This is a genomic window from Amycolatopsis azurea DSM 43854, assembly GCF_001995215.1.
Taxonomy (GTDB): domain Bacteria; phylum Actinomycetota; class Actinomycetes; order Mycobacteriales; family Pseudonocardiaceae; genus Amycolatopsis; species Amycolatopsis azurea.
Genome location: NZ_MUXN01000011.1, coordinates 1 through 57,671, shown reverse-complemented (window position 1 = coordinate 57,671; position 57,671 = coordinate 1). Strand labels below are relative to the sequence as shown.

Sequence of the window (57,671 nt, the reverse complement as noted above, 5' to 3'; positions counted from 1 at the left end):
TGGGCCGGGAGCTGTTCAATGTCACCACGCTCGTCTCCGACGAGCGTGACGACGCGGAAAGCACCACGATTCCGGTCATCGTACGGTACGGCGACCGATCGGAGCTGTCCGTCCAATCCTTGGACACGAAGGCGAAGGCGCTCCCGCAGACCCAGCGGCCCACCCCGCTCGTCACCGCCAACGGAGTGGGCGTCCAGGTCAAGAAGGCGGGGGCGGGCGAGTTCTGGCGTTCGCTCGCCGCGTTCGATCCGGGCGGGAAACCCATGCTGAACCAAGGGATTTCCCAGGTCCGGCTGGACAGGAAGGTCCGGGTGGCGCTGGACAGGAGCACCGCGCAGGTCGGTGCGCCGTCGGCGTGGAACAGCGGGTGGACCGGGAAGGGGAGCACGGTCGCGGTGGTGGACACCGGGATCGACGAGAAACATCCCGACCTGGCGGGCAAGACGATCACCTCGGCCGATTTCAGCGGAGAAGGCGACGCCGTGGACCGCCACGGTCACGGTACCCACTGCGCGTCGATCATCGCCGGCACCGGCGCTGCCTCGGGCGGCCGGTACAAGGGCGTCGCACCGGACGCGAAACTGTTGGTGGCCAAGGTTTTCGACGCTTCCGGCGAGGGTGACACCGCACAGGTCATGGCCGGGATCGACTGGGTCGTCGCCCAGGGTGCGAAGATCGTGAACCTCAGTCTCGGAGCAGGCGTCACCGACGGAGCCGACCCGTTGAGCGAGCAGCTCGACACGCTTTCGGCGAAGTCCGGCACGCTGTTCGTGGTCGCGGCCGGGAATTCCGGGCCGGGCGACCGAAGTGTCACGACGCCGGGCGCGGCGACGTCCGCGCTCACCGTCGGGGCGGTCGACAGGGACAACAAGCTCGCTTGGTTCAGCAGCCGCGGCCCGCGCGTGCGCGACGCCTCGGTCAAGCCGGAGATCACCGCGCCGGGCGTCGGGATCGTCGCCGCCCGGGCGGCGGACACGACGATGGGCGAGCCGGTCGACGACAACTACACCGCGGCGTCGGGTACTTCGATGGCGACTCCGCACGTCGCGGGCGCCGCGGCGATCCTGCTTCAGCAACAGCCAGGGCTCACCGGGCAGGCGCTGAAGAACACGCTCGTCACCACGGCCAAGGACGTCGGCCTTCGCTGGTACGAGCAGGGATCCGGCCTCCTCGACGTCGCACGGGCCGTCGCGCAGAAGGCGACCGGCACCGCCGCCGCGAGCTTCGGCCGTAACGAACGGGCGACCACAGGCGCGGCACAGGTCGTACGGCAGCTGTCCTACACCAACTCCGGGGACCAGCCGCTGAACCTCAACCTGAACCTCGTCGTGCAGCCATGGGACAGCGCCACGAAGCCGAGCACCGGGATGCGCCTGGCGAAGACGAACCTGTCGATCCCGCCGAAGTCGAGCACCACCGTCGACCTCGCGGTGAACCCGAGCGAAGGGGTGGCAGGCGTCTACGGCGGCGCAGTGGTGGCCACGACCCCGGACGGGGCCAACTCCGTCCGGACGCCCGTGAGCACTTACAACGCGGCGGAACTGTTCCCGGTGACGATCCGGGTACGGGACTCGGCGGGTGTCCCGGCTCAGCTCGCTTCGGCCCAGCTGATCGACGACTCGGCCGGTGCGGGTAACCGCAACGACCCGTTCCTCGACCAGGTCAGCCAGCAGATCGGGCTGGTCGACGGGGTCGGCCGGGTGCTCGTGCCCGCAGGTCGCTATTCGGCCCTCGGCTGGGTGATGGAGCGCGGGCTGGCGGTGCGCCGCTGGTCGGCGATGAGCACGACGCAAGTCGCGGTCAAGGGCCCGGCCGAAATCGAACTGAACGCGGTGAGCGCCGTCCCGGTGGGGCTGGTCACGCCCACTCCCACCGACCTGCGGGACCGGACGGTGATGCTGCGGCGCGTGATCCCCGCCGGAGCGGGTGTGAACGGCTACGTGGGCGAAGCCGGGTTGTCCTCGAGCGCGGGCTGGGAAGTGCGCGTGACCCCCGCGGCGGCCACATCGGCCGGTGCGATTTCGTTGCAGGACAGCGCGACGCTGACCCAGACCGCGGTCGAGATGCGGATCGCGGGGGGCTCGAACCTGCTGAATCCCGCGTACGACGTGCCGACGTTGACGGCGAAGTCACCCGGTGAGCGAACGCTGCCGGTCGTGTTCGGCGGCGCGGGTGGCGCGAGCGATCTCGCCGGTCTCGACGTCCGCGGAAAAGCCGTCCTGGTGCGGATCCCGGTCCAGGCCGGGTCGCCGGACCCGGTGGGCGCCGTCTCCACCGGCATCGCGAACGCGGCCCGCACGGTGTCCGCAGCGGGTGCGGCGGCGATGATCCCTTACGCCGGTGCACCGGGTTCGTTGAGCGTTCCGGGCCTCAGCAGTGCGGTGGTGCCGACACTGTCCCTCGGCTGGGACGAAGGAGAGGCGCTGCGGACCGCGGGAGCGGTCTCGGTGCGGTTGCTGGTGCGCGCGGCACCGGACGCGATGTACAACCTCAGTTACCTCGACCCGAACGGGGTGTCGAAGGATCTCGTCCGGCGTGTCGACCAGAAGTCGCTGGTCACCACGAAAACCAGCTATCAGGCCGAAAAGCCGGGGCTGACCGGGCAGAAGAACTGGTACGCCTTCCCGACCGGCCTGTGGAAGACGCAGGCGGTGCAAGGCACGAAGATCCCCGTGCCGGGCACCTGGACGGAGTACACCGGCCCGGCGAATGACCGGCTGGTCTGGAAACGGGTGGTCACCCTTTCCGGTAGCGACACGGCGGGCCGCCGGGCCGCGCTGAGCATGAACGCGCAGAACATCTACCGCGCGGGCGAACGGTCGAGGCCAGACGAGTACTGGTTCCGCGCGCCACTGCACAGCGGGTCGGTGGAACTGCCCTCCGACCATCCAGCTCGCTACCCGGCGACGGCCTACGGCTGGACGGTGTTGTGCTCGATGTGCCGGGGTGGCAAGGACCCGGACCTGTTCGTCCCCGCGCTGCAGTGGCTGGACGGAACGGCCGGTGCCGGTTCGGGCGGGCACTACACGAATCCCTACGAGAACGCGCGGTACTTCGCGGCGACCACGGCGCGGCTGTATCGGGACGGGACCGAGATCCCACGCTCCAATGCGGACGATCCGCTCGCGCTCGTCCCGGTGTTCCGGCTCGCGCCCACTCCCGCCACGTACCGGCTGGACGTGACCGACGTGATGCCCGGCCAGGCACAGATCGGCGCCCCGAGCGGTGTGCTGTTCCAGAACGCCCCGCGAACGGACACGTCGTGGACGTTCGCCTCGGCGCGGTCCGACGTCGCGCCGCCACCCGGGTTCTCCTGCTACGAAGCGGCAAGCGCGTGTTCCTTCCAGCCGCTCATCCAGCTGGACCAGCGGCTGCCGCTGGATCTCGGCAGCCGTGCACCGGCGGGGCGCCCGTTCACCTTCGATGTGTTCGCCGGCTCGCACAGCGGCGCGCGCGGCGGCGGGCCGGTGACGCAGCTGAAGGTCTCGGCGTCGACGGACGGCGGGCGCACCTGGACGGCGGCGACCGTCCGGCCGACTGGGAACGGTCTGTGGTCGGTGACGGTGACCCATCCGCAGCTCGCGGCGACCGACGGGTTCGTCTGGCTGCGCTCGGACGCACGGGACAGCTCCGGTAACACGGTGACGCAGACGGTCCAGCGGGCCTACGCGCTCACGGACGTGGCGAAGGTGAACCCGCGCCTTCGATGACGTCCTCCTCACGCGCGGGTTGGGTTCCCGGCAAGGTGACCCAACCCCGCGTGGCGACCTGGAGCCCGGCCTGGAACCGGGTGGTCGCTCCGAGGGCGGTCATGAGATCACGAAGGCGCCGCTGGAAGGTCCGGTAGCTCATGCCGAGCTGTTTGGCGATGCTCCGGTCGGGCAGCCCGGTGGTGAGCAAGGCGAGCAGGCGGGCGTCGTCGGCAGGGGCGACGCCCGTCAGTTCGTCCGGGCCGGGCAGGTGCAGCGGAAGCCCGCTCTGCCAAAGGAAAGTGAAGACCGCGCTGAGCGCGTCGAGCAGAGCGCACTGATGGATCACCAGCGCCGTGCCGACCTCGGGAAGATCGGAACGCAACGGCACCAGCCCGATCCGCTGGTCGACCACGATCATCTTCAGCGGCGCCGAGGTGACCACCCGGGCCTCCTCGCCGAGAACGAGCCCCGCCTCCAGGTCGGATGACAGGTCGTGCAATTCCAGCGCGCTGCGTTCGTAAACCCCACGGAACCGCACACCCCGGCCGAGAAGATCACGTTCGGCGGGATGCAGCACACTCGGCGTCCGCGCGTAAGGCGGTTTGTCGACGAAGTCGACTTCCTGTTCGGCCGAGCGCAGCAACTGATCGGTCCGCTCGGCGATGAGCGTGTTCCCGTGGATCACCTCGATGAGGTCGACCGGGCGTTCACCGGACGTCGCCTGGTACCGATCACGCAGCCTGTCGGCGATCAGCCTCGCGCTCGCGAGTTCCTGCTCCTTCCGCCGGATCATCGCCTCCAGCGCGATCTCCGGCCGCACCGCCGAATAGGTCTCCGCCTGACCGGGAAGCTTGGTGAGCAAACCTTTTTCCGCCAGCGCGCGCAGCACCCGGAGCAGCCGCTGTCTGGGCAACCCGGTTCTCCGCCGGATCTCGGCAAGGTTCATCGAACCGGTGCCGGCGAAGGCATCGTAGACGTCGACGTCGATTTCGCTCAGGCCGATGATGTCCAGCAAATTTCGCCCCCGCTGCAGACGCGGTCGCTTTCGCCCGACCTTACCGCTGGATTTCGGCGGGCAAAAGAGACCACACCTGGTCGCCGAAGTTCCCGGTCGAATCCGTTACCGCCTCACCCGCCGGACATGACTCGTCGCGAGTTCGCGAGCCGTCCGATGCGGACAGATCGGGGTGTGGCCGTTCCCGGAGCGGGTGCCATAAAGTCGGGGAATGACCGTATCGCTGCAGCCGCTGTCCCGCGAGAACGTCCGTGCGGTGTGCGAGCTGCGTCTGGCCGAGGACCAGCAGCACCTCGTCGCACCGGCGGCCTTCACCGTCGCCGAGGGCAACTACGAACCGGGCGCGCTCCTGCGGGCCATCCACCTCGACGACCAGCCGGTCGGCGTCCTGCTCGTCGAGGTCGAGACCGGGACTCCGCACCTCCTCCGGTTCATGGTCGGCGCGGACCACCAGGGCCGCGGTGTCGGCAGCCGCGCCGTCGAACTCCTGGTGGACGAACTTCGCGCCGACGGCTGGGAGTCGCTGGAGACCAGTGTCGTACCGGTCGCGGGCGGCGCCGAGGGTTTCTGGCGCCGTTGCGGTTTTCAAGGCACTGATCGCACCCACTACGGCGAACCCGTGTTCGTCCGCCGGTTCCCCTGATCTTCGGACTCGACCACCCCGGCCCTCCGAGGCTAAAATTCGTATAGCGATAGCCGAATTCCGCTATACGGATAAAGTCCGGAGGCAAGATGGCAGGCTCGCTCGACGGCATCACGGTGGTCGAGGTCGGCGTTTTCCTGGCGGCGCCGTTCGCCACGGCCCAGCTGGCCGATCTCGGCGCCAGAGTGATCAAGGTCGAGTCGCGCGAGGCACGCGACCCGGTCCGCGCCACCGGCCCGTTCGTCGGCGGGGTGAGCAGCACCTTCCTGCGGCTCAACCGGAACAAGGAAGCCGTCGAGCTGGATCTGAAGTCCGAGGACGGCCGGGCGGCGTTCCTCCGGCTGGCCGCCGCCGCGGACGTCGTGGTGGAGAACTTGCGCCCCGGCGCGATGCGGCGGCTGGGTCTCGGCCCGGACGAACTGCTGGCCGCGAATCCCGGTCTGGTCTACGCGTCGGCCTCCGGCTGGGGACAGGACGGTCCGCTGGCCGACCAGCCCGGCCTGGACATCATGGCGCAGGCCCGGTCCGGGCTGATGTCGGTGACCGGGGAGCCCGGGGCCGGACCGGCGAAGGTCGGCGTGCCGATCTGCGATCTGACGTGCGGGCTGTACGTCGCCTTGGCGGTGACCGCCGCGCTGCGCCATCGCGACCGCACCGGTGAAGGCCAGCACGTGGACGTCTCCCTGCTGGAATCCGGGGTCTCGCTGTCGGTCTGGGAGGCCGGGAACTACTTCGCCACCGGCGAGCCGGGGGAACGACACGGCACCGCGCATCAGTCGCAGGCGCCGTACCAGGCTGTCGAGACGGCCGATGGCTGGATCACCGTCGGCGCGATCACGCCGAACACCTGGGCCGCGTTCACCAAGGCGCTCGGCCGGGAGGACCTGTACGACGACCCCCGCTACGAAAGCAGCACCTCGCGGCTCGAACTGCGCGGTGAACTGATCCCGGACATCGAGCGCACCACCCGGGAGCGCACCACCGCCGAACTGGTCACGACGCTGGTCGCGGCGGGGGTGCCCTGCGCGCCGATCTCGGATCACACCGAGGTGTTCACCGACGAACACCTGACCCACCGCGGTTTCTTCTGGGACACCGGGCATCCCGCCGCCGGGCAGGTGCGCCAGCTCGGTTCGCCCATGCGTTTTTCCCGCACCCCCACCCGCCGGGAAACCGCCGGTCCCGATTTCGGCGAGCACACCGAGAAAGTGCTCGCCGAGTTCGCGCCGAAGCCCGTCTCCGACCCCGGTGACGATCTGCTCGCCGAACTCGACGACGACGTGCTGACCGTGACGTTCAACCGGCCCGATTCCCGCAACGCGCTCACCTTCGCCATGTACGAAGGGCTGCACGCGGCCTGCGAACGGGCCGACGCCGATCCCGCCGTCCGGGTGCTCGTGCTGCGGGGCGGCGGGGACAAGGCGTTCGTCGCGGGCACGGACATCCGGCAGTTCGCCGGGTTCCGCACCGGGCAGGACGGGGTCGACTACGAGGCCTCGATCGCGCGAGTGGTCGACAGGCTGGAAGCGGTCCGGAAACCGACGGTGGCGGTGGTGCGCGGAGCCTGCACGGGTGGCGGCCTGGCACTCGCGGCGGCGTGCGACCTGCGGGTCGCGGACACCAGTGCCCGCTTCGGCGTGCCGATCGCCAGAACGCTCGGGAACTGCTTGTCCGCCAACACGATCTCCCTGCTGATGGGGCACGTGGGTCCCGGAGCGACGCTGGACCTGCTGCTGCGCGGGCGCTTGCTGAACGCCGCCACCGCCGCGAACGCGGGCCTGCTCACCGAACTCGTGGCACCGGAGGAACTGGACGAGGCCGTCGACCGCGTGCTCGCCGATCTCCGGCGAGGCGCGCCGCTGACCCAGTGGGCCGCCAAGGAGATCGTCCGCCGGATGCGGCGACGCCTCCTGGTGCCGGACGAGGACGTCGTCTCGACGGTGTTCGGCAGCGACGACTTCGCCCTCGGCGTACGTTCGTTCCTGGCCAAGGAGAAGCCGGACTGGACCGGCAGCTGAGCTCCCTGGGACGACGCGCTCTGGCGCCTACGGACGCCCTGATACGCCGCAGACGGTGTAGGGGAACGCCCTGAACGGATCATCCGGTATCGGGTGTTCTGCTCTGTTCGAGTGGTTGCGATTTCCGGTACTGCGGGTGGTGATCACCGGGCGCTAGCGTCGAATTGTCTGGCGGCGGACCGCCGTCTGGGGAGAAATTCAGGTTCTGAGGGGAGATTTATCTTATTATGCAAAGAACATCGCTGCGTCCTTCGACGATGATCCGGCTCGTGGCCGCGCTCACGGCGGCCGGATTGATCACCACCACGGGCACCGCGCTCGCCGACACCGGCGCCGATCGCAAGGTCGTCCAGGAGGCGCTGGACCAGATGACCGCGAGCGGAGGAGCGCTCGGCGCGCAGGCCAGGGTGACCGACGGCCACCAGCGGTTCTCCGCGCGCTCCGGCAAGGCGGAACTGAATTCGAATCGCCCGGTCCCGGAGAACGGCCGGTTCCGCGTCGGCAGCATCACCAAGACGTTCGTGTCGACGGTGCTGCTGCAGCTCGCGGGCGAAGGCGAGTTCGACCTGGACTCGCCGGTCGTCCGCCACCTGCCGGGTCTGATCGACGACCGCATCACGATCCGCCAGGTCATGCAGCACACCAGCGGCCTCTACAACTACACCGACGCGTTGCCGCTCAGCCCGGACGAGTTCGAGAAGATCCGCTACAAGCACTGGACGCCCCAGGAACTGCTCAAGATCTCCACCGACAAGCCGCTCGACTTCGACCCCGGCACCCGGTGGAGCTACTCGAACACCAACTACGTGGTCGCGGGCCTGCTGGTGGAGAAACTGACCGGCAAGCCGTACGGGAAGGCGGTCGAGCAGCGGATCCTGAAGCCGCTGCACCTCGACGGCACCGAGGTTCCCGGCGACGACGCCGACATCAGGGGTCCGCACGCCCACGGCTACGTGACCGTGGCCGGCAAGCCGAACGACATCACCCGCATCAACCCGTCGGTCGCGTGGGCCGCAGGCGAGATCGTCTCCACCACCCGTGACCTGGACACGTTCGGCGTGGCACTGGCCACTGGCAGGCTGCTCAAGCCCGCGCAGCAGCAGGAGATCGTCAAGACCACCGCGGTCAGCCCCGAATACGGCCTCGGCCTGCAGGTCCAGACCCTGAAGTGCGGTACCAAGGTCTGGGGCCACGGCGGCGGCATCCCCGGCTACACCTCACAGCTGCTGACCACTCCGGACACCAAGAAGCGGCTGGAGCTCTCGGTCACGAGCGCGCCGGCCGAAGGAGACCCCAACCCGGGGTTCGTCAAGCTGCTCGACGAAGTCTTCTGCTGACCTCGTTCGACGCCGCTGTCAACCCTCGAAAGGCGGTGGCGTCCCGGCGACCTTCGTCGCAGACTGTCGCGTCGAGGTGAGCCATGACCCAAACCGACGAGTTCGCCGAAGCGCTGCGGACCGGCCCGTTCTGCCGTGCGTTGTCGATGGCGGTGCAGACCCGCGGCCTCAGCCTCCGGCAGTTGCACTACCGTCTCCGCGCCCGGGGCACCTCGGTGAGCACCATGACGCTGAGCCATTGGCAGAGCGGCCGAAGCGTGCCGGAACGGGAAGAATCGCTGCGGGCGGTGGAGATCCTGGAAGAGGTGCTCGCGGTGCGGGCGGGCTCCCTGCGCAGGCTGATCGGTACCCCGCGACCGCGAGGTCGCGGGGTACGTTCCGCGATGCCCATCCATCGACGGCATCGGGCGTGGGGACATCCGGCCTTTCTGCCGCCGCTGCTGGAAGAATTCCGGGAAAGCCTGGTGAAACCGGTCCGCAAGATCGAGCTGCACGAGACGTTCCACGTAGGGCCGGACCGGTGCGCCGACCGCCTCGTGGTGCGGGAACTCGTCGAGGCCGGACAGGACCGGACGCGCACGGTGATCCTCGCGGCCAGAAGCAAGCCAGGCGTTCCGCCACCCGTGGTGGTCGAGGGCAGCGGTTGCCGTCCCGGCACGGTGCTCACGCTCGACGAAGAAGGCTTCTCGCTGACGGAATTGGTGCTGGACAGGACCTTGGCCCGCGGTGAACGGCTGGCCATCGGCTTCGTCCAGGAATACCCGCGGACGATGGTCGCCGAGAACCACCACCGCAGGATCGCGGAACCCGTGGGTCAGTACCACTGCGAGGTGGCCTTCGCCGCGGGAGCGGAGCCGGTCGAATGCCGAACCTGGCGGACCCGTACCCCCGAAAACCGCACCACCGGGTGGACCACCGTACACCCCGACGACACGCGCACCGTTCACGTGTCGCGGCGGAACGCGGCCCCCGGAATCCACGGTCTGCATTGGACCTGGGAATAGCTTTTCCCTGTTTACGGATTCTTTCGCCGAGGGTTTCCCGTACGGAGTCGGCTGGTTATTTTCGAAATGCACAGTTTCTGTGCCACGGAAAACCGCGACGAAAGAAGGTCCACAGTGAACAGCAGATCCGCCCGCGCCCTGGCCGTCGCCGCATGCACCGGCGCGGTGCTCGGCGTCGTGGCACCGCAGGCTTCCGCCGGCGCGGTACCGCCGAGCTACTCGTCCGACGTGCCCGCGGCGGCCGCGAGCTCGGTACCGAGCTACCGGACCTGGCTGTCCGATGTGCACACCGCGATGCAGGGCGGCACGACCTACCTCGACCAGCGGATCGCCAAGGGCGGCACGAAACTGGCCGTCGTCACCGACATCGACAACACCGCCCTCGAGACCTACTACAACCCCGGCGAGCCGACCGCGGACGTGCTCGCTTTCATCAAGCACGCCAAGGCGAAGGGTGTCTCGGTGCTGGTGGCCAGCTTCCGCAAGGACGCGAGCAGCGCGAAGGAGGCGCTCACCGACGCCGGATATCCGGTGGACCGCGTCTGCGTGCGCAAGAGCTCGGAGTCCCACGCGACCGACACGAAACAGCGCTGCCGCAAGGAATACGTCGCCGCCGGGTACACCATCATCGCCAACGTGGGAAACCGTCCCGGTGACTTCACCGGCGGCAACTACGAAAAGGGCTTCAAGCTGCCCGACTACAACGAGCAGCTCTCCTAGTCTGCCAGTACGGGCAGTTCGCGGGCCCTGCGACCGCGAACTGCCCGTACCTCGGTACGACGACGATCAGGAGGGACTTCGTGACCGCATCGGTGAACCAGCTGTGGCAGCGGATCGTGAACCTGCTGCGAACGCATGCCCCGGCGACCGCACACCTGATCCGCCCTCCGGGCCCCCTGGAGAAAGTCCACGAGCTCGAGCGCAGCGTGGGCCTGCCTCTCCCGGCGGACCTCGTCGAATGGTGGACGCTCACGGACGGCATAGCCGAGCACGAACGACGGGCCGGGACCCTGGTGCCCAACCGTTTCGTCCCCCTCTCGGCGACACGCGCCCGTCAGGAATACGAACGGCTTTCAGCGGCGAGCGCGACGGATCCGACCTGCTGCGGGCCCAACCAGACACACCAGAACCGGGCGGGCGACGACGGCGGTCCGTTCTGCTCGGCCATGGTCCCCTTCGCCAGCGACGGCACCGGATCCCTGCTCTGCGTCGACCTCCGCGACGGCGAAGACCACGGCATACTGATGGACATGGGGCCCGGTGACGGCTTCGACACGACCCATTGGGGCAGCGTGACCGAACTGCTCACCGAGATCGCCGAACGACTCGAAGCCTCCGCACATGGAGCCGAAATTCCCTACCGGGAGAAGCATCCGAGATTCGACGCCGAGGGAATCGTGTACTGGCAATGAATCCGGATGACCGCGATGCCGTCCGGGTGTGCCGGAGGCTGAACGATCTGAAGGAGCGTGCGGCGGTGGATCACGGCATCGACCCGGCCTGGGAACGGATCGCGACCTGGTTGCGCGTCCATTCACCGGTCACCGCCGCCACACTCCGGCCCCCGGCACCCGCCGAGGAAGTCCGCGCCACCCAAAACGCCCTAGGGCAGCCACTTCCGGCCGAACTGCTGCGGTGGTGGAGCCTGATGGACGGAGTCGACGACGACCGCGACTACCGCACCGCTCTCACCCTGTCCTCGGGACACATGCCGCTGTCGGTGGCGCGAGTGAGAGAAGAATGGGCCGACCTCGGCCGTTTTCCCGACGAGGACTGCTGCCGCCCCGGCGGGCACCATCTCCGCTCCGCCGGCGACGTCACCTTCGGATACTGCACCGCGCTGATCCCGTTCTGCCGCAGCATCGATGGCGGCGTCCTCGCCGTCGACCTGCGGCCAGGCCCCAAACGCGGCTGGGTGATGGACTGGTTCGCCCAACAAGGCACCCACCCCAGCGATTGGGCCACCATCGGCGCGATGCTCACCGACACCGCCCAACGCCTCGACCGCTACCCCGGCCCCGAAACCCCGCCGCGACCAGGCCACCCCGCGATCCGCGACGACGGGGCGTTGATCTGGTCATAGCCACACCGGGCAGCACGGCCTCGGCGGCGCCGTTCCCAATGTCGCATTCGAGACGCTCAGCGACTCGAATGCGACATTGGGAACACTGAGCGGCTCAGCCGGCGAGGATCGTGACGGCCTGCCTCGCCAGCCACCGCTCGCTGTCGTCCCAGGTCCAGCCGCACTCCTTGACCAAGGTCCGCCAGGCGTTGAAACCGAAGCAGAACCACAGCACGTCCGTCGTGTGCGAGACGTCGGCAGTCAGAAAACCCTTGTCCCGCAGGGTTTCGGCGATCGCGGTGAGCGCCTGCCGATAAGGGGTCGTGCTCTGCCGCCAGAGCAGTTCGCCGTCCTCGTGCACCGGCAACGCCGCGAAGATGATCTCGACGATCTGCCGAGAGTTCTCGTTGCCCAGCCGGGTGCCGTGCGCCACCAGCGTCAACGCCGCCGCCAGGCTGTCAGTCCGCCGGACGGCTTCGACGACGGTGGCGGCGTCGGTCCGCGCGATCGACTCACTGATGATCCGGTGCAGAATCTCGGACTTGCTCCCCGCGCTCGCGTACACCGTCGGCGGCGCGACGCCCGCCTCTTTCGCGATGTCGGCGACCGTGACCCGGGCGTATCCCTTGGCGGAGAACAAGTCCGTGGCCGCGCGCAGGATGTCCCGCCGCGTTTCGGCGGCCTCCTGCGCTCGACGCGGCGAGTGGTACGGCCTGGTCATGGCCGCGCTTCCAGCGTCTCCGCCACCTCGGACGCGGCGGGCATCGCCGCGATCTCCTTGGCGATCATCCCGACGGAATCGCGGACGCTCACGTCCTCCAGCACCGTGCGGACCGCGGCCACGGTCGCTTCCGGCGTCTGCGACGGCGGGAGGAGTGCGATGCCCGCACCGGCGGCGGCCACCCGCTCGGCTTGGAAGAACTGGTCGGCTCCCTGCGGCAGCACGACCAGCGGCACGCCTTTCGACAGTGCGGCCGACGTCGTGCCCGCCCCGCCGTGGGTCACCACCACGTCAGCACCGTCGAGCAGGTCGTCCATCGGCGTGAAGCCGACGAAAGTGATCCGCGAACGGTCGACGTCGAACTCCTCGGGCTGTGCGGCGAGCCCGAGTGTCACCACGATCTCGACGTCCAGTTCGGACAGCGCGCGCAGCAGCGGGCTGAGCTGCGCCGGCTGGCTGAAGAAGGTCCCGAACGTCACCAGCACCCGGGGCCGCGACGACGGAGCGGCCTTCACCGATTCGGTGCCCGGCTCCCGGAACGCCTCGGGCCGCAACGGCAGCCACCCTTCCGGCTGCCGCCACTCCTCGGCGCGCATCGACGCCGGCCACGTGTCCAGCAACCACCTGCTGGGCCGCCACTGCAGCCCCCGCGCCTCGTGCCTCGTGCGGGCCATGGCGTCCATGGCGTCGGTGAACGGCGGCGGCAGCGGCGGCCCGAAGGCCAGAGTCGCGACAGGCGTGTCCGTCGAAGCCGCGACCAGGGGCCCCACGTAGTCGCACAGCTCCGCCACGACGAGGTCGGGCCGGAACTCCGCGGTGACGGCGAGTGCCTCGTCCGCGGTCAGGTCGACACGGGTGCCCGCGAAGAACTCGGCGACCGAATCGGGCGTGGGGTTCGTCGCCGGGTCGGCCCCGATGCGCCGCGCGACCTCGGCGAACAGCACGTCCGGCAACGGTCCGGCCGCCAGCAGGTCGAGACCCTGTCGCGCGAGCACCGGGGCCATTCCGGCTGCGGTCAGCACGGCGACGTCGTGACCGCGATCCCGGAAGGCCCGCGCCAGCGGGAGCAGCGGCAGCAGGTGACCGTGCTGCGGAACACTTGACAAGAGGATGCGCATATTGATCAGAGTACCCATATATCCAATCGGCCCGAAACCAGTGGACAGGGCGCTCACGAGCGCTCTAGGTTGCCCGAGTCCTAGATCGACCAGATCCGAGCGGGGTGCTTTCGATGACGGTTCAAGCAGCGGTGGCCGACTGCGGGCGGCCGCCCCTCCACGAACTCCGGAACCTCGTCGAAGCAAGGAATCCTCACTGTGGACCTCCCACGCATTTTCACCATTCGCGAAAGCAGCCACCGCATCCACAACCCGTTCACCGCTGACAAACTCGCCGCGCTGGGCCAGGCACTCCGGCTGACGCCCGGCACGCGGGCACTCGACCTCGCCAGCGGATCGGGCGAGATGCTGTGCACCTGGGCGCGTGACCACCGCGTCACGGGGACGGGAGTGGACCTCAGCACCGTCTTCACCGCGAAGGCTCAGGCTCGCGCCGCCGAACTCGGAGTCGCCGACCAAGTCGGCTTCGTTCAGGGCGATGCCTCCGGCCACGTCGCGGACGAGCCCGTCGATCTGGCCGCGTGCATCGGCGCGACCTGGATCGGAGACGGCGTCGCCGGCACCGTCGAGCTGTTGAGCCGTAGCCTCCGCCCAGGCGGCCTCATGCTGATCGGCGAACCGTATTGGCGTAAAGCACCACCGACCCAGGACGTCGTAGAAGGCTGCCACGCCGGCAGCGAAGCCGATTTCCGGACGCTGCCGGACCTGATCGGGCACTTCGGCGACCTCGGGTACGACGTCGTGGAGATGATGCTGGCCGATCAGGACAGCTGGGACCGGTACCAGGCGGCACAGTGGCTCAACCTCCGCCACTGGCTCGACCGGAATCCCGGCGACGAGCTGGCCACCACGGTGCGGGCGGAACTCACCACCGGGCCGGTCGGCTATGTGCGGTACACCCGGGAGTACCTCGGCTGGGGAGTCTTCGCGCTGATGCGCCGCTGATCCCGGGTCAGGGGCTCGGCGCGCCTGGTGTGGTGTCGGTGGACGGCGGACTCGGCCGCACCGGCTTCCTGTCCGTCCTGTCCACGCCGCACACCACCAGCGCGCTCGCGGCCAGTACCGGCACTTCGATCGGCAACGCCAGCAGGCACGCCACCGTGCTGCGGGAAGCCGGGCTGATCAGCGGCGACCGCCAAGGCAGCGCGGTCCTGCACCACCTGTGAACAGCCGGGTCCCGAGCCGGAACCAGCGGCACGCGTCGAGTCGGGCTTGCGGGCCGCCTCCGACGATCGTCCGGAGGCCGAAGTCGAGGTCGCGCTCGTCGGCGGAGCCGAGCTGCCGCATGCTCAGTCCCTTTTTCGCCATTCTCGTCCTCGGCTGCCTGGTGTCCTGTCGGGTGCCAAGTCCGTGAAGGCCTCCTTGAGGGACTCTGGGTCCCTCAAGGAGGCCTTCACGGACAGGCGCTCTGGGGGCGGGCGCTAGCCGTTTCACCGAGACGCACCCCTTCTTCCAAGAGCGCCTCGACGATCTGTGACTCCGGCACGGTCCGCACCACCTTGCCGCGGACGAAGATCTGTCCCTTGCCGTTGCCCGACGAGACACCGAGATCGGCCTCCCGCGCCTCGCCGGGGCCGTTGACGACACAGCCCATGACGGCGACCCGCAGCGGATAGGGGAATCCGTCGAACGCGGCGGCGACCTGTTCCGTGAGCCGGTACACGTCCACCTGCGCCCGTCCGCACGACGGGCACGAGACGATCTCCAGCTGCCGGGGCCGGAGGCCGAGGGACGCCAGGATCTGGTTGCCCACCTTCACTTCCTCGACCGGCGGCGCGGAGAGCGAAGCCCTGATGGTGTCGCCGATCCCGTCGGCGAGCAGGATGGCGAACGCGGTCGCCGACTTGACCGTGCCCTGCAGAGCCGGTCCCGCCTCGGTCACCCCGAGATGCAACGGGTAGTCGCAGCGGGAAGCGAGGAGACGGTACGCGTCGACGGTGACGAGCGGATCGTGGTGCTTGACCGAGATCTTGAGGTCGCGGAAACCGTGTTCCTCGAACAGCGAGCACTCCCACAGCGCCGACTCCACCAGCGCTTCCGGAGTCGCCTTGCCGTACTTCGCCAGGAGTGCCGGGTGGAGGGAGCCGGCGTTGACGCCGATGCGGATCGGTACCTCGGCGGCACCGGCCGCGGCGGCGATCTCCTTCACCTTGTCGTCGAACCGTTTGATGTTGCCGGGATTCACCCGCACGGCGCCACAACCCGCGTCGATCGCGGCGAAGACGTAGCGGGGCTGGAAGTGGATGTCGGCGATCACGGGAATCGGCGACTTGGCCGCGATCACGGGCAGCGCGTCCGCGTCGTCCTGACTCGGCACCGCGACCCGGACGATCTGGCAGCCCGCGGCGGTCAGCTCCGCGATCTGCCGCAGCGTCGCCTCCGTGTCCGCGGTCGGCGTGGTCGTCATGGACTGCACGGAGACCGGCGCGTCTCCCCCGACCCGCACCGCCTTGGCGCCCCGGCCGATCGTGACCTGCCGGGTCGTCCGGCGGGGAGCGCCGATCACGGGGCCACCTCCCCGGACGAGAGAGCCCGCAGCACCGCGCCGGCGATGCCGTCCGCGTCGAGACCGTGTTCACGCAACAGGCCGTCGCGGGATCCGTGGGCGAGAAACCGCGGCGGTATCGCGATGCCGCGCACCGGCGGCGGCGCGGGATGGACGTCCAGCGCCTGCCGCAGATGCGTGCCGACCCCGCCGGTCACCAGGTTGTCCTCGACGGTGACCACCAGCCGGTACCGCGCGGCGAGGTCGGTGAGCTCGGCGGGCACGGGCAGCACCCAGCGGGGATCGACGACGGTGACCCCCACCCCTCGGCCGCCCAGCCGCTCGGCGGCCTCGAGACAGGGTGCCGCCAGCGGACCGACGGCGACGAGGAGCACGTCGTCCGCCGAGGCGGACCGGAGTACGTCGACCGGCCCGATCCGTTGCCGCGCAGGGATGTCGTGGGACGCGGTCGTCTTGGGGAACCGGACCGCGGTGGGACCTTCGGTCACCGAGACCGCCTCCCGCAGCAGGGCGCGCAGGCCCGCCGGGTCCCGTGGCGCCGCCACCCGCAGGCCCGGGACCAGCCCCAGCACCGACAGATCCCAGACACCGTGATGGCTCGGGCCGTCCGGTCCGGTGACTCCCGCCCTGTCCAGTACGAAGGTGACCGGCAGGCGGTGCAGCGCGACGTCCATCAGCAGCTGGTCGACAGCGCGATTGAGGAACGTCGAGTAGATCGCGACCACCGGGTGCAGACCGCCCATGGCGAGACCGGCGGCCCTGGTCACCGCGTGCTGCTCGGCGATGCCGACGTCGAACGCGCGGCCGGGGAACGCGCGCGCGAAGTCGGCCAGCCCGGTCGGCGTGATCATCGCGGCGCTGAGGCAGACGAGGTCCGGGCGCTCCGCGCCGAGCGTCCGGATCTCGTGCGCGAACACGGAGGTCCACGTTCTGCCCTGCCCCGTGGCGGGCGTCCCGGTCACCCGGTTCAGCGCCCCGACGGTGTGCATGTGGTCGACGTCGTCCGCCTCGGCGGGCGGATATCCCTTTCCCTTGACGGTCACCACATGCACCAGCGCCGGTCTGTCCATAGTGGACGCTTGCCGGAACGCGTGCTCGATCTCGGTGACATCGTGCCCGTCCACCGGCCCGAAATAGGCGAAACCCAGGTTCGTGAAGACGTTGGCGCCCGCCGCGTGGCCGCGCAGCGCCCGGAGGTGCGTGCTGATCGAGCCGACGGTCGGCGCGTAGGAACGGCCGTTGTCGTTCAGCACCACCACCATCGGGCGCGCCGCCGCGCCGATGGTGTTGATCGCCTCCCAGCTCATCCCGCCGGTGAGCGCCCCGTCGCCGATCACGACGACCACCCGCCGATCGGCTTGTCCACGGAGCGCGAACGCGGTGGTGAGGCCGTCGGCATAGGACAATGCGGTGGACGCGTGCGAATTCTCCACGACGTCCGTCTCCGATTCGCCGCGCGCCGGATAGCCGGAGAGCCCGCCCGCCTTGCGGAGACGGCCGAAGCGCGAAAGCCTGCCGGTGAGCAGCTTGTGCGGGTAGCACTGATGCCCGACGTCGAACACGATCCGGTCCCGCCCGGGATCGAAGACCCGGTGCAGCGCGATGGTCAGCTCCACGACGCCGAGGTTGGACCCGAGGTGGCCGCCGGTCGCGCAGACCGTCTCCAGCAGTACCTCCCGGATCTCCTGGGCCAGCGTGTCGAGTTGCCCTTTGTCCATGCGGGCGAGCCGCTGCCGCCGGAGGACCGAGTTCAGCAGCCTCGGCGCGCCGGACGCGGTGGCGGTCATGACTTACCGACCGCCTTCGGCAGGGAGAACCGGATGGTTTCGGTCGCGACGCGATGCTCGGTGACCGTGACGTGGCCGAGCCCGCGCAGCGCGTCGACGACACCGTCGACGAGATGCGGCGGTGCCGAGGCGCCCGCCGTCAACCCGACCCGGCCGGCGTCCGCGAGCCAGCCGAGTTCGATGTCGGTCGCGTCGTCGATCAGGTGGGCAGGGGTGCCCGCGGCCTCGGCGAGTTCCACGAGCCGCAGGGAATTCGAAGAGTTCGGCGAGCCGACCACCAGCACCAGGTCGACGTCGCGGGCCAGGCCGCGCAACGCGTCCTGCCGGTTGGTCGACGCGTAGCAGATGTCGTCGGACGGCGGCCCCGCCAGCGCGGGAAAGCGTTGTCGCAGCGCATCGACGACCTCGGCGGTCTCGTCGGCGGCGAGGGTGGTCTGCGTCAGATAGGAGACCCTGGTGGGGTCGGGGACGTCGAGCGTGCCGACCTCGGCGACGTTCTCCACCAGCAGGATCTCGCCGGGGGCCTCGCCGAGCGTGCCGTCGACCTCCTCGTGCCCGCCGTGGCCGATCAGCACCACCGTGTCGCCCCGCCGCACGAACCGTCGTGCCTCGGCGTGCACCTTGGCCACCAGCGGACAGGTCGCGTCGATCACGTCCAGCCCGCGCGCGGCGGCCTCGGACCACACCGCGGGAGCGACACCGTGCGCGGAGAACACCACGGTCGCCCCGTCCGGTACCTCGTCGAGTTCGTCGACGAAGACCGCACCCAGCTGTTCCAGGTCGGCGATCACGGTCGCGTTGTGCACGATCTGCTTGCGCACGTACAGCGGCGTGCCACGCCGTTCGAGGGCACGTTCGACGACCTCGATCGCCCGCTCCACCCCGGCGCAGAACGACCTGGGCGCCGCGAGGCACACCAGCCGTTCCCGCCTCGCGCGAGCCAGCTCGATCGCCATCCGGTCGCACACGCCGAGGGCGGCCTGGTCCCCGGGGGCCGCGGCGACGCCCGTCCATCCCGTCCACCGGTTCGCCCGCAGCACGACCGGGACGCCACCCGGGTGCCTGCCCACCTTGACGGTGGCGCCGCGGATCGCGTGCCCCCGCCGCCGGAGCGTGGCGGCGATGACGGGCGCCGCTTCGCAGGAAGTGGCCCGCCGCCCCGAGATGATCGCGTCGGGTACCACGATGTCCCCTGGTACGAGCGAGTCCAGCAGCGCGGTGGCGTTCGGCGTGGGCCGGGGTCGGTTACTCCGTCGGTCGCTCACTGTGCCCTCCCGAGGTTCAGTGGTCGCGGATGGCGGCGAGCCGGGCCAGCGCCGCGAGGTTCGCCGCAGTGGCGGGTTCGAGGTGTGCCTGTTCGAGGCAGGACACCGCGGACCCGACGTGCCGCGCGGCCTCGTCCCGCGCCCAGGCACGCCCGCCGGCCAGCTCGATCAGGGTGAGCGCCCGCAGCACCTCGGCTCCTCCCCACCGCTCCGGTTTCCGGTACAGCTCGGCCAGTTCCGCCGCGGCCGCGGTACCGCTCGTCAGCGCGGCCACGACGGGCAGGCTCTTCTTCCGTGCCCATAGATCCGCCTGGTCCGGTTTGCCGGTCACCGCGCCTTCGCCCCAGATCCCCAGCAGGTCGTCGGTCAGCTGAAAGGCCAGGCCGAGGTGGGTCCCGAAGACCCGCAAACACCGCACCTGGTCCGGATCGCCTTCGCCGAGCAGCGCGCCCAGCTCGCACGCGCAGGCCGTCAACGCGCCGGTCTTGCGGCTCGCCATCTCGACGCATTCGGCCAGCCCGACGTCGTCGCGGGTTTCGAAGGCCAGGTCGGCGGCCTGGCCTTCGATGAGCTGCTGGACCGATTCGTGCAACACCGCGACCGCGTTCGTGGCCACGGGGGGCTCGGTCCGCGCGAGCACCTGTGCGGCGAGGGCGAGCAGCGCGTCCCCGGCGAGGATCGCGACGGGCACCCCGAAGACCTTCCACACCGTCTGCCGGTGCCGTCGCACGACGTCCCGGTCGATCACGTCGTCGTGGATCAGCGAAAAGTTGTGCACCAGCTCGACCGCGACCGCCGCCCGCACGGTCGCCGGGTCGGCCATGACCACCGGCGTGGTCCCGCTGACCGCGGCCGACGCGAGGAACACCAGCGCGGGCCGCAGCGACTTGCCCATGGACGTCGGCGTGGCCACGGGTCCGCCGTCCGGTCCACACCAGCCGAAGTGATACCCGCTGACCAGCCGCATCGCGCCGGGCAACGCGGCGACCGTGTCCCGCAGCGCGGGCCGGATGCGTTCGCTCGCGGCGTCGAGGACGGCCGTTGCCTCGCTTTCTCGCATCACAGAGGTGTTCATGAGGCTCCCCTCCTGCTCAGGTGACTTCCGGTCCGCTCAGGCCAGGACGGTGGGCAGCTTCGCCAGACCGCGCAGGGAGAAGTTGCCTCGCCAGCGGGCCGGGCCTGCCGGTTCGAGCGTGCGGGTGCGGTCGATCAGCCGCCGGACCGCGACCGTCGTCTCCAGCCTGGCCAGCGCGGCGCCGAGGCAGAAGTGGGTGCCCTGGCTGAAGCCGAGATGCCGGCTCCCTCCCCTGGTCAGGTCGAGCCGGTCGGGATCGGGGAAGACCTCCGGATCCCGGTTGGCCGCGCCGAGCAGGGACATCAGTTTGGTGCCCGCCGGCACGGGCTCCTCGCCGATCGTGGTGTCCGTCAACGCGGTGCGGACGACGGTCTGCCCCGGTGTGTCGTACCGCAGGAACTCCTCGACGGCGTTCGCCGTCAGCGACGGGTCCGAGTAGAGGAGGTCGAGCTGCCCGGGATGGGCCAGCAGCGCGTGACTCGCGAGCGCGATGAGGCTCGCGGTCGATTCGTGCCCGGCGACCAGGAACATGATGCAGGTCGAGGACACCTCCGCCGACGAGAGCGCGCCGCCCTCGGCGTGGACGAGGGTGGAAACGAGATCCTCGCGCGGATGACGCCGTCGTAGCTTCGCCAGCTCGTGGAAGTAGGCCGCCGCGTCGAGCATCGCCCTGGCGCGGCGCGCGACCTCCTCCTGGGACAACAGGAAGTCCGGGTCCATGCCGAGCGCGATCGCGTGCGACCACTCGGGGAACGGCGCGCGATCCTCCGGCGGGACGCCGAGCAGTTCGCAGATGATCCGGAAAGGCAGCGGATAGGCGAAGGTCTCGACGAGATCCACCGGGCCGGCGGCCACGATGTCGTCCAGCAGGGCGTCGGCGTGCTCGACGATCCGGCGCCGGAGCCGGGCCACCGCGCGGCCGGTGAAGGCCGACGCGACGAACCGGCGCAACCTGGTGTGCTGCGGTGGGTTCTGCGTCATGAACGAACTGACCGACAGGCCGCTGTCGCGGTCGGTCAGCAGGCCGTCGCGGTCCTGCTCGACGAGCAACGCGCGGGTGCGCAGCGCGCGTGGCTCGCGGTAGCCGAACCGCGGGCCGGTCAGCACGGTGGAGATGTCCGCGTACCGGCTGAGAATCCAGGTCCCGTCCGGGCCTCGGAAGAACGGCGCCTCCTCGCGCAGCCGGTGGAACACGGGATACGGGTCGACCCGGGACGTCGGATCGAACAGGGCGGCGCCGAGTTCGTCGCCCGGCGTGGGCGCCTTTTCGAGGCCTGTCATGCCCGCTCACCTCCGGCACCGGCCAGCGCGCCGATCCGGGCGGCCGACGTGCCGAGGCCGGTGGGCCAGGGCACCATCCGCCACGGCGCCGTCTCCGGTTCCACCTTCGTACCGCCGGTGGCGTACCTGCTCGGCACCACCAGGAGATGCGCCTCGAGTTCAGCGGCGATCACCGTCCGGAACGCGTCGACGACGCCTCGAACCTGGTGCCGGTCCTCGGGCAGGCCCGCGGCCACGGCGCGTTCGAAGTTCCCGAGCTGGGCGGTGGCCAGGCTGTTGGCGAGCTCGATGGCCTGTGCGACGTCGCCACCGAGGAACCGGCGCATGATCTGCACGCCGTTGTTGATGCCGCCGTCTTCCGTTTCCACCTCGCGGGAGAAGGAGACGATGTCGTTGAACAGCACGCGCCAATCCAGGATCGACTCGACCAGTGTCCGGATCAGTTCGCGGGCGGTCTTCCCGGCAGGCAGGGAAAGCCCTTGCGCGTAGAAGAGCAGGGCCATGACGATCTCGAGGCCGCACCCGCGGCGCATCTCGGTGTGGTCGACCGGATCGGGGACACGCCTCTGAACGACGTTGAGGATCTTCCACAAGCTGCCTTCGCACGCTCTCGTGACGCTCGCGGAGAACCAGCGCCGCCAGTCCACCGTCATCGACGGCGCGATGCGTGGCCACAGGTCGGCGATGCCGCGCTCGAGCGGACCGATCGGTGAGGGAAGGTCGCCCGGCCTGCCGACGGGCACGAACTTCGCCAGCCTGTCGGACATCGCCTTGGCCCCCGCGAGATCCCGGCGACGTTCGAAGACGTCCATCAGATCACCGAGGAAATAGACGGCCGTCATCCATTTCGCGGCCAGTTCGAACCGGTCTTCTGGTGCCTCCGGGAACATCAGCGCGGCGTACCGCACGGGATTGGCCGACTCGAAGCCCGCCTCGTCCCACTCCGGCACGCCCGAGCCCAGCATCCCCATTTCGGCGGCCCAGTCCCGAACCCGGCTGTACGCGGTGTCGAGATGCGGATTCCGCCCGCCGGTGTAAGGCATGTGGAAATCGGGAAGATCCACCTGCTCCGCCTCCGGGTCCGGCAGTACCGTCCCCGGAGGCGGAGCGACCGCCGCCACCCTGCGGATGATCCCCAGCCGGGCCAGGGTGGCGGGGTCCCCAGTGGATGGCTCGGATTCCCCGGCCGCGCCGTTTTCGTTGTAGCGGCCCGTGGTCTTCGCCCATTCGAAGTCACCCGCCATGCCCGCGGCCAGCCCCTGGAGGTAAGCGAGGACGTCCAGGCACACGTCCGGTGGCAGGGCGAGGTCCGCGAACAGCAGCGGGAGCTCGACCAGGGCGGCGTTCTCGAACTGCTGCATCCGGGAGGTCGCCAGCTCGTTGACCAGGTCGGCCGCCCGCTGCGGAGTGCAGCCGAGGAACTCCTCGACGACCATGACCCCGTTCTTCTCTCCGGCGAGTTTTTCCTTCTCGTAGGAGAAGATGTCGTTCCGCAGGTGGATACCGTCGGCGAACGTGTCCTTCAGCACCCGCAGCGCACGGGAGCTTTCGACCGCGTGCGGCAGCTCGACACCCACCGCGTGTTCGGCCAGGATCGCGGTCCACAGCGCGCCGCCGGTCTTGCGCCGGAGCTGGACGTAGCTGATCGGATCCGGCACGACGTCCACGCGCGCGTTGGCGACCTCGCGCAGCGGTTCTTCCAGCATGTCCCCGGTCAACCCGGCGAACCGGGCCGACCACTCCGGGGACATCGTCGAGATCGTCCGGGGCCAAAGGTCGGCGAGACCGGCCTCCACCGGGTTGCCGGGCGACGGTGGCGCCTCGCCCGGCGTGCTCGGCATGTAGCGCAGGAGCGCGTCGATGTGCTCCCGCGCGCCTGCCAGGTCGCCCGTGTGCTGGTAGGCCCGCAAGAACCGGTCGTCGTAGTAGAAGATCCAGGTGTGCCACTCGGCCAGCAGATCCAGCTCCGGCCCCGGTGCGTCGGGGTACTGCAACGCGCCGAACAGGGCGAAGTCCATGTCGTCGAACTTCCGCTCGTCCCAGACGTCCGCCGCGTCCGGCGTCTCCCGCGAGGGCAGGATCCCGACCTCGACCGCCCAGGCCTTCACGTTGGCCCGCGCGGAGTCCACTTGCGGATTGCACCGGGCCGGGTAGGGCACGTACATTCCCGGCCGTTCGAAGGAAGCCATCTTCTGCCATCTCCCGGATTCCTGGAGGGGGTTTTCAGCCAGCGGAAGGCGCCACACTCACGTTTTCCAGCAAGCCGACCGCGTCGGGCACGAGAACGGCGACCGAGTAGTAGGCGGACACCAGGTACGAGATGATCGCCTGGTCGGTGATGCCCATGAACCGCACCGACACACTGGGCTGGTATTCATCCGGAATTCCGGCTTGGTGCAGCCCGACGACGCCCTGATTCTCCTCGCCGGTACGCAACGCGAGAATATGCGAAGTCTCGTTCGCGCCGATTTTTATCTTGTTGCACGACAGCAGCGGAACGCCGCGCCACGCGATCGTCCTGCCGTCGCCGATCTCGACCGAGTCGGGATAGATGCCCATCCGGGTGCATTCACGGCCGAACGCCGCGATGGTGCGCGGATGGGCGAGCAGGTATTGGGTGTTCCTGCGCCGGGAAAGCAACTCGTCGAGGTCGTCCGGAGTCGGCGGGCCGGAGCGCGCCTGAACACGTTGTTCGTAGGCTGTGTTGTGCAGCAGGCCGAATTCCCTGTTGTTGATCATCTCGTTTTCCTGGCGCTCGCGGAGCGCCTCGACGGTCAACCGCAGTTGTTCCTCGGTCTGGTTCATCGGGTCGTTGAACAGGTCGGCCACCCTGGTGTGCACCCGGAGCACGGTCTGGGCCACGCTGAGCTGGTACTCGCGCGGGGCGAGTTCGTAGTCCACGAACGTCCCGGCCAGCTCGGGCTCTCCGTCATGCCCGGACGAGACGGTGATATCGGCCTCGCCACGTCTGTTCTGCGGCAGGGCACGTTCGTCCCGATACCGCTCGGCGTGTGCTCGCAGCGATTCGGACTGGTCGGCGACCTGCTCGAAAGCCTGCTTGGACGCGGTGAGCACCGTGGTCGCGGTGAGTGCCCGGACCGTGAACGGCCACTCGGTCTGGTCGGCTTCGAGTGCCTGGTAGCTGATGTGGTCACCGTCGGCCAGTACGTCGAGTACCGCCGGATCGCCGTACGGGCCGGTGACGGTCCGCTGGAGTCTCCCGTGTGCGATCAGGATTATCCGGTCGGCCGGTTGCCCTTGCTCGAACAGGGTGTCGCCCGCCGAGAACTCCTGCCTGCCGAACCGGCCGGCCAGCGCGTCGAGGGCCTCGGCGTCGTCGAAACCGCGCAGTGCGGCCATCTCCGCCAGTTCCGCGGGGACGACCCGGACGTCGGAGCCGGATTGGACGAAGGTGATCTTCCCGTCGCCCGCCGTGTAGCTCAGCCGGCGGTTGACCCGGTACGTGCCGCCGCCGACCTGTACCCAGGGCAGGACCTTCAGCAGCCAGCGGGACGAAATCGCCTGCATCTGCGGCGGTGTCTTGGTGGTCGTGGCCAGGTTCCGCGCGGCAGCCGTGCTCAAGCTCAACTGCCCGTTCGGGGACTGCTCGCTCTCCGCGGCACTCGGCTCGGCAATCTCAGTTGACATGGATAGCTTCTTTTCTGTCGCCGGTTCTGGAAATGAGAACTGAAAGCGCATTTCGACAGCACCCGCCTTTTTCGGCGGGCGAGCACACGAAACCATGCGAATTATCGCACGCATATCGAGAATCTCGATGTACGTCGATTTGCGGCGGTTCATCACCCTAGCCGGGCGCCGCGAACACTGTCAACGACGGTCCCCACATTCTGCGATCACGCACATTGATCACCCTGTTGGAGTAGGAGGATCACAATTCCTCCATTTGGCGGGAACAGGTGAAAATTGGTTGGAACAAGTTTCGATCTAGCGCAGGAACCGCAATAAAGATCTCGCGACCGATAAGCGAATTCGATCGGTTCTCACCGATGAAATTGGTCAGGGAGATGACTTTGGACCCTATATGCCCGAAGCGCGGCCGGTACCGCGAGGAGTCGCTCGCGTCCCCACGATCGCCGTCGCCGCCTACGTCATCCAACGGTCGACAGCACTGTCCACAAGAGACCGTGACCGGAGAGTGTCATCCGTCGTCGTCGGGCAGTCGTTCCAGGACTCGTTCGAGCGCGGGCCCGATGACGTCGATTTCGGCGTCGGTGAGCGCGCCGACGAAATACTGCCGGACGGCGGCGACGTGCGCGGGAGCGGCGGCGACGATGGCCGTCCGTCCCGCGTCGGTGAGCCGGACCATCGATCCGCGCGCGTCCTCGCTGCACTCCTCACGGGCGACGAGACCACGCTTCTCCATCCGGATGACCTGGTGGGAGATCCGGCTGCGCTCCCAGCCGACCATCCGGCCGAGATCACGCGCCCGCAGCACCCCGTCCGGGGCTTCCGACAGCGGCACCAACAGGGTGTATTCCGCGGCGGACAGTCCCGCGTCCTGGATCAGCTGACGCTCCAGCACCGCGGTCAGCCGCGGCAGCACGCTGACCATCCCGCGCCACGCGCGCGCCTCCCGCTCGTCCAGCCAGCGCACCTCACCCATGGGCGGAGCCTATCAGCGATGTTGACGCGTCATCAAAATCTCAGTAGATGTGGACACGTCAACAAACAGGGCGAGCGCCTGACGAGAGAAGGATGCGAGAGCCGATGACCAGCCCCGCGACGACGAAGTGGCCGAGCCTGCGGGTCTCGGACTGGACGCCCACCCGCGAGACCCTGCACATGTGGACCCAGATCGTGGGCAAGATCCGCATGGCCCACGCTCCCCTGCTCAACCACTGGTGGCAGGTGACGCTGTATGTCAGCCCGCGCGGGTTGACGACGTCGACGATCCCGCACCGCTCGGGGGCCTTCGAGATCGAGTTCGACTTCGTCGGCCACCAGCTCGAGATCCGCAGCAGCGGCGGCGGCACCCGGAGCCTCCCGCTCCGGCCGATGCCGGTCGCCGAGTTCTACACCCGGATCCTCGACCTGCTCGACCAGCTCGGGATCGAGGCCGAGATCCGGCCGCACCCCAACGAGGTCGAGCCCGCGATCCCCTTCGCCGAAGACCACACCCATGCCTCCTACGACGGCGAAGCGGCCACCCTGTTCTGGCGACAGCTACTCCAGGCGAACCGGGTGATCGGCGAGTTCCGGTCCCACTTCGTCGGCAAGGTCAGTCCCGTCCATTTCTTCTGGGGAGCCATGGATCTCGCCTGCACCCGCTTCTCCGGGCGGACCGCGCCGCCACACCCCGGCGGAGCACCCAACTGCGGGGACTGGGTCATGGTCGAGGGCTACTCCCGGGAACTGTCCAGCTGCGGCTTCTGGCCCGGCGGCGGCGAGGAAGGCGCCTTCTACTCCTACGCCTACCCCGCACCCGACGGGTTCGCCGATCAGCCGGCCGGCCCCGACGGCGCCTACTACAGCACCGAATTCCAGCAGTTCCTGCTGCCCTACGAAGCCGTCCGCGCCGCATCCGACCCCGACCGCACCGTCGCGGATTTCCTGCACACCACCTACGAGGCAGCCGCGAACCTAGGCGACTGGGACCGTTCCGCGCTGGAAGACGACCCCTTGCGGTGGCACGGAAACTAGGGACCGGCCGGCAACGTCCAGTCCTCCCTGTCGGCGTCGAGCAGCGCCTCCCCCACGACTTCGGACAGCGTGCGCGTCCAGACGTTGTGCTCGTCGAGCGAGCCGGCGGGGAGGCCTGCCAGCGCGGTGATCGGGCCGCCGAAACCGAGCCAGGCGACGAGGTCGAGCCGTTCGACCCCGAGCAGATCCGGCAGTTCGTCCCGGGAGAGTGTCCGGACCACACCGGTGAAAACCCCTCCCAGTTCACGGGGCAGCGCGTCGTGGAAGCGCCGTTCCAGCGCCGCCGTGAGCTCTTTGCCCGCCGTGGACTCGGTGCGGCCACGCTGCCAGATCGTGTCCATCAGAGTGACCGCTTCGTCATAGGTCGCGGGCAGCAACCTCCGGTCGACGCCCATCAGGTGCCCCACCACGGACATGATGTGGAAGCAGTCGTCGCGGTCGCGTTCCGACGGCCCGGCGCACAGCTTCTTCAGCCCCTCCGGCAGGCATACGGACAACGTCCCCACGGTCGCGGCCAGGTCCTCCTGGTTCGCGGGCGGGTCCTCCGCGCCGGAGCGCGAGTGGTAGCGAGTCGTCGCGTGCAGCAGCCGGATCTTCCGCACTGTCCGCAGACCCCGTCCGCCCGGTTCCAGCAGACCGCCATCCGTCAAGACATCCCGGAGCAGCCGCGCGGATTCCATGCCCAGGCGCGTGTGCCGCAGCCTTGGGGCCGAGCCGTAGCGGACCGGCAGCGCGTAGCCGTACAGCGCCGTCGCCAGATGCGGCGCGAAGCGATCCCACAACCCTTGCCCACGCTCGATCACCTCGCGATCCGCCCACTCCGGCAGTCCGGGCGACTCAGCGAAATACCGGCGCAACAGCGGCGGCAAACCCTCCGGCACCTCGTCTCCGTTGCGCGGGAACCCGGCCAGCAGCTCGTTCACCCTGTCCACCTCGCCGAGCTCGTACAACTCGGCGACCGCGGCATCGGCCGCCGGGTCACCGACCTGACGCAGCGAGTCGAGCGTCCGGTCGTCGACCTGTGCCAGGGTCACCTTCCCGAAGCCCGGCCACGATCCGAGCGGGCGAGGCGCCTCGGGAGCGCGTCCGTCGGACCTGGCCGCGAAATGGTCCAGAAGGATGTTCCGCAGGTTCTCCGCGACCTCTTCGGAGATCGGGATCGCGTAAGAGTCATCCCGTGCGGTCTCGATCTCGTACAGGGTCAGGCACATCCGCCACCGATCGATCCGGGAGTTGAACTTCTCCTCGTGCGTGGTCCCCCTGTCACCTCCCCAGGAGCGGATGAGGCTGTGCGCGGCCGACACATCTTCCTTCTCGTCCTCGACGATCGCGAAGTAGTTGTACCGCCCGTCGTCGGGTCCGCTCCCGCTCTCCCACCCGTCCAGGATCGTCCCCAGCCGTTCGGCGGTCGCCTGGTCGATCTCGGTACGTCGCGCGGGATCGTCGAGGACACACTTCGTCCGGCGGCCACCCCACAGGCCGTCGCGGTACGACTCTTCGTACAGACCGCCGTCCTTTTCCCAGGCGCGCACCACCGCCGCCGGCTGCCCGTCGTCGTGCAGCCACGTGTAATGCCGCGTCCGCGAGCTGTCCGGGCGCGGCCGCCATCGCTCGACGAGGTCGGCGGCAGCCTGCTCCGTGAGCGGAACCAGGGTCCCGTGGCAGTAGCCGTACCGGACGTCGGAAACGACGTTGGTCGTGGCCCATTCGTCACCCCGGACGAAGCGTTGTGTTCCTTCGGGCCCCACTCGCGCGATCGCGGCAGGGTGCTCCACGTCGGGATACAGGGGGTTGACGATCGAGTAGTGGTGGACTTCCGCGCCCCCGAACGCGCGCCGGATCAGCACCTGCTCCAGCCGGTCGAGGTCCTCGCTGGTGATCTGCACCCGCCTGCCGGGCACCCGCCCGCTCTTCCACACGAGGCCAGGCGTGAACGACGACTCGTATTTGCTCGGGTAGTGCTGCCGCACGATGGTCAGCGGGTCGTCGAGCGGGTGCTCCGGAGTCTCGATCGCGTAGTAGAACCATTGCGTTCCGAAGCCCTCGGCGGCGTCACGGGTGAGGGCGTGCGGGTATGGATCGCGATCCTCGAGCGGCCCCGTCGGCAACAGATCGGGAAGCAGCCGCAGTGCTCGCACTTCGGTGATCGCGACGTTCACGAACCATTCGCGGCACAACGGATCGGCCCTCTCCCAACCGTACGAGGGCACATACATCTCTTCACGAGAACCGTGGATTCGCAGGATCAGCAACGGGTTCTCGATCGGACGATCCGAGTCGAGGAGTGCGATGTAGCGATAACGAGGCGTCATGTCAGTCCCCCAAGAACTCTATGACCCGGGACAGGACTCTACCACGATCATGACTGTCCCATGTGGACTGTCGGCGTGATGTGCGCCGGATCACGAGGTCCGGGCGCCCGCCCGGCGGTATCGATTATCGGCCTGAAGCACGGTTTTTCCGCGCCTTCCTGTACTTTCGGCTGATTCGCCGCGCACCCGCGCTTCCTACCCTCGGCGACATGACTTCAGCGGAACGGCCGGCGGGAATGCTGGTCGACGTCGGGCTCGGCATCGTGTTCGTCGCGGGAATCGGCTTCACGGCGTACATGCTCATGGACAGCTGGGGCGGCGCGTCCTGGGTGCTGACCTCGGTCGTCTCGGTGGTGGTCTGCGCTCTCGCTCTGTCGCGCGAAAAACAGAAGGCCTTGTTCGCGGGCGCGGGAGTGGCCGTCACTGCGTTCGCCGTCGCGGCGTCTTTGCTCGCCGGGGATTCACTGCCGCAGGAGCCCGCGCCCATCACGGCGCTGGCCATGGCGGTGCTCGTCGGCTCCGCGCTCAGGACCTTGCCGATCGGGGCGGCCGCCGGCATCGCCCTCGGCGGCGTCGCGGTGGTCTTCGGTGCCTGGCTCGACGGCCGGGCCGCGGTGACCTTTCTGGCCACCGCGGCGCTGGCCGTCGCGCTCGTGCTGGGACCGGTGATGCGGGCCATCGACCACACGTCACGAATCAGCCGTCCGCACGACGGCGACTCGGTAATCTGATCGCCGTGGCCATTCCGGATCGCTGGGTCAAGGTCGTTTCCGACGCCGGGCTCGGCGCTCTGTTCCTTGTCGCGGTCATGATCCAGGTCGCCGCGCTCGCGGCGAGCTGGGGCGGCGCGTCCTGGGTTCAAGGCGCCCTCGCGGCCGTCGTGGTGTGCGGGCTCGCTCTGGTACGCCGTCGCGAGCGCACCTGGACCGCCGTCGCCGGGCTCGCCGTCGCGGCGCTCACGATCCTGGTCGGCCTGCTGCCGGACGTCCGTCTTCCCGCCGAACCGGGACCGGCCATGGCGCTGGGCCTCGCGGTGCTCATCGGGTCCGCGGTCCGGACACTGGCGCCGGTGCGTGCCGGTGCCATCGCGGGCGCCGGGCTGCTGCTGATCGCCGCCCAGCTCGCCGTCACCCCCGCGTCGGCGGTTCCCCCGATCGCCGCCGCGATCTGGCTGGCGGGGGTCACGGCGGGGCTGGCGCTGCGCCTGCACGACGGCAGGGCGCGAGCGGCCGCCGACCGGGTGCGCCGGGCCGAACGTCTGGAACTGGCAAGGGAACTGCACGACATCGTGGCCCACCATCTGACCGGGATGCTGATCCAGGCGCAGGCCGCGCAGGTCGTCGCACGGCGGAATCCGGAAAGGGTCCCGGAATCGCTGGCCGAGATCGAGGCCGCGGGCTCCGACGCCATGGTGGCGATGCGCCGCGTCGTCGAACTGTTGCGTGACAACGACGACACGGCCCCCGCTTCGCCGGAACCGGAAGGACTGGGTGAGCTGGTCGAGCGGTTCGCCAAGCAGCACGCGAACGTCCGGCTCACCGCTCCCGGCGACGAGACGGACTGGCCGCCCGAGGTCACCAGCACCGTGTACCGGATCGTCCAGGAAGCGTTGACGAACGTGCTGCGGCACGCACCGCACGCCCGTTCGGTCGACGTGACCGCCTGCCGCGACGCCGAGGGGGTCACCGTCGAAGTCGTCGACGACGCCCCGCCGGGTTCGGCCCGGCCTCGCCACCGCGGCGGGTACGGTCTGATCGGTATGCGTGAACGTGTCGAGACACTCGGCGGGACACTGTCCGCCGGTCCGCGGCCCTCGGGTGAGGGCTGGTCCGTGCGGGCCACGTTGCCCGTTCCCGGCGAGGAGCCTCGATGACCATCAAGATCCTCCTGGCCGACGACCAGGCGATGATCCGCGCAGGTCTGCGGCTGATCCTTGAGGACCAGCCCGACATCGAGGTCGTCGGGGAAGCCGGCGACGGCGCGGAAGCGATCGCCCTGGCCAGGCGGCTGCGGCCGGACGTGTGCCTGGTGGACGTCAGAATGCCCAAGCTCGACGGCATCCAGGTCACCCGCACGCTGGCGGGCCCCGGGGTGACCGATCCGATGCGGATCGTCGTGGTCACCACTTTCGATCTCGACGAGTACGTCTACGGTGCGCTGCGCGGTGGCGCGGTCGGTTTCGTGCTCAAGGACGCCGGGCCCGCCCTGCTCGTCGAGGCGGTGCGAGCCGCCCACAACGGCGAGGCGCTCGTTTCGCCGTCGATCACCATCAGGCTGCTCAAGCACCTGAACGGCACCGGCGAGATGTCGCAGGCCGACCCCGCGAAAGCGGCATCGTTGTCCGGGCGCGAAGTGGAGGTCGTGCGGACCATCGCGCGGGGTCTGTCCAACCGGGAGATCGCGGCCGAGCTGTTCATCTCCCTCAGCACGGTCAAAAGCCACGTCTCCGGGATCCAGGCCAAGCTCGGCGTGCGCAACCGGGTCGGGATCGCCGCATGGGCCTGGGAAACCCGGCTCGTCACGAGCACCACCTGACGAACCGGTCACAAGTACGGTCGCCGAAAGCGAAACCGTACTTCGGGCCGATGTCCGGGAAGATCGGGAAATTCCAGGATGAGGGCATGCCACACGCAGACTCACCTCCGGTCTTCCACGCGACGGGCCTGGCCAAGAAGTACGGCCGTCGCGGCGAACAAGCACTCGCCGATGTGAATTTCACCGTCCCCGCCGGCCGGATCATCGGGCTGGTCGGCCCGAACGGAGCGGGCAAATCGACCCTGCTGCAGCTGGCCTGTGGCCTGATCGAGCCGACGGCGGGATCGTTGTCCGTGCTCGGATCCCGCCCGGCGGCGAGTGCGGCGCACCTGGCGAGGGTCGGGTTCGTCGCGCAGAACACCCCGGTGTACGGGTCGTTCAGCGTGGCCGAGCACCTGACGTTCGGCGCGAAGACGAACCCGGGTTGGGACCAGGCGCTGGCCGAACGTCGCATCCGGCAGGCAGGGCTGAATCCGAAGCAGAAGGCGGGACGACTGTCCGGTGGTCAGCGCGCACAACTCGCACTGACCGTCGCGGCCGCCAAGCGCCCGGAACTGCTCCTCTTCGACGAACCGGCAGCCGCACTGGATCCGTTGGCTCGCAAAGGTTTCCTGCGCAACTTGATGGAGTTCGTGCTCGAACTCGGCGCGAGCGCGGTGCTGTCGTCCCACCTGCTCGACGACATCGAGCAGGTATGCGACCACCTCATCGTGCTGTGCGACTCGCGGGTGCAGGTCGCGGGCGACGTCCGCGATCTGCTGGCGAGTCACGCCCGGCTGGTCGCGCCGCGCGACGGGCTGAACCGGCTTCCCGCCGGCGTCGAGGTCATCCGGACGGAACACCGCGGTCACTACAGCCACGCGGTCATCCGCGGCGGCACCAGGCCTGGGTCGCTGCCGTACTCCGTCGAGCCGGTTTCGCTCGAAGAACTCGTCCTCGCGTACATGAGCAGGGCGGCGGACACGGGGACTGGCATGAACATCGAGACCGCAGCATGGGAGAGCCGGCGATGATGTGGCTGAGCTGGCGGCAGTTCCGCGTCCAAGCCTTGTCCGGCGCGGTGGTGCTGGGCGTGATCGTCGCCTGCCTGCTGTACCTGGGCGCGGACATCCGGGAGGGCCACGACCTCTTCCAGGCCGGCTGTCGCGGCCAAGCCGGCTGCGCGCAGGCCAAGGCGGAGTTCCGCGGCGCCTACGAGAACACGCTGCTGTTCCTCGCGGCGGGCCTCGCCCTGATCCCCGCGATCATCGGGACATTCTGGGGCGCACCGCTGATCGCGCGGGAACTCGAGGGAAACACCCATACGCTGGCGTGGAACCAAAGCGTCACCCGCCGACGCTGGCTGCTCACCAAGATCCTGATCGTGGGCATCGCCGCCATGGTCCTCACCGGAGCGGCGGGCACGACGCTCACCTGGGCGGCCGCGCCTTTCGACGAGGTGGTCAAGAACCAGTTCAGCACCTTCGTCTTCGGCGCACGGAACATCGCACCGTTCGGGTACGCCGCGCTGGCGTTCACCTTGGGCACCCTCGCCGGGCTGCTGCTGAAGCGGACGCTGCCCGCGATGGCGCTCACCCTCGTCGGGTTCATCGTCTTCCAGTTCTTCTTCGCCACCATGGTGCGGCCCAACCTGGTACCCGCCGAGCACGCCAGACTGCCGATGACCGCGGAGGCGATCAACGAGGCCCAGAACCTGGGCAGCATCACCGGTGGCTCGGTCATCAACGGGGTGCGCGTCCCGGACGCGCCCGACGCCTGGGTCGCCGAAACGAGCCCGCTGCGCACCCCGGACGGCAAGACCATGGACGGCGGCAAGTTCAGCGCCTGCATCACCAATCCGCCCGAAACCGGTGCGGGTGGCACGTTCGGCGACGCCGCGGTGTGCCTGGCGAAGTACGACCTCCACGTCGACGTCAGCTACCAGCCCACCGGTCGCTTTTGGACGTTCCAGATCCTGGAGACTCTGGTTTACCTCGCGCTCAGCGGGACTCTCGTCGCGCTCAGCCTCGTCCGGATACGACACCGGGTGACCTGACAGACTTCGGAACTCGCGCGTCCCGCCACGAACCCGGCGACCGCCGATAACCCTCTTCATCACTCACGACTACCCGTGGCCGCCCAATGCCGTATCGCGGCGCGCATCTGCATGTCGTGGCTGAGCGCGGGTGGTTCATGTCCTCGACACCCCAACGGTGGACACGGACGCGGTAAGGCCCGGGATCGGCGAGCCGGAGAGTGCCGGTGTCGGGCGCTGTCGCCATCGCGCCCTGGGCCGAGATTTCCGGGACGGTGAACAGAACCGTCAGTGTTTCGGTCTCGCTGTGCGGCGGCGCGGTGGTGGCGGGTTCGTCGTCCCAGGCTTCGAGGTGGACCAGAGCGTAGGCGGCGGGGTCGCCCGCGACGAAGATCGCGAGGGCGTCCCGCATCGGCAGTATCAGATCGTGCTGGTGGTCGAACGGGAATCGCGGAGGCTCGGCAAGCCCCCGCGACTGGATGACGAAGTGCTGGTACTCGATACCGACCAGGCCCTGGACCGGCTGGGTCAGGAGTGTCGCCATGACCGTGACTGTAGTGGCCCGAAGGGCTGGGGCCGACGCACGAATGCCCTTTTCGTCAAGACGCAAAGGTGTTGCAGCGACCGGTCACTCGCCTTCAACCTGATCATGCGTCCGAGGTACGGACGTGATCGACAGGGGAAGGAACCCATTATGCGGAAGGCAATCCCCAGGGCCGCACTCGCTACCGGGATCGCGGTCGCCGCGCTACCGCTCGGCATGGCGTCGGCGAACGCCGCGCCCGTGGCGGCGGAACCGGCCCAGCAGGCCGGGACCGCCGGAATGAGGTTCTACGACGACTACTGGTCGCTGAAGTCGTGCAAGACGGTGGGCAAGTGGGGGCTGAAGATCGGCAAGTGGTCGGTGTACAAGTGCCTTCTCGGAACAGGTAGTCCACTTTCTCGGCCAGGGATCGCGGTAAGGGCTGCTCCTCCTTCACCGTCTACCTCCCACTGCCGCCGTACCCCAGGTGAGATCAGTTTACTGATCGGCCGCGCCCTTCGCTCGCCCTCGCCGCGCTGAATATCGACTGGCCCGTCCCGGTGCGCTCCTGCCAGAGTGGCCCGCGTGACACGATCCTTCATTCCCGGTCTCGAGCTGGCCGGACTGTTCTACACCGAGGTCGTCGCCCCGATCCTGGACAGCGCGCTGAACGGGGTGCCGTACTCGGCGGCGCTGATCGGCTGGGGTTCGGAGGTGCAAGGCTTCGACACAGTGCGCTCCACCGATCACGCCTGGGGGCCGCGGATGCAATTGTTCCTTGGCAGCGCGGACTTCCTCGCCCGCCGCGACGATCTGGACGCCCTGCTCGATCGTGAGCTGCCGGTCGAATTCCGTGGTCACCCGGTCCGCTTCGCCTTCCCGCCGGACGCGCCGTCCCGGCACTGGGTACACGTCACCGACCTGGGGGATTTCTTCACCGAGCAACTCGGCGCGGACCCGGCCGACGGTCTGTCGATCTCCACCTGGCTGACGGTTCCGACGCAGGTGTTGCGTGAGCTGACCGGTGGCGTGGTCTTCCACGACGGGCTGGGTCTGCTGGAGCCTTACCGAAAGCTGCTCGCCTGGTTCCCGGACGACGTCTGGCGCTACGTCCTGGCTTGTCAGTGGATGCGCTTGTCGCAGGAGGAGCCGTTCGTCGGCCGCTGCGGCGAAGTCGGAGACGAACTGGGATCCGCGGTGGTCGCCGCTCGGCAGGTCCGTGACCTGATGAAGCTGTGCCTGATGATGAACCGGGTTTATCCGCCCTACAGCAAGTGGCTGGGCACCGCCTTCGCCGCGCTGCCCTGCGCCCAGGAGCTGACCCCGCACCTGTCCGGCGCGCTGTCCGCGCAAAGCTGGCAGGAACGGGAGCGGCACCTTTCCCTCGCCTACGAGATCGCCGGTCGGCTGCACAACGACCTCGGTCTCACCGAGCCGATGGACGTCAAGGTCCGCTACTTCCACGACCGGCCGTTCCGGGTCCTGGACGCCTATCGGTTCACCGACGCCCTTGTCTCGACGATCGGTGACGCGGCCGTGCGGGCGCTGCCCCCGGTCGGTGCGATCGATCAGTACGTCGACAGCACGGACCTCACCGACCGGGGTCACGCGGAATTGCGTCGCCGCTACGTCTCAGGCCCCGGACTCGACGTTTGAACCGCCCCACCAGTGGTCATTCTGCGCTCGGGCGGGGCGTTCCCGTTGTCGCGTCAAGCAGTCGGCGCCGCATCGCGACGAGACTACAAGGGACGATGGCATGGAATCGGAATTCGGCGGAGCGGCAGTCCGGGGTTTGCACCGTTACGTCCGGCTCGTGATCGACGACCTGAGGCTGAGCGGAAACGCTTACTACCTCCAACTCGATCCCACCGCCGGGGCGTACATCGCCTTGGACCGGACGCTGCCCGGCCATCCCGGGTGCGACGTCGCACTGGTGTGGAACGAACGCGAAGGATGGGCCCTCGCCCTCGAGACCGACAGCCGGGAAGACCTGATCGTGGTCGACCGCCTCGGCACCGAGATCCTTCCTTCGCCCCGGGTGGTGGCCAAGTTCACGCGAGACGCCTACGCAAGTGAACCCATGGGCGACACTGGGGATTCCCCGGTTCCGATCTGCCACGACCTCGCCGAGCGACTGGCCGCGTACGCCCCCGCCGCCCTCCCCGCCTAGGTCGACCACCGTCGAGTCGTCCGACGTAGACTTCACAGCACGTGGAGGTGGTGAAGTGACGGACGAACAGCTGCTCATCGAATTCGCACTGACCCGCCTGGACAATCCCGGCCTCGATCTCGAGGAAGTGGCCACGTTGACCGTGCGGCGTCTCGGCGACGACCGAATGCTGGATTTCGCCGGGCTCACTCTCGCCAGCCGCGGAGAACTACGCGGGGCCGCGTTCCCCGCCGCGGTCGAGCACGTGCTCCGGGTCGTCCTGACCTTGCGCGGACCGGACTAGAGGTCACGTGGCGAGCGCGGCCCTCACGGCTCGCGCCACCCGGGCGCCGGACGCGAGCGCTCCTTGCAGGGAACTGGTGTCCCGGTGGTCCCCGCACACGTAGGTCGTGTCGCCGAAACGGATCGCGCGGCGGAAGTCGTGCGGTGCGGGCATCGCGGGGAGCGCGCGGGGAATCTCGTACCGGCCCACCAGCGGCCACCGCGACGCGTCGGTGCGGTACATCCGGCTCAGCTCCCGCCTCACGTCCGGCTCGGCGAGCGGGGTGAGCGCCGACGCGCTGACGAGGCTCGAGCCCTCGGGGGCGTAGGTGGAGCACACCTCACTGAGGACGGCGGTGTTGAGGATCGGTCCCCCGTGGGCGTCGATCACGATCACCGGCTCGCGCAGCGGCGGTCGCGGCGGCGTGAAATACCAGGTTGTGACGCCATTCCAGGACGGCTCTGGGACACCGTGGACGAGGCGTGCGGCGGTGGTCCCGTCCGTGGCGACCACGACCGCGCGCGCTTTCCAGACGTCTCCCCCGGCGGTGCGCACCCGGCCGTCGCGGATCTCCTCGACCGCCGTTCCGGTCCGTACGGTGGCCGAGGGAAGGGAACGGGACAGCTGCCGGGGCAGTTCCCCCATCCCGAGGGCGGGCAAGGACGGCGCAGACCGGAGAAAAGTGCGCCATACCAGCCGGAAGAACCGGGACGAGGTCGACAAACCGTCTTCCAGGAAGACCCCGGAGAGGAAAGGGCGGAACACGGAGTCGATCGCGCGCTCCGACAGCCCTGCCCCGCGCAGTTCGTCGAGGGTGGCGCGGTCCTCACCGCGGACGATGGCCTGAGCGGGGCCTGCGGCGGTGCGGACCGTCGACGCGCCGAGCATGGCGAGATCCTTGGCCGAAAGATGGCGCCGGGCGGCGACGCCGCGCACGGCCTTCGGTGCGTCGAGCGGGTTGCCGAGCAGGTCGAGCCGGTCTCCGTCGGCGACCCGGACCGCGCGCCAGAACCGTCCCAGCCGCAGCGCGTCGACGTCCACGAGACGCCGGACCGCGGGGTAGGCGGGATTGAGGATCTGGAACCCGCGGTCCAGGCGGAATCCGTCGACGACGTCGGTGCGCACCCGGCCGCCGACCTCGTCCCCGGCTTCCAGCACGGCGCAGGAGATTCCGGCGCGGTGGAACGAAAGCCCGGCGGAGAGGCCGGCGAGTCCGGCACCGACGATCACGACCTCGGTTTCGTGTGCCGCCATCTGTGAAACTCCTTCGGTTCCGCTGCTCTCCTGCGCGATGGCAACTTGCCCCAGTCATCCTCAGGCCGCTGGAGCGATCTCGCAACGCTTCGACGGCAGGACGGGCCTACTCCCGGAACAGTTCCAGGTCGAACGCCTCGGCGATGGCCTGATGGCCCGCGTCGCTCGGATGGACGCCGTCATCGGACACGAACTCGGTGCGCATCTTCACCGGTCCGGCCGCGTCCGGGTCACGGGTGGCCGCCTCCAGATCGACGACCGCGTCGAACTCGCCGCCGTCACGGATCCAGCGGTTCACCTCCTGGCGCATACGCTCGAGCTCCGCGGTGAACACGGGCGCGCCGCCGAGAGGCAGCAGCGTGCAGCCGATGACACGCAGGCCGTGCAGGTGCGCGCGACCGATCAGCATGCGGTAGCCCGCGATGAGGTCGTCCGCCGTCGCCCGCTCGCTCTCCGGCACTCCCTGCCTCAAGCCGAAGAACAGGTCGTTGATCCCTTCCGACAACACCATCCAGCGCACGCCGGGCCGCGCCACCACGTCGCGGTCGAACCGGGCCAAGGCACTGGCGCCCATGCCGTCGGCCTCACGCAGGACACGGTTACCCGCGATACCCATGTTGATCACCGCACGCGGCGGCATGCCCTCCCTCGCGGCCAGCCGGCGCGCCAGCGACGAAGGCCACGACGCGTCCGCGTCAGGCGTGGTTTCCATGCCGTCGACGATGGAATCGCCGATGACGACGATGGCGGACGCCACCGGCTGTGCCGTCACGTCGATTCCGGTGAGCCACAGGTACGAAGAGAACGCGGTGGCATCGCGCAGGTTCCGCGTCGCGGTCTGGTCTCCGGGTGCGAGCCACGCCGTGCGCAGTCCGACCTCGTGTGCCGTGGGAATGACGTCCTCGTCGGGGATGTACAACGAAACGACCAGGTCCGTCTGCGCGGCCAGGTCGTACTCGACGGGATCGCTGCAGATGTGCCCACCCGTCGGTACCACCACCGCGGCGCGCCCGCCGAAGGTCAGTGAGCACTCGCTGCCCCCGTGGATCGCCGCGCCGCGCTCGTGCCGCGCGATCCACGCGGCGCCGACGCGCACCGGCGCGCGACCGAAGGAGTTCGACAGCGCGACGCGCACGGCCGTGCCACCCACGGTGGCACGCACCACCATGCGCACGGTCTGCGCGCCGACCTTCGTCGGTGCGCCGGGCGGTTCGTCCGCCTGGCGCGCGGCGTCGTCCGGCATCCACGGCCCTCCACCGGATTCGGCGGGTAGTGCGAGCTGCTGCGCCGTGCCCCAGGTGGCGATCCAGGCCTCCCGGCTCGCCGGGCTTGTCGTCGTGCTGTCGCTGTACTTGGTCATGACCGGCAGGCTGCCGCCACCCACTGCCAGAACCCGCACACGACGCTGGCAAACCGCTGTCACCGACGGGAACTGTGTGGATTTCTGCTCATCCAACGCCTAAAGCGAGTTCTTCCGCTCGTCGTCTTCGAGGCCGCGCAGCGTCCACAGCCCGTACAAAGCGAGAAGCGGCTTGACGATCAGCCATTCGCCGAGCCGGTAGTCGTCCGCGGGCACGAGCCTTTTGGCGAGATCGGGACGCTGCCGACGCAGATACGCGCGAGCCTTGAGCGCGTGAGCCGGCTGGGAGACGATCTTGACGCGGTCGACGTCCTCGATCAGCGGGATCACGTTCGTGACGTTCTCCCATGTCGTCCTGCTGCGCTCTTCGAGGAGCACAGTGCCGTCGAACCCGAGCACGGACTTCGCGTAGTCGGCCATCAACTGGGCCTCCGAAGCACCTCCGGTGGTCGAGCCACCGCTGAAGATCACGCACGTGTCCCCGCTGTGGGCGGTGACAGAACGAAGGCCGGCACGAACTCGCCAGCGGTTGACGATATTCGCTGTCGCTTGGGGATTCCGGTATCCCAGCACCACGACCGCTTCGGAAACGCCACGACCGTGCCCCACGAGAGCACGAGACCAACGCCGGTTCGCCCATTCTCCCCAGCCCAGGACGAGTGCCCCGGCAATCGCCGCCCCTGCCCGCCATCTCATGCCACGACTCTAGGCCCACCCCCGAAGCCGCAACATGTGCGAAGCGGAATTGGCCCCTTGTACGCCACTTTTCCCGCTCCCAGTATGGGAAACGCGACAATCAGCGAACAGAGGGGAAACCATGATCCGCCATCTCGTCAGCGGCGTGCTCGGCGTGCTCGCCCTGTCCCTCGTCACCGCGCCCCCGTCGAACGCCCGGGATCTCACTCCCCGGGTGTCGACCACGGTGCTGATCAACGAGGTCTCCACCCAAGGAACGGCCGGGGCGTTGGACGAGTACCTCGAACTGCGCAACGTCAGCACGATTCCCGTGGACCTCAGTGGCTTCAGGCTGCAGTTCTACTCGTTGAGCTGCGTCCCTGCCGAAACCGTGTTCCTTTTCCAAGGACTGGTACTGCAACCGATGAACTCGGTCGGGCAGTACTTGGTCCTGATAGGACAGAACTTCTCCGGCAGCATCCAGGATCCGACCAACGTCATCCCGGTAGGCAACACCGGTGATCTCATTCCCACCCGCGCCGGGGCGGTGGTTCTGCTCGACACCACCGGCCGCCGGGTCGACACGGCCGGCTGGGCACCCCCGCCCGAAACGCCTTGTCTTCGGGAAGGACAGCCCGCGAGCACGCCACCGCCGGGTCTGTCGATTTCCCGCAATTACCTGAGCTGGGACAGCGACAACAACCGGACCGATTTCAACCCGACCCCGCACACTCCCGGCGCGCAGTGGTAGCGATCCCAGCATGCCCAACGGGGTGTCACTGCGGTGCCGGTTCCTTCGAGTTACGCCCGAGGCTGCCGATCGCGGCCATGATCAGCACGACGCCCACGACACCGGCCATCGTCAGCCGCTCCCCCAGGAAGACGACGGCGATCACGACCGCGGTGACCGGCTCGAGCAGGGTCGCCACCACCGCCGCGCCGCTGGGTGTGGTCCGCAGGCCGGTGAACAGCAGCGCGTAGGCGAGCGCCATCGTCACCGCCCCGAGGTAGCCGATCAGCGCCCACGAGCCGAGGTCGGTGGTCCAGATCCCGTCACCGCTCGCCAGCGGCACGATCAGTCCGGCGGGAACGAGGACCATCGCGGCGACGCAGGTGGTCGTCGTGGTCATGGTCAGCGTGTCGAGCCGCAGTGACAGCGGCGCGGCGGCTTCGGCGGAGAACGCGTAGGCGGTTCCGGACACGAGTGCGGCGAGCACTCCCGCGACCGGGTGCGGCGCTTCGCCGCCGGGGCTGCCGACGACGCTGACCAGCAGAAGCCCGGTCACCGCGACCGTGACCGTGAGGAACTGGCCCGCGGAAGGACGGCGGCTACGCCGGACACTGCCCGTGATCAGCAACAGCACCGGCGCGAATCCCAGACACACCACGGTGGTGACGCTCACCCCGGTCCACAGGACGGCCACGAAGAAGAACAGCTGGAAGAGCGCCGTCGAAACCCCGACCGCGGTCACGCGCCGCCAATGCCGCCGTCCGAGCCGCGCGCAGTCGCGCGACCGGCGCATCGCGGCGGCGGCGATCAGCAGGACGACGACGGCGACGAAGGCACGGTACCCGCCGATGGTCAGCGGCGAGAGACCCGAAGCGTCGTGGACGACCGGGATGGCCGGACCGATCGTGCCCCAGAGCACGCCGGCCAGGCACACCAGGACCAGCCCTCTCGCCTGACCGGTCGACGCCTGAACAGGCCGGGTTTCCGTTGGTGCCACACCGGCAGCATGTCAAACCCGGCCGGCGCGTCCGAGCACCCGGCTCAACTCGCCGGCGAGGGCGACCGATGCCTCGATCTCGACCTTGCGGATGGACACGCTCTCGACGAGGAACCCGAACGGCATGCCGAGCTTGCGGCAGAACGCGGCCAAGTCCCGCGCGGTCGCCACACAGTGCTCGTAGGATTCGGCCAGCGTGTCGTCCGCGTGGCGCAGGGAGTTCTCGAGCCAGCGCGGGACATCGACGCCGAGCCACTTGAGGAACGCCAGCGTCTTCATCGACCCGCACACCGAGAGCGTGAAGAACACCGGCTTCGGCGTGAGTCGCCTCTCCAGGCAGCCGTAGAAGTAGTCGGAGACCATGCTTTTCGCCGCGTCCGCGTTGTAGACGACCTGCGAGATGAAGTACGCGCAGCCGGCTTCCTGCTTGCGGACCAGCCGCAGATGCTCCTCGGGGCGTTCGGTGATGGCGACGCCGCCGAGGAGCAGCTCCGGACGGATGTCCCGGCGCAGGTCCTGCGCCTCGGACAAGCTGGTCAGCACCGGCTTGCCTTTCGAGGAGGCACCGACGAAGACACCGTGCACCTGGTCCGGATCCGCGGTCCGTAGCCAGGTCCGCAGTTCGTCCCCGGAGTATTTGCCGACGCACCGGTAGATGATCGCGGGGCGGTCCCACCCGTCGAGGTACTCCGAATGGTAGGCGGCGGGATCCATGGTCGGCAGGTACGGAAACGGCCGCTCCGCCGGATTGCGGTCGCTTTCGTCGTCGATGTCGTAAAGCGCCAGACCGTCCACGTCGAGGTCGGCCAAGCGTCCCAGGGTGGCCTCGGTGATCTCCCGGATCCGTTCGGGAGCCGTGCTCAGGCGGGGCGGCGTGATGCCGAACAGGAGCAGGCCGCTCTCGGCATCGGTCACCAGCGTCCGGAAGGGCTTGCTGTCGCTGTCGTCCACCATGACGCGGAAGCTAGCAGTTCGCCGCGCTCGATCACCGTCTACCGTCCGGTACCGATGATCTCCGGATCCGGCAGGTCCCGCAGTTGCCGTCGCGAGGTGATCCCGAGCTTGCGGAAGATGTTGCGCAGGTGGGCGTCCACCGTCCGCGGACTCAGGAAGAGCCGCGCGGCGACCTCTTTGGACGTCGCGCCGGTGGCGACCAGGCGGGCGATGTGCACCTCCTGCAGGGTGAGTTCGACGTGGCCGGACGCGGACCGGCCGCGCGCGACCTCCCCGGTGGCCCGCAGTTCGTCGGCGGCTCGCCGCGTGAAGGCCTCCATGCCCGCGCTGGACGACAGTTCATGGGCGGCGCGGAGGTGTTCACGCGCGTCCCGCCGCCTGCCTTCGCGGCGCAGCCACTCGCCGTAGAGCAGGTGAGCCCTGGCCCGGTACGGGACCAGCGGACTCTCGGCCAGACACCGGACCGCTTCCATGTAGTCGTTTTCAGCACCGGTCACCAGCGCTCGTGCGTACGCGGTGACGCCGAGTCCCCACGGCGTACCGCTGGGAGTGGTGCGCTCGGTCAGGGATTCCAGCGCGGACATCGCCGATTCGCGCTCACCGCAGCGGACGGCGGCCTCGACCAGTTCGGGCAGCGCGACTCCCGCGAGGAAGAGGTCCCCCGGTTCCGTCGCCTGCCGGGCCGCGGCCAGCGCGGCCGGATAGTCGGCGAGACCGTTGTTCAGCACCGCCGCCGCCCAGTGGACGTTGGCGGTCATCTGGCCGATACCGCTGGAGGTGGCCTTCTCGAACAGGGCAAGCCCTTCCTCGCGGCGCCCGCGCGACGCGGTCAGGTGCAACCGCGGATACAGGAGGCTCGGGACACCGAGCGCGTCCGCGATCGCTTCCTCCTCGGCGATGGCCGACATCGCCTTCCCGGGGTCGCCGGTGAGCACGGCGGTCATGGCGACCTGGGCGAGGCCGAGCCGGAGGGTGTGCGGCGAGCCGGTTTCCCGCGCGGTGCCCATCAGCCAGTCGACGATCCTCGCGTGGCTCCCCATGTCCCAGAGTTCGGCGGCGACCATCGTCGCCAGCGCGGGCCGCCGAGTCCACATCGGACTGTCGGCCAAGACGCGTTGTAGCAAGGGAACGGCCGCCCGGTGTCCCTCGGTGGTCAGCAGGATCAACGCGTCGAGGATGTCCGGTGGCCGTGGCGCGGGCGGCGCCGAACGCGCCTGGCGCACCACCGTGTCCATGATCCCGCTCGCCCGGCCGACGAGCAGGCTCGCCTCCAGCGCGTCCAGGAAGCATTCGCGGGACCACTCCGGATCCAGCGCGGCGACGCGTCGTGCCGCGCGGAGCATGAAGTCCGCGCCGTTGTCGTCGGTGTGCCTCGCGAAGGCGATCTGACCACGCAGCGTGTCGACCTTCGCGAGCGTGCGGTCGTCCAGGGCCTCCACGGTCGTGAGCAACTCGGCCGCCGCGTCGGTGGCGCCCGCGCCGAGTTTCGCCCGCACCGCGGCGAGTGTGTGCCCGGTCCGCGCGCCGGGGTCCAGCGACAGCGCGGCCGCCCGTTCCAGGAACGCCGCGGCCGCCGCGACTCCGCCGCGTGCCTGCGCACGGGACGCGGACCGGGCCAGTTCGGCGGCGAGGTCGTCGTCCGGCCCGGTGCCCGCCTGCGCGAGATGCCAGACCCGCCGGTCCGGATCGGCCTCGGGATCGGTCACGCTCGCCAGTGCGCGGTGGGCCCGGCGGCGTTCACCGGCCGGAGCGGCCCGGTACACGGCCGAGCGGGCGAGCGGATGGCAGAAGCGCACCCGCGTCGAGAATTCGACCAAACCCGACGACTCCGCCGCACCCGCGCCCGCCTCGACTTCGGCGCCCAGTTCCCGCGCCGCGGCCCACAACAAGGCGGGATTCCCGGTCGGATCCGCGCTCGCGAGCGTCAGCAGCGAACGGGCGCCGACGGGCAGCCCGGCCAGCCTCGACACGAAACCGCGCTCGATCCGGCTCGGCAACGATGACGTGTCGGGCAGCGCGAACCCGCCGGACTTGGGCAGTTCGAGCAGTGCCAGCGGGTTCCCGCGTGCTTCGGCGAGGACGCGGTCCCGGACCCTCGGGTCGATCGTCGCGAGGCCGTCCACCGCGAGCAACGTCCGCGCGTCGGCGTCCCCCAGCCCAGGGACCGCCAGGCCAGGGAGGGCGTCGAGACCGCCGTCGTCGCGGGCCGCGAACACCATCGCGACCGGCTCGGCCGTGATCCGGCGGGCGAGGAAGGTCAGTGCCTTCACCGAAGCGTCGTCCAGCCAGTGGGCGTCGTCGATCACGCACAGCACCGGGCTTCGCCTGGCCGCACAGGACAGCAGGTCCAGGGTCGCGAGGCCGATCCGGAACAGATCCGGCGTCCCGGACCCGAGTCCGAACGCGACCTGGAGCGCCTCCCGGTGTGAGGCGGACAGTTCGTCGAGATGCCCCAGCACCGGCACGCACAACTGATGCAGGGCGGCGAACGGCAACTCCGTCTCGAACTCCGACCCGGAGGCCTCGACGACCCGGAAGTCCGTGGCGCCGCGCCGGACGTGGTCCAGCAGGGCGCTCTTGCCGATCCCCGGCTCGCCGTGGAGCACCAGCGCGCCGCCGTCACCGTGGCGGGCGGCGGCGACCAGGTGGTCGAGGGCGGCGATCTCGTCGGTCCTGCCCACGAGCGGCTGAGGCGTCGGCATACCCGCGAAGGTAAACTAGGCGATTTTCACCGACGCGAACGACCGCCCGCCACTGCGAAATTGGCGAGGTGACGAACAGAGCCGCCCCCGAGCCCGGCACCGCCCGGCCCCCGACCCGCCTGGCGCGCGGCACGGTGCTGGCCGCGGCGGCGTTGACGATCATGGCGGCGGCCGTCATCGCGCCCAGCCTGCCCGCCATGAAGACGGTTTTCGCCGGGACGCCGGGCGCGGGTCTGCTGGTCAAACTGGCGCTGACGGTGACCTCCCTGGCCATCGCGATCTCCGCGCCGTTCTCCGGACTCGCCGCCGACCGCCTCGGCCGTCGCCCGCTGCTCGTCACCGGCCTGGTGCTGTACGCGATCTCCGGGACGGCGGGGTTCTTCGTCGACGACCTCTACCTGCTGCTGGTCACGCGCGCCGTGCTGGGGCTCGCCGTCGGCGGGATCATGACGGCGGTCAGCACGCTGATCACCGACTGGTTCTCCGGCCAGAGCCGCGCGTCGTTCCTCGGGCTGCAGCAGGCGTTCGCGAGCCTGGGCGGGGTCGTGTTCCTGCCGCTCGCCGGTGTGCTGGCCGCCACGGACTGGCACGCGCCGTTCTGGATCTACTCGGCTTCGGCGATCGTGGCGGTGTTCGCGATCGTCTCCCTCCGCGAACCGCGCCGGAGCGTCCCGGCCCCGGCGAGCGACGGCGGGAAAACCGCGCTGCCCGGCCACATCCTCGGCGTCTACGTTCTGGCGCTGGTCGCGACGCTGGTGTTCTACATGGCGCCGACGCAGCTGCCGTTCCTGCTGGAGGGCTTCGGAAGCGGGCCCGCCGTCATCGGCGCGGTCGTCGCCGGGAGCACGCTGACCAGTGTCGCCGGGGCGCTGGCCTTCCCCCGCCTGCGCCGGCGGCTGAGCTCCACCGCGATCACCACGCTCAGCGTCGCGCTCCTGGGCGCAGGCTGGCTGCTGGTCGGCACCGCGGACACCGTCGTCCAGGTCTTGGCCGGGCTCCTCGTCGGCGGACTCGGCGTCGGCTTCGTGGTCCCCAACCTCAACCTGCGCCTGGCCGGGTTCGCCGGGCCCGAAAACCGCGGCCGCGTGCTCAGCGGCCTGGTCACCGGGATCTTCCTCGGCCAGTTCCTCTCCCCGCTGATCGTCCAACCGCTCGTCCAGACCATCGGCATCGCCGGCACCTTCACCTGGACCGGCGTCGCGATGGGAGCCGGAGCGGCGCTCGCCGCCCTGCGCTCCCAGTCCACTTCGAAAAACCGAAAGGAAATCTGATGATCTACCACGGCAACCGGTTCACCCTCCGCCCCGACGCCTCGCCCGAGCAGGTCGAGGAGGCGTTGGAGAGCCTGCGCAACCAGGGCCGGGTCATCCCGTCCGTGAAGTCCTTCGTCGTCGGGCGCGATTTCGGCGGCGAGTACACCTGGGGCGCCGTCTTCGTGCTCGAAGACCTCGACGGCTACTGGGAATACCTCATCCACCCGGCGCACCGGAACACCGACCGGGTCGGTCTCCCGCTGGTCGACAAGTTCGCGTCCTTCGATGTCACCGACGACGAGGACCCGGACATGGCCGCGAAGATCGCCGAACTGCACCAGCGCCGCTACGACAACGACGCCGAACTGACCAAACTGGTCTCCGACCTCGGCGAGTACTCCGGCAGCGCCGCCCCCGGAAAGCACGGCGAATGACGAAGCCGGTCGAGTCCGCGGACGCCAGGCAGTAGCCTTCGGCGATGCGTCTGTTCTTCTCCGCCGGAGCGGGATACAGCCACATCGCCCCCTTGCTGCCGTTGGCCGTGGCGGCGCGGGATCGCGGGCACGACGTCGTGTTCGCGACCGGGCCGGGCGCTGTCGAGCACTCGCGGGCGTCCGGCCTGCCGACGATCGGTGTGGACGGACAGGTCGACGAAGCGGCGGCCCGTCAGGCCTGGGGCAGGTATTCGCCCGCCGAACTCGCCGTGATGTCGCCGGACGAAAAGCTGGCGTACGTGGTCACCGTGATGGCCGAGACCGGGGCCGGACCGCGAGTGGACGGCATGCTGGCCTCGATCCGGGAGCACCGGCCCGATCTGGTGGTCGCGGGTGCCGCCGAGTTCGCCGCGCCCGCCGCGGCGGCGATCGCCGGACTGCCGTACGTGGTGCACGGCATCGGACCGCCGAAACCAGCCTCGATCATGGCGGGCGGGTGGCAGGCGCTCGACCCGATCGTGCGGCGCTTCGGACTCGACCGGTTCCCCGAGCACGAAACCGTTCCGTATCTGGACATCTGGCCGGAAGCGTTGCGGCCACGGGAAACAACCTGGGATCACCCGGTCCGACTGCCGATCCGCCCGGAGGGAATCCTTCCCTCGCCGGGAAAACGCCCGTACGTCTTCGACGGACTACAGCACGGCAAGACCGTCTACGTCACGGCGGGGACCTCGCACAACACCCGGCCCGGGGTGCTGGAGACCATGATCTCCGCGTTGCACGGCGAGGAGGTCGACGTCATCGCGACGATCGGCCGGGACGGCGACCGAAACCGGTTCGGCGCACAGCCCGCCGAGGTGCGGATCGAGAACTTCCTTCCGCAGCAACGAATACTTCCCCACGTCGACGCCGTCGTCTGTCACGCGGGCTCGGGCACCGTACTGGGTTCGCTCGCGCACGGCGTGCCGCTGGTGGTCTCGCCGCTGGCCACGGATCAGTTCGACATGGCCGCCCAGGTCGCCGGCGCGGGAGCCGGTGTGCTCACCGATCCGGGCTCCCCCACCCTGAGCGGGATCCGCGACGCCGTCCGCACGGTGCTCACCGATCCCGCTTACCGCGATTCCGCCGTGTCCCTCGCCGCGCGGATCGCGGCGATGCCGGACCCCGCGTCGATCCTGGAAAAGCTGGCGGAGTACGCGAACCACCACTCATGAGACCGTCCGTGCCACCCCCAAAGGTTCCTTGGCCTGGGTGGCGTAGTGGGCGGTGACGATCGCACCTGACATGGCCAGGATCAGGCCGGTGATCGTGAAGGTGATGAAGCCGTCGCGGACGCGGTCGTCGAGGAAGACCAGGCCGATGACCGAGGACAGCGCCGTGTTCGTGGTGAACATGATCGCGTTGACCGCCGTCGCGCCGCCCTTCTGCAAGGCCAGGGCGAAAGCGACCGCCGCGGCCAGGCCGTTGAGGATCATCGCCCACACGGCCGGTTCCACCAGTATCCCCCAGCCCGAGGTCGACAGGTTCAGGGTGCGTGCCGAGACGCCGACCACGCTGAAGCCGACTCCCGTCGCGAAGCCGAGCACCTGCGCTGCCCAGGGGCGGTCGAAGCGCCTGAAATACCACGCGATCGCCCCGACGAACAGCGCCATCGCGGGCAGGACCCAGCGCCACGCCGCCGGAAGCACCTTGGCGGGTCCCGGCTGCGCCGAAAGTCCCAGCAAGACCAGGCCGACCGCCCCGACTCCCAGCGCGGCCCAGCCCGACGCCGCCAAACGGCTGCCCAGGAACGCGGAGATCGCGGCTGTCACGCCGACGCTGAACGCGAGCACCGACTGGACGAGGAACAGCGGCAGCCGCTGCAACGCGGCGGCCGCGCAGGCGAAGCCGACCAGGTCGACGCCGATGCCCAGGAAGTAGATCCACTGGCGGCGCAGACGCACCAGTTCGAGCGCGCTGCCTCCATAGGCACCCGCGCGGCGGACTCCGATCGACTCCAGCACCGAGCCGCCACCCGAGGCCAGCGCCGCCACCAGCGCGAAGACGTATCCGACGATCACCCCCGCAGTCTGTCAGCCACCCCCGGCAGGCAGACCGGCACACAGCGATTTCACACCATGATCAGACTCCGTCACCGGGTGTCACCGCGCGGCTTTCGAAGCCGTCAGCGTCTCCGGGTGGGAGTGGTGCGGCGCGGGGTGGTCGGGCGCTTCGCGGTCGTCGTGGAGCGGTGAGTCGTGGTCCGCGGCGTGTCCGGCGTCAGCTGGGTCGTGGTGGTCACCGGGGTCTCCGGCGGTGACGAGGTCGACGTCGTCAAGGGGCCGGTCGCCATCGTCTTCGGGGCCTGCGTGGTCGTCGCGGGCACCACCTGGCCGGCCCCCGACCCGCCCCCGGCGCACGCGCCGAGCAGCACACCAGCGCCCATGACCAGGCCAAAGCACCAAACCCGCATGGCGCGGACCCTAACAGTCGTCGTCTCCTCGGGAGGCCGTATCCGGCGGATCGCTATGCGGTCCTGAATGGACACGACTCGCGGCCGGCCGCGGGAAGGTCACCGTTGGGCAACTACGCCGACTCGCCGGGCGATACCGACGCTACGCTCCTGCCGAATCGGGCAAAGCGCCCGCTCAGGGAGGGAAACCGATGAGTCGCAAGTATCGCCTGACGACCCTGCTGGCCGCCGGCATCGCCCTCGCGGGAACGGTCGTCGCGCCCGCGACCGCGATGGCCGCGCCGAGTTGCACCTCGGACCTGTGCCTGTGGTCGGGAATCAACTACACCGGCACGAAGAGCTCGGCCGGGTACTTCGACAAGAACACCCACTGCTACCCGGACAAGCACTACAACTCCGCGGTCAGCCGCACCGGCTACAGCATCCGGATGTACAACGGCTCCTCGTGCAACGGCCCGTCGTTCGTGCTCGGACCGGGCAAGCAGGTCGCCAAGACCCAGTTCGTGGTGCACAGCTTCCGCCGCGCCTGACCCCGAGTGCCGCGTGGGCCACTCGCTCCACGCAGCACTCGCTCGGGCCCAAGTCCAGCGCGGGACAGGTCACTGGGATCACTTCACCGGGGCCCCGAGTTCAAGGTGTGTCGTCGGACGCCGAGCCGCGGTCCAGACGCCGGTTGGCGTCACCCGTCGCCTCGGCGATCTTCGACAGGAACGTCGCGACGACGCGGAGTTCCTCGGGGTCGGCGGCGTGGAGCGTGGCCGCGATCTCGGCCCCGGCGAAGGAGAGGAACCGGCGGGCGCGTTCTCGCGCGGCCGGGGTCGGACGCAGGGTGACCCGGCGACGGTCGCTGCTCTCACGGCTGCGCAGGACATGACCGGCGTCCTCGAGCCGGTTCAGCAGAATCGTGGTGGCCCCGGTGGTCATGGCGATCCGCCGGGACAGTTCCGCGGGTGAGAGCGGCGTCCCCGCTTCGGCGGCCCACGTGATCTGGCCCAGCGCATGGGCGTCCGAAACGGGCAGCCGCATCCAGACGGCGAGATGCCGATGCAGTTCACCGAAGCCGACAGCCCAGTCTCGAAGCCGCTGCATCACCTCGATCTGGGCCGACGTCCAGCTCTCGGTCAGCGGGTCGACATCGGCCATGCGATCTCCTTTGCAGCAGAGTAGCTTTGCAGTAAAGCTACTCTGAAACTCTCGACAGGGGAACTCGGATGACCACTCGACATGCTGTGGTGTCCGGCGCGAGCATCGCCGGGCTCTCGGCCGCCTTCTGGCTGCGACGCGCTGGTTGGGAGGTGACCGTGCTGGAGCGGGCGACGGCGTTTCGCGATGGCGGGCAGAACGTCGACATCCGCGGCGTCGGCCACGAGGTACTCGCCAAGATGGGCCTGACCGAGGCGGTCAGAGCGCAGAACACCACCGAAACCGGCACTGTCTTCGTGGACGGCTCGGGCGAAGTGCTCGTGGAACTGCCCTCCGACGGCCCGGACGGCGCGACCGCCGAACTCGAAATCCTGCGCGGCGATCTCGCCCGCACGATCCTGCGGCAACTGCCCGAGGAGGTCGGGGTCGATTACGGCGACCCCATCGCCGCGGTCCGGGACGAGGCTGACGCAGTCACGGTGACCACGAACTCCGGACGGGTCCTGCGCGCCGATCTGCTGGTCATCGCCGAAGGAGTCCGCTCCACCACTCGTGACCTGCTTTTCGAGGGTCAGGTCGACCGCCGCGCGCTGGGCATCACCATGGTCTTCGGCACCATCCCGCGCACCGCCGACGACGACAGCCGATGGCGCTGGTACACCACCACCGGCGGACGGCAGGTCCACTTGCGGCCGGACAACCACGGCACCACGCGCGCCATCCTCGCCTGCACCGAGGCCGAAGACCCGACCCGCCTCGACCGGACCGAGGCGCTCGCCCGGATCCGCGACCGCTTTTCCGGCGTGGGCTGGGAAGCGCCCCGCATCCTGGACGGATTCGAAGGCTCCGACGACGTCTACTTCGACCACCTCACCCAGATCCGCATGCCCGCCTGGTATCGCGGGCGGGTGTGCCTGGCCGGTGACGCGGCCTGGTGCGTGACCCCGATGGGCGGCGGCGGCGCCTCGCTCGCGCTCGTCAGCGGCTACGTCCTCGCCGCCAGCCTGTCCGGCACCGGATCCAGCTCGCTCCCGACCGGCCTCGCGGCCTACGAGGCCTGGATGCGGCCGCTCGTCGACGACGTCCAGCAACTCCCCCGCTGGATCAAACCGTTCGCCTTCCCCCGGACCCGGCTCGGCCTGGCGCTGCGCAGAGCAGCCGACAAAGCACTCATGTCACCGGTACTGGCGCCCCTGACGGCGAAGTTCACCAGGATCGCCCATACCGACAGTGCGCTGCCGCCCATCGCGGCAACGGGGTCCGCGAGGTGAAGACCGCGCGGGAGATCTGCTCCGACTCACCAGAGGCCGGAGCACTTCGTTGCGCCGAAAGGGATGATCACGCCTGGCCGGGAAGCTGAGCCCAAGCCGAAAGTGGCGAACCGCTTCGGCTACGCCCCGGATTTCGGTGCGCTTGGCGAACGGTTTCCGTCCGCGCTCAATCCTGGAGACTCTGTGCGACCGAAGGCACATCCAAAACGTTCTCGTCCTCGTAGCGCGAAACACCGCCGTGTGACTTCGGGCGAATTCTGGATTCTCACTACCGAGCCACCCGGACGTGAAATTCATACCCAAAGTCGAATAGCGGAATCGACCAAGTGACTTTTCCGGTTTTTGCAACGAAGCCCCGCTGGGCCATTCGGGCGATCCTGTCCTCGTCGAGAGCGTCTCGCGTAACCGAGATGGCTTCGGCGGCGACCTCGGGCGGTAGGCCGATCGCAGACGGGGTGAGGGGTAGCGGTATGGCGCGCACCAGGTGGTGGCGGGTCGGACTGGCCGTGGTGCTCGCGGTGGCACTGGTGGCGTGGCTCGCGGACTGGGGCTTGCTCGACTGGATGCTGGCCGCCGAGCACCCCGTCCGCAATGTGCTGGAAGCGATGAGCTGGCCCGCCGGCGTCTTGGCCCTCGTCTGGGCCGTTGCGCCCACTGTCCTCAAGCGGACGCGCCCTGAAGAGGACGAGCACCCGGGTTCCCCGACCGGAGGCCTACCGCCGGTCACGACGATGTCGTCTCACCGCGGCTCGGGCACGACCGTTCAGGCAGGCCGGGACATCCGCGGCAGGACCGTCGTGAACACCGTCCCGCCGCCGCGGGACGAACCGGGGATTCCAGCCCATCCCCCGTCCGATGACACTCACCCCTCGTCCACGGCCGAGCCACCGACAATGGGCTCGCACACGGGTTCCGGTACGACGATCCAAGCGGCGAGGGACATTCGCGGCGGGGTCAGGGTCGGCGTTTTCCGCAGTATCCCGCTGCCGCGATCGGTGCGCGTCGCGATCATCATCACGGTGGTCGTGGCCCTGGTCGGCGGTGTGGTCACCGCGGTGGTGAAGTGGGTCCTGCCGGAATTCGATCCCACTTACAAGACAGAGTTCCTGATCGACTTGTCCGCGGCCGACGCGGACCCGTCCGTAGTGGCGGAGAGCCGCGATTCGCTCCTGAAGGCGATCGGGAACACGGGAGATGACGACGCCGTCGCGTTACGGACTTTCGGCGGTCAATGCGGAACCGACGGCAACACGTCCCAGCTCGTCACTTTCGGGACAGGCAACCGCGACGACCTCGGCAAGGCGATCGGCGGCGCACCGGTGACAGGTGCGGCGACGCTGGTGCGAGGCTTGATCGAGGCGGCCGAGGACTTCAGCGGACCGTTCTCCCGGGACGCCAAGCAGGTGAACAGGATCGTCGTGGTCACCCGCAACGGCGTCGACGCCTGCGACGACGACGCCGGCTACGTCCAGCGAGAGATCCGGAACCGGCTGGCGTCCTCGGGCCTCGCGGTCGAGTTCCGCTTCGTCGGATACCGGCTCGGAGACAAGGACAAGTCGAGCCTCGACCGGTTGGCGAGCAGCGCCTCCGCGGCACCTCCGGTGCTCACCCGAGACCCAGCGGAGCTCCAGGCGGCACTCGATTGGATCGCCAATGTGGAGCCTGTCCTGCGATCAGCACAAGACGTCGTCGGCATTCTCAACCCGGTCGCCAAACAGCTCAACGACGCGGCTCAGGCCGCCGTCGACGGCAGGCTCGATGTCGCGGACCGCACGCTGGCCGCGATCAAGCCCGTTTCCGCTGACGCCGAGTTCGAGAATCTCAAGAGCAGAGCGAAAACGCCCGACGCCGTCGAGGTCTCCGACCGCACAGTGGCGCTACGGGATCGCCAGAAGAACGCGGTACCCGCGGTGACTGCGCTCGTGGATCTCGCCAAGGCGGGCAAGTCGTTCACAGCCGAACTGACGGCGTTCCGTCATGACGCCGACCTGTACAACTCCGAGGTCAGTGCGTTGAACACGCTTCTGGCCAAAATGCGGGCCGCCGGGCCGGGGGGACACCGATGAAAAAGCGTGCGGTGCTGATTCCGCTGACCGCCCTGGTCGTCGTAGTAGCGTGCGCGGCGGTCTACTACTTCGTCCTTTCCGCGCCCGCGTACCGGACCGTTGTCCTGGTCGACACCTCTGCCCCGGGCAACGGTCTCGCCCAGATCGCGGATGCCGTGCGGTCGGTCGCCGGCAACAGCGGCGACTCCGACGCGCTGAGCGTACGCCGCTTCGGTGGTGAATGCGGCAGTCCCGGCGACACTTCCGAGATAGCCGACAGTCCGCGGGAAGTGGCGCAAGCCGTGAGCGCACTGTCCCCGGCGGGCAAGGCCACCATGATCGACGGTGTCATGGCCGCGATCGACGACTTCAGTGGCCTCTTGACCCGGAGCGGCAAGGTGCGGAACCGGATCGTCGTCATCACCACGTCGGGCGTCGACGCCTGCTCGAAGGACCCCGCCGGCGCGCGCAAGGCCATCGACTATCACCTGACCGAAAAGGGCTTGGAACTCGACCTCAGAGTGGTCGGTTTCCAGCTGCCCCAGGACCAACGGGACGCACTGGCCCAGTTCGCGGGCACGTCCAACGCGGCGTACGCCGACAAGATGGACGATCTGAAGGTCGTCCTCGACAAGCTCGTCGTGCCGGACTCGCCCGATGCTTCCCCGATCAGTCTCACTTCGCCGGAACCCGAACCGAGCTACGCGTTCGTGACCTCCAACCGGTTGGGGGTCGTCCGCGGGACCAAGGTGGTCGCGGAGACGTCCGGCGAGTTCACCAGCGCGAACGATGTCCGGTACTCGGTGGACGGGCATTTCGTTTTCGCGGTGACCCCGACAGGTATCGCCACCATCGACGTCCGTTCAGGCACCGCGAGAGTGATCCAGTGCGGTGGCTGCCGGGACGCCGTGGCAGCGGGCGGCGGCGTGATCAGCTGGCTGGCGGACAACGTCGTGACCACGATCGACCTCGCCGACACCACCGCCAAGCCGAAATCCGGGGTCACCGTCCTGCCCGACCGCAAAGTCGACGAAGCCAGCAACGTATATCCGCTCCGGATACTGGCAGGCAAAGACGGCAATACCCTTGTCTCCGCGCCCGACGGCGTGTCCGCGTATGGCGGAGGCGCGGAGAACCTGTACCTCGCCCGCGCCGGTGGGCAAGTGGTCCCGCTCGGCACCGCCCAAGGCAATGTCGCCATCTACGGCACGACCATCTCCCCCGACGGGCGCTCTGCGGCCTACGTCTCCGCCGGCCACGCAGGAGCCTGTCAAACCCGGTCGTCGGTCGTCTTACTCAACCTGGCCACCGGCGCTCACGAAGAAACACCTCCGGTAGGCGACCCGAAAGACGACGGGTCTGCCGTGCCCGACGTCTGGTACGACAAGGACGGTGTCCTGAACATGATCTACACCTCGTGGCGCTGCGCGTCGAGCGGTGGCCCACAGACCTCGGTCACCGTTCCCGAAGGCCACTGGCGGCTCGGGAACTCCGGCTGGACACAGCGAGACCCCGGCTCGATCGGCCACACCCGCCAGGTCGCCCCCGGTTTCCGTGCGATTCTGGTCCGCCCCGACTCACAAGCGTTCACTCAGGAACTGTTCTCAGAGGTCAAGGGCACTCGTACCAAGATCTCGGACGAGGTCATCGCCATCGCCGTACCGAGCTGACGAACACCTCCGGCGACGGAGGTGTTCGACCTGGGCTTTCGTCAACCGATGCTCTCGACGACGGCCTCCGCCACGGCCTTCATCGTGGTCCGGCGGTCCATCGCGGTGCGCTGTATCCAGCGGAAAGCGTCCGGCTCGGTGAGGCCCTGACGGCTCATCAACAGCCCCTTGGCGCGGTCGATGACCTTCCGCGTCTCGAGCCGGTCGGTGAGGCCCGCGACCTCGGACTCGAGGGCCTGGAGCTCGGCGAACCGGCTCACGGCCAGCTCGATGGCGGGCACCAGGTCGCGCTTGGCGAACGGCTTGACCAGATACGCCATCGTGCCCGCGTCCCTGGCCCGCTCGACGAGGTCGCGCTGACTGAAAGCGGTCAGGATGACGACCGGCGCGATCCGGTCGCCGGTGATCTTGGAAGCGGCCTCGATACCGTCGAGCTTGGGCATCTTGACGTCGAGAATCACCAGGTCGGGCTTCAATTCGGTGGCCAGGTTGATGGCCTGCTCGCCATCCCCGGCCTCACCGACGACCTCGTAGCCCTCTTCGCGGAGCATCTCGACGAGGTCCAGACGGATGAGGGCCTCGTCTTCGGCCACGAGCACCCGCCGCTGGGGTGCGGCGACGGCACCGTTGGCCTCGGCAGCCTGCTCGGTCACCGGGGTCCTCCTGAAGGTCGTCGGGCAGTTCGGCTCGCGGGCTGTCCGCGAACCTGAAGCCTACCGGGAACGATCCAGTCGGCGAGATGGCGTTCACCACGTCAGACGGTCGTCACACTCCCGGGCCCGGCGAAAGGCGCGGTCCCGGGATCCCGTAAAGTTCATCCGGCACCGCCCCCGTAGCCCAACTGGCAGAGGCAACGGATTCAAAACCCGTCCAGTGTGAGTTCGAATCTCACCGGGGGCACCAACAGGAACCTCACGAACAGAACCGGCGCGCTGCGCCGGGACGTCCAGGGGTTCCATGGTCTCGGAGATCCTCTCCGCCGCCTGACCGATGTCGGGCAGCTGGTCTGCTGGGAGTTTGATCGTCATTGTCGCATGCTCGCCATCGTCGTGAACCACGATCGCGAGCTGGACTGCCTCGAACAACGCTCGTATGTAGTGCTCCGGCGCCTTCGCCAGGTTCAGCGCCAGACACGGAAGCGCATCGATGAGCTGCAAGTCGTCGATGCTCATCGTCTGGGCTGTCGCCTCGTCCGCCTTGTCCAGCTCCTCAAGTTTCGACCGGAGCTTCTTCTCATCGGAGGCCAGGTCGTTGTAGCTGCCTCGCAGTGCCGTGGTGAACGGATCATCCGGGTCACCCTGCTGCGCTTGCTTGAGGATCGACGCCTGTTTCTTGGCAATCTCTGCGAGCCTCCGCTGAATGCGTTCTCGCTCGGCGTCACGTGCGACAACCTCACGATCGTCGACTCCGGCCAGATCGGCTTCGAGAACGGACCGCCGATCGGGCCCGAACACTCGATCGGCGAAGAACTTCGCGACAGCGTCCAGCAGCGTATCCTCACGGAGGTACAGCGCCTTCTCATGCTCGGTGAACCGATCCGAGCGACCTCGATTGTTGTTGCTGGGCCTGCACAAGTAGTACGCCCGCTCGTGACGCGGAACTCCGACCATCCGCCTGCCGCATCCATGAAACAGGCGCCCGCGGAACAGATAGCTCCTGACCGTGTCGGGATGCGTGTTCGGTTTCTCGGCACCACGGGAGCCCTGCTTAGAGCGTGTCTTACGTGGTGA

Annotated in this window: 50 protein-coding genes and 1 tRNA gene (1 of these 51 running past the window's edge); 28 read left to right on the top strand and 23 right to left on the bottom strand. The window is 69.0% G+C overall.

From position 1 onward, the window contains the following. On the top strand, nt 1-3,710 hold the 3' portion of the coding sequence (locus tag B0293_RS14905) for a S8 family serine peptidase (RefSeq protein WP_005157455.1). The gene continues 253 nt to the left of window position 1, outside the view; 3,710 of the gene's 3,963 nt are visible here — the last part of the coding sequence; its start codon lies off the left edge, out of view; the stop codon is at nt 3,708-3,710. On the opposite strand, the gene B0293_RS14900 is transcribed toward B0293_RS14905, so the two are convergent. Beyond that, the gene (locus B0293_RS14900; RefSeq protein ID WP_005157451.1) at nt 3,673-4,707 is read right to left on the bottom strand and encodes a helix-turn-helix domain-containing protein; all 1,035 of its coding nucleotides are present in this window, start codon (nt 4,705-4,707) and stop codon (nt 3,673-3,675) included. The genes B0293_RS14905 and B0293_RS14900 overlap by 38 nt on opposite strands. A gap of 211 nt (nt 4,708-4,918) precedes the next feature. Between B0293_RS14900 and B0293_RS14895 the strand changes: the two genes are divergently transcribed. The 7 genes from B0293_RS14895 (at nt 4,919) to B0293_RS14865 (ending at nt 11,792) form a co-directional block, all read left to right on the top strand. Continuing rightward, on the top strand, nt 4,919-5,350 hold the full coding sequence (locus B0293_RS14895) for a GNAT family N-acetyltransferase (protein ID WP_039917973.1): 432 nt from the start codon (nt 4,919-4,921) through the stop codon (nt 5,348-5,350). An 89-nt stretch (nt 5,351-5,439) separates the two neighbouring features. Further along, nucleotides 5,440-7,368: an enoyl-CoA hydratase gene (locus B0293_RS14890; protein WP_005157436.1), complete on the top strand. Its 1,929-nt coding sequence runs from the start codon at nt 5,440-5,442 to the stop codon at nt 7,366-7,368. Nucleotides 7,369-7,625: 257 nt separating this feature from the next. Beyond that, a complete protein-coding gene (locus tag B0293_RS14885) occupies nt 7,626-8,705 on the top strand; it encodes a serine hydrolase domain-containing protein (protein WP_039917970.1) in 1,080 nt (359 codons plus the stop codon). 83 nt (nt 8,706-8,788) lie between these two features. Then, nucleotides 8,789-9,709 carry a hypothetical protein gene (locus B0293_RS14880; RefSeq protein ID WP_005157432.1) on the top strand — a complete coding sequence of 307 codons (921 nt, stop codon included), beginning with the start codon at nt 8,789-8,791 and terminating at the stop codon, nt 9,707-9,709. A 114-nt stretch (nt 9,710-9,823) separates the two neighbouring features. Beyond that, a complete protein-coding gene (locus B0293_RS14875) occupies nt 9,824-10,429 on the top strand; it encodes an HAD family acid phosphatase (RefSeq protein WP_039917968.1) in 606 nt (201 codons plus the stop codon). 80 nt (nt 10,430-10,509) lie between these two features. Further along, nucleotides 10,510-11,121, top strand: coding sequence for an SMI1/KNR4 family protein (locus B0293_RS14870; protein ID WP_005157425.1), 612 nt, complete (start codon nt 10,510-10,512; stop codon nt 11,119-11,121). A 65-nt stretch (nt 11,122-11,186) separates the two neighbouring features. Beyond that, nucleotides 11,187-11,792, top strand: a complete 606-nt coding sequence (locus tag B0293_RS14865; RefSeq protein WP_005157422.1) for an SMI1/KNR4 family protein — start codon at nt 11,187-11,189, stop codon at nt 11,790-11,792. Nucleotides 11,793-11,886: 94 nt separating this feature from the next. Here the strand turns inward: B0293_RS14865 and B0293_RS14860 are convergent, their stop codons facing one another. Together B0293_RS14860 and B0293_RS14855 are read right to left on the bottom strand one after the other, a co-directional pair. Further along, on the bottom strand, nt 11,887-12,492 hold the full coding sequence (locus B0293_RS14860; RefSeq protein ID WP_005157419.1) for a TetR/AcrR family transcriptional regulator: 606 nt from the start codon (nt 12,490-12,492) through the stop codon (nt 11,887-11,889). Further along, nucleotides 12,489-13,610, bottom strand: coding sequence for a glycosyltransferase (locus B0293_RS14855; RefSeq protein ID WP_005157415.1), 1,122 nt, complete (start codon nt 13,608-13,610; stop codon nt 12,489-12,491). The genes B0293_RS14860 and B0293_RS14855 overlap by 4 nt, the downstream gene beginning before the upstream one ends. A 198-nt stretch (nt 13,611-13,808) precedes the next feature. Here B0293_RS14855 and B0293_RS44275 point away from each other — a divergent pair, with 198 nt between their 5' ends. After that, nucleotides 13,809-14,555, top strand: coding sequence for an SAM-dependent methyltransferase (locus B0293_RS44275; protein WP_005157413.1), 747 nt, complete (start codon nt 13,809-13,811; stop codon nt 14,553-14,555). A gap of 38 nt (nt 14,556-14,593) precedes the next feature. Further along, a complete protein-coding gene (locus tag B0293_RS44270) occupies nt 14,594-14,776 on the top strand; it encodes an ArsR/SmtB family transcription factor (protein ID WP_005157411.1) in 183 nt (60 codons plus the stop codon). Nucleotides 14,777-15,003: 227 nt separating this feature from the next. On the opposite strand, the gene ispG is transcribed toward B0293_RS44270, so the two are convergent. The 8 genes from ispG to B0293_RS14805 all read right to left on the bottom strand — a co-directional run bounded on the left by ispG (nt 15,004) and on the right by B0293_RS14805 (nt 26,148). After that, complete coding sequence (gene ispG, locus B0293_RS14840; protein ID WP_005157405.1) at nt 15,004-16,116, bottom strand: flavodoxin-dependent (E)-4-hydroxy-3-methylbut-2-enyl-diphosphate synthase; 1,113 nt, start codon at nt 16,114-16,116, stop codon at nt 15,004-15,006. Further along, nucleotides 16,113-17,903, bottom strand: coding sequence for a 1-deoxy-D-xylulose-5-phosphate synthase (locus B0293_RS14835; protein ID WP_005157404.1), 1,791 nt, complete (start codon nt 17,901-17,903; stop codon nt 16,113-16,115). The genes ispG and B0293_RS14835 overlap by 4 nt, the downstream gene beginning before the upstream one ends. Continuing rightward, nucleotides 17,900-19,168, bottom strand: coding sequence for a 4-hydroxy-3-methylbut-2-enyl diphosphate reductase (gene ispH / locus B0293_RS14830; protein ID WP_005157401.1), 1,269 nt, complete (start codon nt 19,166-19,168; stop codon nt 17,900-17,902). Before ispH ends, B0293_RS14835 begins: the two co-directional genes overlap by 4 nt. A 16-nt stretch (nt 19,169-19,184) precedes the next feature. Continuing rightward, the gene (locus tag B0293_RS14825; RefSeq protein ID WP_005157399.1) at nt 19,185-20,243 is read right to left on the bottom strand and encodes a polyprenyl synthetase family protein; all 1,059 of its coding nucleotides are present in this window, start codon (nt 20,241-20,243) and stop codon (nt 19,185-19,187) included. A gap of 36 nt (nt 20,244-20,279) precedes the next feature. Then, on the bottom strand, nt 20,280-21,524 hold the full coding sequence (locus B0293_RS14820) for a cytochrome P450 (protein ID WP_005157397.1): 1,245 nt from the start codon (nt 21,522-21,524) through the stop codon (nt 20,280-20,282). After that, nucleotides 21,521-23,713, bottom strand: a complete 2,193-nt coding sequence (locus B0293_RS14815) for a terpene synthase family protein (protein ID WP_005157394.1) — start codon at nt 23,711-23,713, stop codon at nt 21,521-21,523. The genes B0293_RS14820 and B0293_RS14815 overlap by 4 nt, the downstream gene beginning before the upstream one ends. 34 nt (nt 23,714-23,747) lie before the next feature. Beyond that, on the bottom strand, nt 23,748-25,172 hold the full coding sequence (locus tag B0293_RS14810) for a family 2B encapsulin nanocompartment shell protein (RefSeq protein ID WP_039917961.1): 1,425 nt from the start codon (nt 25,170-25,172) through the stop codon (nt 23,748-23,750). Nucleotides 25,173-25,683: 511 nt separating this feature from the next. After that, on the bottom strand, nt 25,684-26,148 hold the full coding sequence (locus tag B0293_RS14805) for a MarR family winged helix-turn-helix transcriptional regulator (protein ID WP_005157390.1): 465 nt from the start codon (nt 26,146-26,148) through the stop codon (nt 25,684-25,686). Nucleotides 26,149-26,252: 104 nt separating this feature from the next. On the opposite strand from B0293_RS14805, the gene B0293_RS14800 reads away from it, so the two are divergent. Further along, nucleotides 26,253-27,185, top strand: coding sequence for a DUF5996 family protein (locus B0293_RS14800; RefSeq protein WP_005157388.1), 933 nt, complete (start codon nt 26,253-26,255; stop codon nt 27,183-27,185). Here B0293_RS14800 and B0293_RS14795 read toward each other — a convergent pair. Then, on the bottom strand, nt 27,182-29,497 hold the full coding sequence (locus tag B0293_RS14795) for an oxygenase MpaB family protein (protein WP_005157386.1): 2,316 nt from the start codon (nt 29,495-29,497) through the stop codon (nt 27,182-27,184). The genes B0293_RS14800 and B0293_RS14795 overlap by 4 nt on opposite strands. 209 nt (nt 29,498-29,706) lie before the next feature. On the opposite strand from B0293_RS14795, the gene B0293_RS44265 reads away from it, so the two are divergent. The 5 genes from B0293_RS44265 to B0293_RS14770 all read left to right on the top strand — a co-directional run bounded on the left by B0293_RS44265 (nt 29,707) and on the right by B0293_RS14770 (nt 34,067). Continuing rightward, nucleotides 29,707-30,228, top strand: coding sequence for a metal transporter (locus B0293_RS44265; RefSeq protein WP_245191942.1), 522 nt, complete (start codon nt 29,707-29,709; stop codon nt 30,226-30,228). 5 nt (nt 30,229-30,233) lie between these two features. After that, complete coding sequence (locus B0293_RS14785) at nt 30,234-31,370, top strand: sensor histidine kinase (RefSeq protein ID WP_005157378.1); 1,137 nt, start codon at nt 30,234-30,236, stop codon at nt 31,368-31,370. Continuing rightward, on the top strand, nt 31,367-32,032 hold the full coding sequence (locus tag B0293_RS14780; RefSeq protein WP_005157375.1) for a response regulator: 666 nt from the start codon (nt 31,367-31,369) through the stop codon (nt 32,030-32,032). The genes B0293_RS14785 and B0293_RS14780 overlap by 4 nt, the downstream gene beginning before the upstream one ends. Nucleotides 32,033-32,118: 86 nt before the next feature. Beyond that, complete coding sequence (locus B0293_RS14775) at nt 32,119-33,045, top strand: ABC transporter ATP-binding protein (RefSeq protein WP_039918023.1); 927 nt, start codon at nt 32,119-32,121, stop codon at nt 33,043-33,045. Further along, complete coding sequence (locus B0293_RS14770) at nt 33,027-34,067, top strand: ABC transporter permease subunit (protein WP_209437285.1); 1,041 nt, start codon at nt 33,027-33,029, stop codon at nt 34,065-34,067. Before B0293_RS14775 ends, B0293_RS14770 begins: the two co-directional genes overlap by 19 nt. On the opposite strand, the gene B0293_RS14765 is transcribed toward B0293_RS14770, so the two are convergent. Further along, nucleotides 34,033-34,590 carry a hypothetical protein gene (locus tag B0293_RS14765; protein WP_005157366.1) on the bottom strand — a complete coding sequence of 186 codons (558 nt, stop codon included), beginning with the start codon at nt 34,588-34,590 and terminating at the stop codon, nt 34,033-34,035. The two genes, B0293_RS14770 and B0293_RS14765, sit on opposite strands and share 35 nt — an antisense overlap. 564 nt (nt 34,591-35,154) lie before the next feature. Here B0293_RS14765 and B0293_RS14760 point away from each other — a divergent pair. From B0293_RS14760 to B0293_RS14750, 3 genes are all read left to right on the top strand, one after another. Further along, on the top strand, nt 35,155-36,225 hold the full coding sequence (locus B0293_RS14760; RefSeq protein WP_039918021.1) for a DUF4037 domain-containing protein: 1,071 nt from the start codon (nt 35,155-35,157) through the stop codon (nt 36,223-36,225). A gap of 100 nt (nt 36,226-36,325) precedes the next feature. Further along, nucleotides 36,326-36,739 (top strand): DUF6292 family protein, encoded by a 414-nt coding sequence (locus tag B0293_RS14755; protein ID WP_005157361.1) that lies wholly within the window; start codon nt 36,326-36,328, stop codon nt 36,737-36,739. A gap of 55 nt (nt 36,740-36,794) precedes the next feature. Next, complete coding sequence (locus tag B0293_RS14750) at nt 36,795-37,022, top strand: hypothetical protein (RefSeq protein ID WP_005157358.1); 228 nt, start codon at nt 36,795-36,797, stop codon at nt 37,020-37,022. A 3-nt stretch (nt 37,023-37,025) separates the two neighbouring features. Here the strand turns inward: B0293_RS14750 and B0293_RS14745 are convergent, their stop codons facing one another. The 3 genes from B0293_RS14745 to B0293_RS14735 form a co-directional block, all read right to left on the bottom strand. Next, entirely contained in the window at nt 37,026-38,255 is a 1,230-nt protein-coding gene (locus tag B0293_RS14745) for an NAD(P)/FAD-dependent oxidoreductase (RefSeq protein ID WP_005157356.1), read from the bottom strand. 106 nt (nt 38,256-38,361) lie between these two features. Continuing rightward, entirely contained in the window at nt 38,362-39,615 is a 1,254-nt protein-coding gene (locus tag B0293_RS14740) for an SGNH/GDSL hydrolase family protein (RefSeq protein WP_063936640.1), read from the bottom strand. 99 nt (nt 39,616-39,714) lie between these two features. After that, nucleotides 39,715-40,311 carry a YdcF family protein gene (locus B0293_RS14735; RefSeq protein WP_039917956.1) on the bottom strand — a complete coding sequence of 199 codons (597 nt, stop codon included), beginning with the start codon at nt 40,309-40,311 and terminating at the stop codon, nt 39,715-39,717. 121 nt (nt 40,312-40,432) lie between these two features. Between B0293_RS14735 and B0293_RS14730 the strand changes: the two genes are divergently transcribed. Next, on the top strand, nt 40,433-41,041 hold the full coding sequence (locus tag B0293_RS14730; protein ID WP_005157348.1) for a lamin tail domain-containing protein: 609 nt from the start codon (nt 40,433-40,435) through the stop codon (nt 41,039-41,041). 25 nt (nt 41,042-41,066) lie between these two features. On the opposite strand, the gene B0293_RS14725 is transcribed toward B0293_RS14730, so the two are convergent. The 3 genes from B0293_RS14725 to B0293_RS14715 are packed head-to-tail and all read right to left on the bottom strand — an operon-like array spanning nt 41,067 to nt 45,673. After that, nucleotides 41,067-42,017, bottom strand: coding sequence for a DMT family transporter (locus B0293_RS14725; RefSeq protein ID WP_143254571.1), 951 nt, complete (start codon nt 42,015-42,017; stop codon nt 41,067-41,069). Between the two features lie 12 nt (nt 42,018-42,029). Then, entirely contained in the window at nt 42,030-42,971 is a 942-nt protein-coding gene (locus B0293_RS14720) for a methylenetetrahydrofolate reductase (RefSeq protein ID WP_005157344.1), read from the bottom strand. A 38-nt stretch (nt 42,972-43,009) separates the two neighbouring features. Then, nucleotides 43,010-45,673, bottom strand: a complete 2,664-nt coding sequence (locus tag B0293_RS14715; protein WP_039917954.1) for a helix-turn-helix transcriptional regulator — start codon at nt 45,671-45,673, stop codon at nt 43,010-43,012. A gap of 68 nt (nt 45,674-45,741) precedes the next feature. Here B0293_RS14715 and B0293_RS14710 point away from each other — a divergent pair, with 68 nt between their 5' ends. The 3 genes from B0293_RS14710 to B0293_RS14700 are packed head-to-tail and all read left to right on the top strand — an operon-like array spanning nt 45,742 to nt 48,574. After that, nucleotides 45,742-46,944 carry an MFS transporter gene (locus tag B0293_RS14710; RefSeq protein WP_052014442.1) on the top strand — a complete coding sequence of 401 codons (1,203 nt, stop codon included), beginning with the start codon at nt 45,742-45,744 and terminating at the stop codon, nt 46,942-46,944. Continuing rightward, nucleotides 46,944-47,360 (top strand): Dabb family protein, encoded by a 417-nt coding sequence (locus B0293_RS14705; protein WP_005157338.1) that lies wholly within the window; start codon nt 46,944-46,946, stop codon nt 47,358-47,360. The genes B0293_RS14710 and B0293_RS14705 overlap by 1 nt, the downstream gene beginning before the upstream one ends. 44 nt (nt 47,361-47,404) lie before the next feature. Continuing rightward, nucleotides 47,405-48,574, top strand: coding sequence for a glycosyltransferase (locus tag B0293_RS14700; RefSeq protein WP_005157336.1), 1,170 nt, complete (start codon nt 47,405-47,407; stop codon nt 48,572-48,574). Here the strand turns inward: B0293_RS14700 and B0293_RS14695 are convergent. Then, the gene (locus B0293_RS14695; RefSeq protein ID WP_005157334.1) at nt 48,569-49,420 is read right to left on the bottom strand and encodes a DMT family protein; all 852 of its coding nucleotides are present in this window, start codon (nt 49,418-49,420) and stop codon (nt 48,569-48,571) included. The genes B0293_RS14700 and B0293_RS14695 overlap by 6 nt on opposite strands. Nucleotides 49,421-49,524: 104 nt before the next feature. Then, nucleotides 49,525-49,812 carry a hypothetical protein gene (locus tag B0293_RS43055; protein WP_143254570.1) on the bottom strand — a complete coding sequence of 96 codons (288 nt, stop codon included), beginning with the start codon at nt 49,810-49,812 and terminating at the stop codon, nt 49,525-49,527. Between the two features lie 191 nt (nt 49,813-50,003). Here B0293_RS43055 and B0293_RS14685 point away from each other — a divergent pair, with 191 nt between their 5' ends. Further along, entirely contained in the window at nt 50,004-50,342 is a 339-nt protein-coding gene (locus B0293_RS14685; protein ID WP_005157331.1) for a peptidase inhibitor family I36 protein, read from the top strand. 100 nt (nt 50,343-50,442) lie between these two features. Here B0293_RS14685 and B0293_RS14680 read toward each other — a convergent pair whose 3' ends face one another. Then, nucleotides 50,443-50,955, bottom strand: coding sequence for a MarR family winged helix-turn-helix transcriptional regulator (locus B0293_RS14680; protein ID WP_005157330.1), 513 nt, complete (start codon nt 50,953-50,955; stop codon nt 50,443-50,445). 68 nt (nt 50,956-51,023) lie between these two features. Here B0293_RS14680 and B0293_RS14675 point away from each other — a divergent pair, with 68 nt between their 5' ends. The 3 genes from B0293_RS14675 (at nt 51,024) to B0293_RS14665 (ending at nt 55,941) form a co-directional block, all read left to right on the top strand. Continuing rightward, nucleotides 51,024-52,226, top strand: a complete 1,203-nt coding sequence (locus B0293_RS14675; RefSeq protein WP_005157329.1) for an FAD-dependent oxidoreductase — start codon at nt 51,024-51,026, stop codon at nt 52,224-52,226. Nucleotides 52,227-52,696: 470 nt separating this feature from the next. Then, complete coding sequence (locus B0293_RS14670; RefSeq protein ID WP_005157328.1) at nt 52,697-54,292, top strand: vWA domain-containing protein; 1,596 nt, start codon at nt 52,697-52,699, stop codon at nt 54,290-54,292. Continuing rightward, on the top strand, nt 54,289-55,941 hold the full coding sequence (locus tag B0293_RS14665) for a hypothetical protein (protein WP_039917951.1): 1,653 nt from the start codon (nt 54,289-54,291) through the stop codon (nt 55,939-55,941). Before B0293_RS14670 ends, B0293_RS14665 begins: the two co-directional genes overlap by 4 nt. A 41-nt stretch (nt 55,942-55,982) precedes the next feature. Here B0293_RS14665 and B0293_RS14660 read toward each other — a convergent pair whose 3' ends face one another. Continuing rightward, nucleotides 55,983-56,594 (bottom strand): ANTAR domain-containing response regulator, encoded by a 612-nt coding sequence (locus B0293_RS14660; RefSeq protein ID WP_005157321.1) that lies wholly within the window; start codon nt 56,592-56,594, stop codon nt 55,983-55,985. 173 nt (nt 56,595-56,767) lie between these two features. Here B0293_RS14660 and B0293_RS14655 point away from each other — a divergent pair. Then, nucleotides 56,768-56,844: transfer RNA gene (locus B0293_RS14655), tRNA-Leu, on the top strand. Nucleotides 56,845-57,671: the final 827 nt, after the last annotated feature.

Coding starts and splice junctions, on each gene's coding strand:
- B0293_RS14890 (WP_005157436.1), top strand. CDS start 5,440: ATGGCAGGCTCGCTCGACGGCATCACGGTGGTCGAGGTCGGCGTTTTC.
- B0293_RS14795 (WP_005157386.1), bottom strand. CDS start 29,497: ATGACGCCTCGTTATCGCTACATCGCACTCCTCGACTCGGATCGTCCG.
- B0293_RS43055 (WP_143254570.1), bottom strand. CDS start 49,812: ATGCGGGTTTGGTGCTTTGGCCTGGTCATGGGCGCTGGTGTGCTGCTC.
- B0293_RS44265 (WP_245191942.1), top strand. CDS start 29,707: ATGACTTCAGCGGAACGGCCGGCGGGAATGCTGGTCGACGTCGGGCTC.
- B0293_RS14740 (WP_063936640.1), bottom strand. CDS start 39,615: ATGACCAAGTACAGCGACAGCACGACGACAAGCCCGGCGAGCCGGGAG.
- B0293_RS14715 (WP_039917954.1), bottom strand. CDS start 45,673: ATGCCGACGCCTCAGCCGCTCGTGGGCAGGACCGACGAGATCGCCGCC.
- B0293_RS14765 (WP_005157366.1), bottom strand. CDS start 34,590: ATGGCGACACTCCTGACCCAGCCGGTCCAGGGCCTGGTCGGTATCGAG.
- B0293_RS14685 (WP_005157331.1), top strand. CDS start 50,004: ATGAGTCGCAAGTATCGCCTGACGACCCTGCTGGCCGCCGGCATCGCC.
- B0293_RS14805 (WP_005157390.1), bottom strand. CDS start 26,148: ATGGGTGAGGTGCGCTGGCTGGACGAGCGGGAGGCGCGCGCGTGGCGC.
- B0293_RS14665 (WP_039917951.1), top strand. CDS start 54,289: ATGAAAAAGCGTGCGGTGCTGATTCCGCTGACCGCCCTGGTCGTCGTA.
- B0293_RS14755 (WP_005157361.1), top strand. CDS start 36,326: ATGGAATCGGAATTCGGCGGAGCGGCAGTCCGGGGTTTGCACCGTTAC.
- B0293_RS14825 (WP_005157399.1), bottom strand. CDS start 20,243: ATGAACACCTCTGTGATGCGAGAAAGCGAGGCAACGGCCGTCCTCGAC.
- B0293_RS14705 (WP_005157338.1), top strand. CDS start 46,944: ATGATCTACCACGGCAACCGGTTCACCCTCCGCCCCGACGCCTCGCCC.
- B0293_RS14820 (WP_005157397.1), bottom strand. CDS start 21,524: ATGACAGGCCTCGAAAAGGCGCCCACGCCGGGCGACGAACTCGGCGCC.
- B0293_RS14810 (WP_039917961.1), bottom strand. CDS start 25,172: ATGTCAACTGAGATTGCCGAGCCGAGTGCCGCGGAGAGCGAGCAGTCC.
- B0293_RS14775 (WP_039918023.1), top strand. CDS start 32,119: ATGCCACACGCAGACTCACCTCCGGTCTTCCACGCGACGGGCCTGGCC.
- B0293_RS14720 (WP_005157344.1), bottom strand. CDS start 42,971: ATGGTGGACGACAGCGACAGCAAGCCCTTCCGGACGCTGGTGACCGAT.
- B0293_RS14770 (WP_209437285.1), top strand. CDS start 33,027: ATGGGAGAGCCGGCGATGATGTGGCTGAGCTGGCGGCAGTTCCGCGTC.
- B0293_RS14815 (WP_005157394.1), bottom strand. CDS start 23,713: ATGGCTTCCTTCGAACGGCCGGGAATGTACGTGCCCTACCCGGCCCGG.
- B0293_RS14885 (WP_039917970.1), top strand. CDS start 7,626: ATGATCCGGCTCGTGGCCGCGCTCACGGCGGCCGGATTGATCACCACC.
- B0293_RS14780 (WP_005157375.1), top strand. CDS start 31,367: ATGACCATCAAGATCCTCCTGGCCGACGACCAGGCGATGATCCGCGCA.
- B0293_RS14680 (WP_005157330.1), bottom strand. CDS start 50,955: ATGGCCGATGTCGACCCGCTGACCGAGAGCTGGACGTCGGCCCAGATC.
- B0293_RS14835 (WP_005157404.1), bottom strand. CDS start 17,903: ATGACCGCCACCGCGTCCGGCGCGCCGAGGCTGCTGAACTCGGTCCTC.
- B0293_RS14895 (WP_039917973.1), top strand. CDS start 4,919: ATGACCGTATCGCTGCAGCCGCTGTCCCGCGAGAACGTCCGTGCGGTG.
- B0293_RS14700 (WP_005157336.1), top strand. CDS start 47,405: ATGCGTCTGTTCTTCTCCGCCGGAGCGGGATACAGCCACATCGCCCCC.
- B0293_RS14860 (WP_005157419.1), bottom strand. CDS start 12,492: ATGACCAGGCCGTACCACTCGCCGCGTCGAGCGCAGGAGGCCGCCGAA.
- B0293_RS14735 (WP_039917956.1), bottom strand. CDS start 40,311: ATGAGATGGCGGGCAGGGGCGGCGATTGCCGGGGCACTCGTCCTGGGC.
- B0293_RS14730 (WP_005157348.1), top strand. CDS start 40,433: ATGATCCGCCATCTCGTCAGCGGCGTGCTCGGCGTGCTCGCCCTGTCC.
- B0293_RS14855 (WP_005157415.1), bottom strand. CDS start 13,610: ATGCGCATCCTCTTGTCAAGTGTTCCGCAGCACGGTCACCTGCTGCCG.
- B0293_RS14745 (WP_005157356.1), bottom strand. CDS start 38,255: ATGGCGGCACACGAAACCGAGGTCGTGATCGTCGGTGCCGGACTCGCC.
- B0293_RS14880 (WP_005157432.1), top strand. CDS start 8,789: ATGACCCAAACCGACGAGTTCGCCGAAGCGCTGCGGACCGGCCCGTTC.
- B0293_RS14800 (WP_005157388.1), top strand. CDS start 26,253: ATGACCAGCCCCGCGACGACGAAGTGGCCGAGCCTGCGGGTCTCGGAC.
- B0293_RS14675 (WP_005157329.1), top strand. CDS start 51,024: ATGACCACTCGACATGCTGTGGTGTCCGGCGCGAGCATCGCCGGGCTC.
- B0293_RS14670 (WP_005157328.1), top strand. CDS start 52,697: ATGGCGCGCACCAGGTGGTGGCGGGTCGGACTGGCCGTGGTGCTCGCG.